This window comes from Amycolatopsis silviterrae, assembly GCF_042684085.1.
Lineage (GTDB): Bacteria > Actinomycetota > Actinomycetes > Mycobacteriales > Pseudonocardiaceae > Amycolatopsis > Amycolatopsis silviterrae.
In genome coordinates, this window is record NZ_JBHUKS010000027.1 from 268,995 (window position 1) to 323,769 (window position 54,775).

The 54,775-nt window shown below is 69.9% G+C and carries 59 protein-coding genes and 1 pseudogene; 28 read left to right on the forward strand and 32 right to left on the reverse strand.

Annotated elements, in window-relative coordinates:
• The first annotated feature begins 239 nt into the window (after positions 1-239).
• The 4 genes from ACFSVL_RS35040 (at position 240) to ACFSVL_RS35055 (ending at position 4,055) form a co-directional block, all read left to right on the forward strand.
• The gene (locus ACFSVL_RS35040) at positions 240-497 is read left to right on the forward strand and encodes a hypothetical protein (RefSeq protein WP_378310509.1); all 258 of its coding nucleotides are present in this window, start codon (positions 240-242) and stop codon (positions 495-497) included.
• A gap of 4 nt (positions 498-501) precedes the next feature.
• Positions 502-1,074: an RNA polymerase sigma factor gene (locus ACFSVL_RS35045; RefSeq protein ID WP_378310511.1), complete on the forward strand. Its 573-nt coding sequence runs from the start codon at positions 502-504 to the stop codon at positions 1,072-1,074.
• Positions 1,071-2,612, forward strand: a complete 1,542-nt coding sequence (locus ACFSVL_RS35050; protein WP_378310513.1) for a VWA domain-containing protein — start codon at positions 1,071-1,073, stop codon at positions 2,610-2,612. The genes ACFSVL_RS35045 and ACFSVL_RS35050 overlap by 4 nt, the downstream gene beginning before the upstream one ends.
• Positions 2,613-3,353: 741 nt before the next feature.
• Positions 3,354-4,055: a GntR family transcriptional regulator gene (locus ACFSVL_RS35055; RefSeq protein WP_378310515.1), complete on the forward strand. Its 702-nt coding sequence runs from the start codon at positions 3,354-3,356 to the stop codon at positions 4,053-4,055.
• Here the strand turns inward: ACFSVL_RS35055 and ACFSVL_RS35060 are convergent.
• Positions 4,022-4,792 carry a maleate cis-trans isomerase family protein gene (locus ACFSVL_RS35060; RefSeq protein ID WP_378310517.1) on the reverse strand — a complete coding sequence of 257 codons (771 nt, stop codon included), beginning with the start codon at positions 4,790-4,792 and terminating at the stop codon, positions 4,022-4,024. The two genes, ACFSVL_RS35055 and ACFSVL_RS35060, sit on opposite strands and share 34 nt — an antisense overlap.
• A 35-nt stretch (positions 4,793-4,827) precedes the next feature.
• Between ACFSVL_RS35060 and ACFSVL_RS35065 the strand changes: the two genes are divergently transcribed.
• Positions 4,828-5,538, forward strand: coding sequence for a GntR family transcriptional regulator (locus tag ACFSVL_RS35065; RefSeq protein WP_378310519.1), 711 nt, complete (start codon positions 4,828-4,830; stop codon positions 5,536-5,538).
• Here the strand turns inward: ACFSVL_RS35065 and ACFSVL_RS35070 are convergent.
• Genes ACFSVL_RS35070 through ACFSVL_RS35095 form a run of 6 tightly spaced genes read right to left on the reverse strand, consistent with a single transcriptional unit; the run spans position 5,474 to position 10,829 of the window.
• On the reverse strand, positions 5,474-6,115 hold the full coding sequence (locus ACFSVL_RS35070) for an SRPBCC family protein (protein ID WP_378310521.1): 642 nt from the start codon (positions 6,113-6,115) through the stop codon (positions 5,474-5,476). The two genes, ACFSVL_RS35065 and ACFSVL_RS35070, sit on opposite strands and share 65 nt — an antisense overlap.
• Positions 6,116-6,136: 21 nt before the next feature.
• Complete coding sequence (locus tag ACFSVL_RS35075; RefSeq protein ID WP_378310523.1) at positions 6,137-6,631, reverse strand: (2Fe-2S)-binding protein; 495 nt, start codon at positions 6,629-6,631, stop codon at positions 6,137-6,139.
• Positions 6,624-7,442, reverse strand: coding sequence for an FAD binding domain-containing protein (locus ACFSVL_RS35080; RefSeq protein ID WP_378310525.1), 819 nt, complete (start codon positions 7,440-7,442; stop codon positions 6,624-6,626). Before ACFSVL_RS35080 ends, ACFSVL_RS35075 begins: the two co-directional genes overlap by 8 nt.
• Positions 7,439-9,799, reverse strand: coding sequence for a xanthine dehydrogenase family protein molybdopterin-binding subunit (locus ACFSVL_RS35085; RefSeq protein ID WP_378310527.1), 2,361 nt, complete (start codon positions 9,797-9,799; stop codon positions 7,439-7,441). Before ACFSVL_RS35085 ends, ACFSVL_RS35080 begins: the two co-directional genes overlap by 4 nt.
• Before the next feature lie 23 nt (positions 9,800-9,822).
• Positions 9,823-10,056 (reverse strand): hypothetical protein, encoded by a 234-nt coding sequence (locus ACFSVL_RS35090; protein ID WP_378310529.1) that lies wholly within the window; start codon positions 10,054-10,056, stop codon positions 9,823-9,825.
• Between the two features lie 23 nt (positions 10,057-10,079).
• Positions 10,080-10,829 (reverse strand): SDR family NAD(P)-dependent oxidoreductase, encoded by a 750-nt coding sequence (locus tag ACFSVL_RS35095; RefSeq protein WP_378310531.1) that lies wholly within the window; start codon positions 10,827-10,829, stop codon positions 10,080-10,082.
• Between the two features lie 306 nt (positions 10,830-11,135).
• Between ACFSVL_RS35095 and ACFSVL_RS35100 the strand changes: the two genes are divergently transcribed.
• The 9 genes from ACFSVL_RS35100 (at position 11,136) to ACFSVL_RS35140 (ending at position 18,584) form a co-directional block, all read left to right on the forward strand.
• A complete protein-coding gene (locus ACFSVL_RS35100; RefSeq protein WP_378310532.1) occupies positions 11,136-11,783 on the forward strand; it encodes an isochorismatase family protein in 648 nt (215 codons plus the stop codon).
• A complete protein-coding gene (locus ACFSVL_RS35105; RefSeq protein ID WP_378310534.1) occupies positions 11,780-12,859 on the forward strand; it encodes a zinc-dependent alcohol dehydrogenase in 1,080 nt (359 codons plus the stop codon). Before ACFSVL_RS35100 ends, ACFSVL_RS35105 begins: the two co-directional genes overlap by 4 nt.
• An 11-nt stretch (positions 12,860-12,870) precedes the next feature.
• Entirely contained in the window at positions 12,871-14,094 is a 1,224-nt protein-coding gene (locus tag ACFSVL_RS35110; RefSeq protein WP_378310536.1) for an aromatic ring-hydroxylating oxygenase subunit alpha, read from the forward strand.
• Positions 14,091-14,552: an aromatic-ring-hydroxylating dioxygenase subunit beta gene (locus tag ACFSVL_RS35115; RefSeq protein WP_378310538.1), complete on the forward strand. Its 462-nt coding sequence runs from the start codon at positions 14,091-14,093 to the stop codon at positions 14,550-14,552. Before ACFSVL_RS35110 ends, ACFSVL_RS35115 begins: the two co-directional genes overlap by 4 nt.
• 27 nt (positions 14,553-14,579) lie before the next feature.
• Positions 14,580-15,446 (forward strand): DUF3891 family protein, encoded by an 867-nt coding sequence (locus tag ACFSVL_RS35120; RefSeq protein WP_378310539.1) that lies wholly within the window; start codon positions 14,580-14,582, stop codon positions 15,444-15,446.
• Entirely contained in the window at positions 15,425-15,733 is a 309-nt protein-coding gene (locus tag ACFSVL_RS35125) for a hypothetical protein (protein ID WP_378310541.1), read from the forward strand. The genes ACFSVL_RS35120 and ACFSVL_RS35125 overlap by 22 nt, the downstream gene beginning before the upstream one ends.
• A gap of 8 nt (positions 15,734-15,741) precedes the next feature.
• Entirely contained in the window at positions 15,742-15,921 is a 180-nt protein-coding gene (gene rd / locus ACFSVL_RS35130) for a rubredoxin (RefSeq protein ID WP_378310543.1), read from the forward strand.
• A 1-nt stretch (position 15,922) separates the two neighbouring features.
• Positions 15,923-17,089 carry an NAD(P)/FAD-dependent oxidoreductase gene (locus ACFSVL_RS35135; RefSeq protein WP_378310545.1) on the forward strand — a complete coding sequence of 389 codons (1,167 nt, stop codon included), beginning with the start codon at positions 15,923-15,925 and terminating at the stop codon, positions 17,087-17,089.
• A gap of 115 nt (positions 17,090-17,204) precedes the next feature.
• Positions 17,205-18,584: an MFS transporter gene (locus tag ACFSVL_RS35140; RefSeq protein ID WP_378310547.1), complete on the forward strand. Its 1,380-nt coding sequence runs from the start codon at positions 17,205-17,207 to the stop codon at positions 18,582-18,584.
• Positions 18,585-18,608: 24 nt separating this feature from the next.
• Here the strand turns inward: ACFSVL_RS35140 and ACFSVL_RS35145 are convergent, their stop codons facing one another.
• From ACFSVL_RS35145 to ACFSVL_RS35175, 7 genes are all read right to left on the reverse strand, one after another.
• Positions 18,609-19,835 (reverse strand): NAD(P)/FAD-dependent oxidoreductase, encoded by a 1,227-nt coding sequence (locus tag ACFSVL_RS35145; RefSeq protein ID WP_378310549.1) that lies wholly within the window; start codon positions 19,833-19,835, stop codon positions 18,609-18,611.
• Positions 19,832-20,143, reverse strand: coding sequence for a 2Fe-2S iron-sulfur cluster-binding protein (locus ACFSVL_RS35150; protein WP_378310551.1), 312 nt, complete (start codon positions 20,141-20,143; stop codon positions 19,832-19,834). The genes ACFSVL_RS35145 and ACFSVL_RS35150 overlap by 4 nt, the downstream gene beginning before the upstream one ends.
• 1 nt (position 20,144) lies before the next feature.
• On the reverse strand, positions 20,145-21,044 hold the full coding sequence (locus ACFSVL_RS35155) for a fumarylacetoacetate hydrolase family protein (protein ID WP_378310553.1): 900 nt from the start codon (positions 21,042-21,044) through the stop codon (positions 20,145-20,147).
• Entirely contained in the window at positions 21,041-22,219 is a 1,179-nt protein-coding gene (locus ACFSVL_RS35160) for a helix-turn-helix domain-containing protein (protein WP_378310555.1), read from the reverse strand. Before ACFSVL_RS35160 ends, ACFSVL_RS35155 begins: the two co-directional genes overlap by 4 nt.
• Positions 22,213-23,064, reverse strand: coding sequence for a polysaccharide deacetylase family protein (locus tag ACFSVL_RS35165; RefSeq protein WP_378310557.1), 852 nt, complete (start codon positions 23,062-23,064; stop codon positions 22,213-22,215). Before ACFSVL_RS35165 ends, ACFSVL_RS35160 begins: the two co-directional genes overlap by 7 nt.
• The gene (locus tag ACFSVL_RS35170) at positions 23,064-24,290 is read right to left on the reverse strand and encodes a cytochrome P450 (RefSeq protein ID WP_378310559.1); all 1,227 of its coding nucleotides are present in this window, start codon (positions 24,288-24,290) and stop codon (positions 23,064-23,066) included. Before ACFSVL_RS35170 ends, ACFSVL_RS35165 begins: the two co-directional genes overlap by 1 nt.
• A gap of 192 nt (positions 24,291-24,482) precedes the next feature.
• On the reverse strand, positions 24,483-24,827 hold the full coding sequence (locus ACFSVL_RS35175) for a hypothetical protein (protein WP_378310561.1): 345 nt from the start codon (positions 24,825-24,827) through the stop codon (positions 24,483-24,485).
• 54 nt (positions 24,828-24,881) lie between these two features.
• Here ACFSVL_RS35175 and ACFSVL_RS35180 point away from each other — a divergent pair, with 54 nt between their 5' ends.
• The 3 genes from ACFSVL_RS35180 to ACFSVL_RS35190 all read left to right on the forward strand — a co-directional run bounded on the left by ACFSVL_RS35180 (position 24,882) and on the right by ACFSVL_RS35190 (position 27,407).
• Positions 24,882-25,337, forward strand: coding sequence for a MarR family winged helix-turn-helix transcriptional regulator (locus ACFSVL_RS35180; RefSeq protein ID WP_378310562.1), 456 nt, complete (start codon positions 24,882-24,884; stop codon positions 25,335-25,337).
• 547 nt (positions 25,338-25,884) lie between these two features.
• Complete coding sequence (locus ACFSVL_RS35185; RefSeq protein WP_378310564.1) at positions 25,885-26,781, forward strand: NAD(P)H-binding protein; 897 nt, start codon at positions 25,885-25,887, stop codon at positions 26,779-26,781.
• Complete coding sequence (locus ACFSVL_RS35190; protein ID WP_378310566.1) at positions 26,778-27,407, forward strand: CPBP family intramembrane glutamic endopeptidase; 630 nt, start codon at positions 26,778-26,780, stop codon at positions 27,405-27,407. Before ACFSVL_RS35185 ends, ACFSVL_RS35190 begins: the two co-directional genes overlap by 4 nt.
• Here ACFSVL_RS35190 and ACFSVL_RS35195 read toward each other — a convergent pair.
• Positions 27,303-27,935 (reverse strand): VC0807 family protein, encoded by a 633-nt coding sequence (locus ACFSVL_RS35195; protein ID WP_378310568.1) that lies wholly within the window; start codon positions 27,933-27,935, stop codon positions 27,303-27,305. The genes ACFSVL_RS35190 and ACFSVL_RS35195 overlap by 105 nt on opposite strands.
• 223 nt (positions 27,936-28,158) lie before the next feature.
• Between ACFSVL_RS35195 and ACFSVL_RS35200 the strand changes: the two genes are divergently transcribed.
• Genes ACFSVL_RS35200 through ACFSVL_RS35210 form a run of 3 tightly spaced genes read left to right on the forward strand, consistent with a single transcriptional unit; the run spans position 28,159 to position 30,574 of the window.
• Positions 28,159-28,782, forward strand: coding sequence for a DUF1453 domain-containing protein (locus ACFSVL_RS35200; protein ID WP_378310570.1), 624 nt, complete (start codon positions 28,159-28,161; stop codon positions 28,780-28,782).
• Positions 28,779-29,912: a sensor histidine kinase gene (locus ACFSVL_RS35205; RefSeq protein WP_378310572.1), complete on the forward strand. Its 1,134-nt coding sequence runs from the start codon at positions 28,779-28,781 to the stop codon at positions 29,910-29,912. Before ACFSVL_RS35200 ends, ACFSVL_RS35205 begins: the two co-directional genes overlap by 4 nt.
• Positions 29,909-30,574 carry a response regulator gene (locus tag ACFSVL_RS35210; protein WP_378310574.1) on the forward strand — a complete coding sequence of 222 codons (666 nt, stop codon included), beginning with the start codon at positions 29,909-29,911 and terminating at the stop codon, positions 30,572-30,574. The genes ACFSVL_RS35205 and ACFSVL_RS35210 overlap by 4 nt, the downstream gene beginning before the upstream one ends.
• Before the next feature lie 52 nt (positions 30,575-30,626).
• On the opposite strand, the gene ACFSVL_RS35215 is transcribed toward ACFSVL_RS35210, so the two are convergent.
• Genes ACFSVL_RS35215 through ACFSVL_RS35225 form a run of 3 tightly spaced genes read right to left on the reverse strand, consistent with a single transcriptional unit; the run spans position 30,627 to position 36,240 of the window.
• Positions 30,627-31,580, reverse strand: coding sequence for a hypothetical protein (locus ACFSVL_RS35215; RefSeq protein ID WP_378310576.1), 954 nt, complete (start codon positions 31,578-31,580; stop codon positions 30,627-30,629).
• A complete protein-coding gene (locus ACFSVL_RS35220) occupies positions 31,504-32,379 on the reverse strand; it encodes a metal-dependent transcriptional regulator (protein WP_378310578.1) in 876 nt (291 codons plus the stop codon). Before ACFSVL_RS35220 ends, ACFSVL_RS35215 begins: the two co-directional genes overlap by 77 nt.
• Positions 32,380-32,424: 45 nt before the next feature.
• Entirely contained in the window at positions 32,425-36,240 is a 3,816-nt protein-coding gene (locus tag ACFSVL_RS35225; RefSeq protein WP_378310580.1) for a tetratricopeptide repeat protein, read from the reverse strand.
• A gap of 318 nt (positions 36,241-36,558) precedes the next feature.
• On the opposite strand from ACFSVL_RS35225, the gene ACFSVL_RS35230 reads away from it, so the two are divergent.
• The 4 genes from ACFSVL_RS35230 to ACFSVL_RS35245 all read left to right on the forward strand — a co-directional run bounded on the left by ACFSVL_RS35230 (position 36,559) and on the right by ACFSVL_RS35245 (position 40,656).
• Complete coding sequence (locus tag ACFSVL_RS35230) at positions 36,559-37,578, forward strand: D-isomer specific 2-hydroxyacid dehydrogenase family protein (RefSeq protein ID WP_378310582.1); 1,020 nt, start codon at positions 36,559-36,561, stop codon at positions 37,576-37,578.
• On the forward strand, positions 37,571-38,608 hold the full coding sequence (gene vanA / locus ACFSVL_RS35235) for a D-alanine--(R)-lactate ligase (protein WP_378310584.1): 1,038 nt from the start codon (positions 37,571-37,573) through the stop codon (positions 38,606-38,608). Before ACFSVL_RS35230 ends, vanA begins: the two co-directional genes overlap by 8 nt.
• The gene (gene vanX, locus ACFSVL_RS35240) at positions 38,605-39,213 is read left to right on the forward strand and encodes a D-Ala-D-Ala dipeptidase VanX (protein WP_378310586.1); all 609 of its coding nucleotides are present in this window, start codon (positions 38,605-38,607) and stop codon (positions 39,211-39,213) included. The genes vanA and vanX overlap by 4 nt, the downstream gene beginning before the upstream one ends.
• Positions 39,214-39,552: 339 nt before the next feature.
• Positions 39,553-40,656 (forward strand): UDP-N-acetylglucosamine--N-acetylmuramyl-(pentapeptide) pyrophosphoryl-undecaprenol N-acetylglucosamine transferase, encoded by a 1,104-nt coding sequence (locus ACFSVL_RS35245; RefSeq protein ID WP_378310588.1) that lies wholly within the window; start codon positions 39,553-39,555, stop codon positions 40,654-40,656.
• On the opposite strand, the gene ACFSVL_RS35250 is transcribed toward ACFSVL_RS35245, so the two are convergent.
• Positions 40,621-41,718 (reverse strand): sensor histidine kinase, encoded by a 1,098-nt coding sequence (locus tag ACFSVL_RS35250; protein ID WP_378310590.1) that lies wholly within the window; start codon positions 41,716-41,718, stop codon positions 40,621-40,623. The two genes, ACFSVL_RS35245 and ACFSVL_RS35250, sit on opposite strands and share 36 nt — an antisense overlap.
• A complete protein-coding gene (locus ACFSVL_RS35255) occupies positions 41,715-42,389 on the reverse strand; it encodes a response regulator transcription factor (protein ID WP_378310592.1) in 675 nt (224 codons plus the stop codon). Before ACFSVL_RS35255 ends, ACFSVL_RS35250 begins: the two co-directional genes overlap by 4 nt.
• An 88-nt stretch (positions 42,390-42,477) precedes the next feature.
• Between ACFSVL_RS35255 and ACFSVL_RS35260 the strand changes: the two genes are divergently transcribed.
• Genes ACFSVL_RS35260 through ACFSVL_RS35270 form a run of 3 tightly spaced genes read left to right on the forward strand, consistent with a single transcriptional unit; the run spans position 42,478 to position 44,980 of the window.
• The gene (locus tag ACFSVL_RS35260; RefSeq protein ID WP_378310594.1) at positions 42,478-43,023 is read left to right on the forward strand and encodes a M15 family metallopeptidase; all 546 of its coding nucleotides are present in this window, start codon (positions 42,478-42,480) and stop codon (positions 43,021-43,023) included.
• 43 nt (positions 43,024-43,066) lie between these two features.
• Positions 43,067-43,798 carry a phosphotransferase family protein gene (locus ACFSVL_RS35265; RefSeq protein ID WP_378310596.1) on the forward strand — a complete coding sequence of 244 codons (732 nt, stop codon included), beginning with the start codon at positions 43,067-43,069 and terminating at the stop codon, positions 43,796-43,798.
• A gap of 15 nt (positions 43,799-43,813) precedes the next feature.
• Entirely contained in the window at positions 43,814-44,980 is a 1,167-nt protein-coding gene (locus tag ACFSVL_RS35270; RefSeq protein ID WP_378310597.1) for a GyrI-like domain-containing protein, read from the forward strand.
• Here the strand turns inward: ACFSVL_RS35270 and ACFSVL_RS35275 are convergent.
• The 3 genes from ACFSVL_RS35275 to ACFSVL_RS35285 form a co-directional block, all read right to left on the reverse strand.
• Positions 44,940-45,815, reverse strand: a complete 876-nt coding sequence (locus ACFSVL_RS35275; RefSeq protein WP_378310599.1) for a nuclease — start codon at positions 45,813-45,815, stop codon at positions 44,940-44,942. The two genes, ACFSVL_RS35270 and ACFSVL_RS35275, sit on opposite strands and share 41 nt — an antisense overlap.
• Positions 45,816-45,936: 121 nt before the next feature.
• A complete protein-coding gene (locus ACFSVL_RS35280; RefSeq protein ID WP_378310601.1) occupies positions 45,937-46,062 on the reverse strand; it encodes a hypothetical protein in 126 nt (41 codons plus the stop codon).
• 52 nt (positions 46,063-46,114) lie between these two features.
• Positions 46,115-46,510, reverse strand: a complete 396-nt coding sequence (locus ACFSVL_RS35285; RefSeq protein WP_378310603.1) for a cupin domain-containing protein — start codon at positions 46,508-46,510, stop codon at positions 46,115-46,117.
• A 61-nt stretch (positions 46,511-46,571) separates the two neighbouring features.
• Here ACFSVL_RS35285 and ACFSVL_RS35290 point away from each other — a divergent pair, with 61 nt between their 5' ends.
• Positions 46,572-47,042: a MarR family winged helix-turn-helix transcriptional regulator gene (locus ACFSVL_RS35290; protein WP_378310605.1), complete on the forward strand. Its 471-nt coding sequence runs from the start codon at positions 46,572-46,574 to the stop codon at positions 47,040-47,042.
• 42 nt (positions 47,043-47,084) lie between these two features.
• Here ACFSVL_RS35290 and ACFSVL_RS35295 read toward each other — a convergent pair whose 3' ends face one another.
• The 9 genes and pseudogenes from ACFSVL_RS35295 to ACFSVL_RS35335 form a co-directional block, all read right to left on the reverse strand.
• The gene (locus ACFSVL_RS35295) at positions 47,085-47,915 is read right to left on the reverse strand and encodes a spermidine synthase (RefSeq protein WP_378310607.1); all 831 of its coding nucleotides are present in this window, start codon (positions 47,913-47,915) and stop codon (positions 47,085-47,087) included.
• Positions 47,912-48,304, reverse strand: a complete 393-nt coding sequence (gene speD, locus ACFSVL_RS35300; protein WP_378310876.1) for an adenosylmethionine decarboxylase — start codon at positions 48,302-48,304, stop codon at positions 47,912-47,914. Before speD ends, ACFSVL_RS35295 begins: the two co-directional genes overlap by 4 nt.
• Positions 48,305-48,364: 60 nt before the next feature.
• Positions 48,365-49,351 (reverse strand): annotated as a pseudogene (locus tag ACFSVL_RS35305) (type III PLP-dependent enzyme); the annotation flags it as partial.
• Positions 49,352-49,456: 105 nt separating this feature from the next.
• A complete protein-coding gene (locus ACFSVL_RS35310) occupies positions 49,457-50,212 on the reverse strand; it encodes an aminoglycoside N(3)-acetyltransferase (protein WP_378310609.1) in 756 nt (251 codons plus the stop codon).
• Between the two features lie 85 nt (positions 50,213-50,297).
• Positions 50,298-51,485 (reverse strand): cytochrome P450, encoded by a 1,188-nt coding sequence (locus ACFSVL_RS35315; RefSeq protein WP_378310610.1) that lies wholly within the window; start codon positions 51,483-51,485, stop codon positions 50,298-50,300.
• A gap of 14 nt (positions 51,486-51,499) precedes the next feature.
• On the reverse strand, positions 51,500-52,315 hold the full coding sequence (locus ACFSVL_RS35320; protein WP_378310612.1) for an ABC transporter permease: 816 nt from the start codon (positions 52,313-52,315) through the stop codon (positions 51,500-51,502).
• Positions 52,312-53,271, reverse strand: a complete 960-nt coding sequence (locus ACFSVL_RS35325; RefSeq protein WP_378310614.1) for an ATP-binding cassette domain-containing protein — start codon at positions 53,269-53,271, stop codon at positions 52,312-52,314. Before ACFSVL_RS35325 ends, ACFSVL_RS35320 begins: the two co-directional genes overlap by 4 nt.
• Before the next feature lie 23 nt (positions 53,272-53,294).
• Positions 53,295-54,140, reverse strand: a complete 846-nt coding sequence (locus ACFSVL_RS35330) for a DUF4097 family beta strand repeat-containing protein (RefSeq protein ID WP_378310616.1) — start codon at positions 54,138-54,140, stop codon at positions 53,295-53,297.
• Between the two features lie 76 nt (positions 54,141-54,216).
• Entirely contained in the window at positions 54,217-54,741 is a 525-nt protein-coding gene (locus ACFSVL_RS35335; RefSeq protein ID WP_378310617.1) for a YlcI/YnfO family protein, read from the reverse strand.
• Positions 54,742-54,775 lie beyond the last annotated feature (34 nt).

The following is a 54,775-nucleotide window of genomic DNA, read 5'->3' on the forward strand; positions in this document are numbered from 1 at the left end:
CGTCGAGCGCGGCGAGTGCCTGGTTCTCCCCCGCCAGAGCGGGTCTCCTGGTCCGACCCGGACCGTCGCGGCGACGCGTCCCTTGGCGACGGGTGCGAAGGAGTCAGGCAGCTGCGCGACTTCGGCGTCGCCGACGGCACCGAAGTCATCGCGTGGTGGTTGGCCGCGTTGAGTTGTGGACGCGGGGCCGCTCTTGTCCGAGTACCTGGCAGAAGATGTTCCGGGGAGAGGGCGGTGTGATGGTCGAGACGTGGGCAGTAGTCGTCATGGGAGCGTTGACAGCCGGGGCTGGCGTCGCGCGGGAACTGGTGTCGCTGCGCCGTGCCCGGGTGCGCAGAGCCAGCCTGGAGAACCTGATAGCCGGGCCGGGAGGTTGCCTGCGTGTGGTCGACCGGGACGCCGAGGGCGCGGTCATCGAGATCACCGCCGACGCGGCTCCCGATGCCGGCAACGTGCCCTCCTGCCGCTCCGGCGAGCGCGGCCGTCCAGGAGAATGACCCGATGGCACCGGCACAGGACTGCGCCGCCCCGGCAGACGACAACGACGACGCCGAAGGGTTCGACGCGTTCTACCTCGCTACGTTCAAGCGGACGTTCGCGGCGGCGTACCGGATGAGCGCCGGGAACCACGACGTGGCCGAGGAAGCCACCCAAGAAGCCTGCGTAGCGCTGTGGCTGCGCTGGCCGCAGCGGCGACAGCTCCCGATGAACGTCAACCTCAAATACGTGATCGGCATCGCCTCGCACAAGGTCGTCGACAGGTACCGGTCGCAAGACGCCAAACGCACCGTCCCGGACGAGGTCGACGGGCCGGCGGACGAGCCCACACCCGCGGACGCCCTGGGCGAACTGGCAGTGCTCGAAGCGGTCCGCAACCTGCTGGAGGGGCAAAGCGTCCGCCGTCGCGCGGTCGGCATGCTGTATTTCCTGGAAGGCTGGGAACAACCAGAGATCGCGGAGGCTCTCGGCATGGCCGCGTCGACAGTGCGGACGCATGTGCAGCGGCTCCGCATGCTCCTCAAGCCCCTCATCCACCGGATCAACGACCTCGACTCGGGAGGTGACCACCGATGACCGACCCCTTCGACGACACCGCCCGCGACGTGGTGCGGCGCGCGTACGAGGCCGATCCCCGGCCAGAAGCAGGCGACCCGGCGGCCGCGCTGGCCCGCTTCCGTGCGCGCTCGGCCGACCTGCCCACGGACTCCGCAGGACAACCGGTTCCCGCACCGTCCGCCGAGACGGATGCCCCAGCCGCCCGCGCGTGGCGTGCTCTCGGCGAACAGCCCTCGACCGTCGGGCCCGGCACCGGGCGTCCTCCCCGTCCATCAGCGAGCGGCGCGGGCATCGAACTGCGGGTGGACGTCCACCAGAACGAGTACCTCCCAGCGGGGGAAGACCAGGTCGACGCCGTCGTCACGGTGACCGGGGCGGGCACGGCACCGCCCAGCGGACACGGCCACGCCGAGGTGATCATCGTGGACTGCTCGGCCTCGATGAACAACCCGCCGACCAAGCTTGCCGCCACGAGGCGGGCCGCTGCCGCGGCGATCGACGCGCTGACCGACGGCGCCGCCTTCGCCGTCATCGCGGGCAGCGACCAAGCCCACGCCGCCTACCCGGCCGTCGGCCTGGCGATCGCCGACGACAAAACCCGCGCAGAGGCCAAGCTCGCGGTACAGCAGCTCTCCGCGAGCGGCGGCACCGCGTTCGGCCGCTGGCTCGCCCTCGCCGACCGGCTCTTCGCCGACCAGCCTCCCGGCGTGCGACACGCGATCCTGCTCACCGACGGACGAAACGACCACGAGACACCGGCACAGTTCGCGGCCGCGCTGGCCGCCTGCGAAGGCAGGTTCACCTGCGACTGCCGGGGCGTCGGCACCGGCTGGCACGTCGAGGAACTGCGCACGATCGCCACCACGTTGCTGGGCACCGTCGACATCGTCGCCGACCCGGGCGGGCTGGCGGCCGACTTCCAGGCGATGACCGCCGCAGCCATGGGCAAAACAGTCGCCGACACCTCTCTGCAGCTGTGGACGCCGCCCGGCGCGGAAGTCCTGTTCGTCAAACAGGTGGCACCCACCGTGCAGGACCTCACCGGCAAGCGCATCAGCTCCGACCGGCAGCACGGGGACTACCCGACCGGATCCTGGGGCGCAGAAAGGAGGGAGTACCACATCCGTGTCCACCTGCGACCCGGCGCAATCGGCGACGAGACTCTCGCCGCCAAGATCAGCATGACCAGCGGCAACCAGGTACTCGGCGAAGGCCGACTCAAAGCGATCTGGACCGATGACGCGGATCTTTCTGCCGAGGCCAGTCCCCGGATCGCCCACTACACCGCGCAGGCCGAACTGGCCGAGACCATCCAGGACGGACTCGCAGCCCGCCAGAGCGGCGACCTCGATACCGCGGCCGCGAAGCTGGGTCGTGCAGTACAACTCGCTCGACAATCAGGCAACACACCCACCGAGAAACTATTGTCAAAACTGGTCGACGCCCCGATGTCCGGCACTGCGCGGATGAAAGACAAGATCGACGAGGCGGACGCGATAACCCTTGCCGTCCGGTCCGGTTCTCCCCGCGCGAGCGGGGGCGGTCCCAGCGAATAGCGACCGGGGCGAGGGCGGTACACGTCCTCGCTCCCCCGCAAGCCGGGTTGGTCCGAAGGCACCCGATGCGGAGTTCTGCCTGTCCGAGTTGTCCCCGCGCGGGGGGGTGGTCCCACTCGGACGCCGGGTGTGTCGCGCCCGCGCTCGTCTTCCCCGCGCGTGCGGGGATGGTCCGCCGCCAGTCTCGACCCGGTCGATCGGTGTCCTCGCGCAAGCGGGCGTGATTCTCGCCGCCGCCAGTCGACCTCGCCGCCGCCTGTCCAGGTGGAGAGCGACTACCCGCGACACTGATCTGTGACTTAAATCACGCACCGCCGCCGCCTGTGCCGGCAACCCCATCCACCCGACAAAGAACGCACTGAACACGCCGCCCGAACGCATTCACGCGAACAGGCCTGGAGCAAAGCTGAAGCAGAGCCATGGTCCCAACAGCAGCAATCAGCGGTGAACCGCACCCAAGGGCAGCCAACTGCACCACCCGTCCAGCGGCTTCTCCAAAACAGCAGGTCAGAGACCTGCGTCGGCCATACTGGCAGTGAGGGGGTCAGGGGTTCGAGTCCCCTTAGCTCCACAGTTCGCAGGAAACCCCTTTGGTCACATGATTTGCGGTGACCGGAGGGGTTTTTGCGTTGCATGGGGTCGTTTCCCGCTGGCGTCAGGTGACCTTGGCGGAATTGCCGCCTGGGAAATAGAAAACTGTATGCTATTGGTGGCCGGACAGCGGAAGTGAGGAGCTGCGGGATGCGTGGCGTCGAGTTCCCTCCGGGGGCGGCGAAGGCTCCGGGGACGATCACGGAGTTCGTCGCACAGGAGCTGCGCAATCGCATCGTGCTGGGGGTGCTTCCGCCGGGGGCGAAGGTTCCGGTGTACGAACTCGCGGCCGAATTGGAAGTCAGCCGGGTTCCGTTGCGGGAGGCGGTGCGGCAGCTGGAAGCTGAGTCGCTGGTCGAGAATCTGCCGCGGCGCGGGACTGTCGTGCGGGAACTCAGCGTTCGCGACTTGCGGGACGCATTCGAAATCTTACAGCGGATCGAGCCGATCGCCGCGCGGCGTGCTGCGGCACCGGAGAATGCCGGTGTCGTCGATGCGATGGAGTTCTGGCTCCGGAAGATGCAAGAGCTGTCCGATCGCAAGGTTCCGCTCGTGTCGCCGGAGATGCTCGAGGCGCATCGGGAGTTCCACTTCGCGCTTTTTCGCGCCGGCGGCGAAGGGGTGCTGCAAACGCACCTGTGCATATTGTGGAACACGTGCGAGCGGTACGTGATGAGCAGCTTGCCCGACCTCGACCGCCAGGCGGCCGCGGCGGCCGAGCACGCGGAGCTGGTGAGGCGGATCCGCGCCGGCGACGCCGACGGGGCGACCGAGGTGCTGGCTGCGCATCTGACGGCCAGCCTCACCAGCTCGTTGCGTTACCTCGAAAGCGACGACGAAACCGACGGCTGAGCCAAGGCCGCGCCTGCGTTGGCCACGATCGGGTCCAGGCCGGTCGCGCGCAGCAGTTCCCGGGTGGTCGAGGTCGCTGCCGTGATGACGGGCAGTCCCAGCTTCTGTTCGACTGGGTCGACTGCGGGGAGCGATGGCATCTGGACGCAGGCGGAGAGGACCAAGCCGTCCGCGCGGGAGAGGTCGAGTCGTTCGACGTGGGCGGGCAGGGCTTTCGGGTCGAGTTCGCCTACGCGGTGGTTGTCCGCTACGCCGAGGCTGATGGAGTCGACGACCTCGATGTCGTAAGCCGCGAGGTAGCGGATCACCATTTCGGTCAGGGGCGGCAGGTACGGGGTCACGATCGCCACTTTCCGCAGTTGCAGTTCCAGCAGGGTGCGGACGAGTGCGCCGGCGCTGCTGATCACCGGTGCCGCGCAGCCTGCCTGTTCGGCTACCTCGGCGAGCCGTGGTTCGATGCGTTCGTGAGCACGCGGTCCTTCGGCCATCAGCGCGATCAGGCAGGCGTAGCCGATCGCGGAGACTCGTGCGTCGGCGAGTTCGGCGGCGCACCGCTCTCCCTCGCCGACCATCCGGTGCAGGGACTCGGGGTCGACGGTGTGCAGCACCGCGCGGCTGGAGTGCATCGTGAACTCCTCGTCCGGGTCGGCGGTGCGGCGGCGCAGGAGTGCGGGGACTTCGGTTTCCATGGTCGTGTTGGAGCTCGGCACGATCAGGCCGAGGCGATGCAGGGACACGGGTTCTCCTTCGGTACGGGTAGCGGGTGGGGGCGATGACGGAGCGGGAAGCCGCCGCGGACGGCGGGCGGCAGCCGGCGATGACGTCGTCGGCGGCGCGGCGGGCGTACGAGCAGATCCTGGAACAGCTCGTGTCCGACGAGGTGCCTCCCGGGACTTGGCTGCGGGAGAGCGCGCTCGCCGGGTCGCTGGGGATGAGCCGCACTCCGGTTCGGGAAGCGCTGGGGCGGTTGGGTTCGGAAGGGCTGGTCCGGCTGGAGCGGCACCGCGGGGCGCAGGTGGTCGGGTGGAGCCGGGAGCAGATCGTCGAGATCTACGGGCTCCGCGCTGTGGTCGAAGGCTATGTCGCGGCTGTCGCGGCGCAGAAGATCAGCGACCCGGCCATTGCCGCGCTTGAGGAAAACCTGGCGGCGTACTGCGAGGCGATCGGGAAGGGGCGGCGCGGGGCGGCTGACGCGGCGGCGTTGAACAACGAGTTCCATGCGCTGATCCTCGAAGCGACCCGCAGCGACAGCTTGATCTCGTTGCTGACCGGGGTGTTCGGCCTTCCGTTGGTGCGGCGCACGTTTCTGCGCTACACCGACCGGGACCTTCAGCGGAGCGCCGAGCATCACCGTGAGCTGATCGAGGCGCTTCGGCAGCGCGACTCCGAAAGCGCGGAGATGATCATGAAGGTGCATATCAGGGCTGCGCAGCGGGCTGTCCTTCAGCACGAGCAGTTCCCCGACGGGCCGCCAGCCACGTAAGCAGCACGCCCAGTACGAACGCGACTGCAGTGGGGGCGGCGCGTTTAAGCAGCGGGGTCAGGAAGGTGAGCGCGTCCAGGTCTGGGGCTGGGCGTGTTGCTGTTGGGGTGTTGGTCGGTGTCGCGGGTGCGGCGGGGGCCAGCAGGGTTTCCAGGTTGGTCGCGAACTGGCCGATCAGCCGGGCGCCTACGTCGGCCATCGCGTTGCGGCCGAACTGGGCCAGTTTTCCGGTGATCTGCAGTTCGGTGTGCACGTCTACGCGGGTCTTGTCGCTGGACTCCTCGTGCAGGGTGACCGTAACTACTGCGGCCGCGGAGCCTTTGCCGGTTTTCTCGGTGCCGCGGGCGTCCAGGACCATTCGGCGGGCCGGCTCGTCTAGGTTCTGGAAGGCGGCGGTGCCGCGGTACGAGACCTTGATCGGCCCGACTTTCATTGAGACCGAACCGTGGTAGGTATCGCCGTCTGCGGGTTCTACGGTCGCGCCGGGCAGGCAGGGGGCGATGCGGGGTACGTCGGTCAGGACTGTCCATGCCGTAGCGACGTCGGTGGGCACGGTGAAGTCGTTCGAGAATTCCATGGTGTTCCCTTCGGGGTGTCCTCAGTGGACGGTCGTGGGCTCGTCGGCTTCGATGCCTTCGGCGGTCGCGGACTGCACAGCGCGGACGATGCCGTTGTAGCCGGTGCAGCGGCAGATGTTTCCCGCCAGTGCCACGCACACCTCGTCACGGGTGAACAGCTCGCGGCGGCGCGCCAGGTCGTAGGCAGTGAGGACCATGCCGGAGGTGCAGAATCCGCACTGCAGCGCTCCCTCGCGGGAGAATGCGGCTCGGACTCGGTCGGCGTCCGGTCCTTCCAGGCCTTCGACCGTCACGACTTCGACGTCCTGGCAGGAAGCCGCTAAGACCAGGCAGGACCGCATTGGCAGTTCGTCGACTAGGACGGTGCACGCGCCGCACACTCCTTGCTCGCATCCCAGGTGTGTGCCGGTGAGGTGGAAGCGGTCGCGCAGCAGGTCCGCGAGGGTGGTGCGGGCGGGTACGGTCGCGGATCGTTTGCGGCCGTTGACCGTCAGCTCGACAGTCAGCTCAGACACGGGTTACCTCCTGGTGTTGTGCGGCGCGCAGGGCTCGCTGTACCGAGACGGCGTGCAGTTGTCGTTGATGTCCGTCGCTGCCGGTGTCGGTGCCGACGGCTTCGAGGAGATCGGGCAGGTCGGCGGATTCGGCGATCGTTTCGGTGTTCGTCAGCCGGATGGGGACATCGCGGGCGGCGCCGAGCCAGAGTTCCAGGCCCTTGGGGCGCAGGAGGGCCACGGCGAGCGATTCGGCGAACTCTCCGGGTTTGCGTGCCATCTTGTACAGGCCCCATCTGGTTTCCGGGGTGAGCCGGGCGACTTCCACGGAGGTGATGAACTCGTCGTCTTCCAGGGTTGTGGTGAAGAAGCCTTGGAGGAGATCGCGTACTGGGATGCGGCGGGTGCCTCGGACCGACCGCGTGTGCACGGCGGCGTCGAGCGCGGACATGACCGTCGGCCACTCGGCGCTGGAGTCGGCGTGTGCGAGGCTGCCCGCGAGAGTGCCGCGGTTGCGGATCGCCCGGTAGCCGATGCCGGACGCGGCGTGCGGGAGCAAGCCGTTGGTGCAGTCGGGGACGAGTTGTTCTTCGAGCATCATGTGGGTGGTCGTCGCGCCGTAGCGGACTTGGTCGTCGGCTTCCGTGCAGGCGCGCAAGTCTCGGATGGCGGTGAGGTCGACTAGGTGTTCCGGCGAGGCCAGGCGCATGTTCATGATCGGCAGCAGGCTCTGGCCGCCGCCTAGGACCTTCGCGTCGGGCAGTTCTGCCAGTAGCGCGGCCGCGCCGTCCACGGTGGAGGGGCGATGGTGGGAGAAATCGGTGGGTTTCACCGGGCTACCTCCACGTCCCGCGCGAGTTGCAGTGCTGACCACACGCGTGCTGGGGTCAGCGGTGTCTCGTTGGCGAGCGCGCCGAACTCTCGCAGTGCGTCCGTCACCGCGTTGGCGATCGCCGCGGGTGGTGCGATCGAACCGCCTTCGCCGGCGCCTTTCATGCCGAAGACGGTGTAGGGCGAGGGCGTTTCGAGGTGGCCGATTTTGATTTCCGGTACCTCGCTCGCGCCGGGGAGCAGGTAGTCGAGGAAGCTCGTGGACTTCGGCTGGCCGTCGGCGTCGTAGACCAGTTCCTCGAGCAGCGCGGTGCCGATGCCCTGTGCGATCCCGCCGATCAGCTGGCCGTCGACGACGTGCGGGTTCACGATCGTGCCGCAGTCTTCGACGATCGCGTAGTCCAGCAGTTTCACGTCGCCGGTGTCGAGGTCGACGTCGACCGCCACGGCGTGCGTCGCGTAGGTGAACGCGCCGGTTTGCACTTCGGGCTGGTAGTAGAAGGTGCATTCCAGGCCTGGTGCGACGCCCGGTACGTGGTCTGGGGTGAAGAGGAACTCCTTTGCCAGGGCGGCGTAGCTGATTGAGCGCTTCTGGCCGTGGACCGCGCCGTCGCGGAGTTCTAGGGAGTCTGCGGGTTCCCCTAGCAACACTGCGCCGATGTCGAGGACCTTCGCCGACAGTTCGCGCGCGGCACCGAAGGTCGCACCGCCGGCCATCACCATCGACCGTGACGCGAAGGTGCCGTCGCCGCGCGGGGTGACGGCTGTGTCGCCGTGCAGCACTGTGACGCTTTCGATGGCTACGTCGAACACCTCGCTCACTACTTGCGCGAGAGTGGTTTCTGAGCTTTGGCCGTGGCTTTTGATGCCTACGGCGAGGGTGAAGCTGCCGGTGGCGTCCATTGCCAGCCGCGCGCCTTCGGTTCCGATGGTGATCGCGAGACCACGCGAAGCCCATTCGATGCAGCCGTGTGCGGTTTGTTCCGTGAAGGAGCCGTAGCCGATTCCGATGCGGTGACGCGACTCGCTGGGTGTCGCTTGCTGTCGGGACCGCCACTCGTCGTGGCCGAGCAGTGTCGCCGCTCGGCGTACGGCCTCCGCGTAGTCGCCGCTGTCGTAGACCTTGTTCGCCACTGACCGGTACGGCATCTCGGCGGGGGTGACCATGTTGTGCATCCGCATCTCGTGCGGCTCGATGCCTAACGCGTGCGCGAGGTCGTCGAGGGTGCGCTCGATGGCGAAGCAGGCTCCTGGGCGGGCGACGCCGCGGTATGGGCCGGAAGGTGTCTTGTTGCTGGCGACGCTGCGGGTGCGGAATCGGTAGTTTCGCAGCCGGTACGGGCCGGGGATCATCGCTGACGACATGGTTGCGTCCATCGTCGCTGTCCAGGGGTGCACCGAGTACGCACCGCTGTCGACGACGATGTCGGCCTCGACGCCCAGCAGTGTGCCGTCCGCGGCCGCGTGCGCGGTGATGCGGTAGTGGTGGTCGCGGGCTTGTGTCGAGGACACCATCGCTTCCCAGCGGTCTTCGACCCAGCGGACGGGGTAGTCGAGCTGCATCGCGATGGCCGCCAGGGCGATTTCTTCCGGGTAGACCGAGCATTTGGCGCCGAACCCGCCGCCCATGTCAGGGGCGACCACACGGACGCGTCTGGCTTCGATGCCCAGTTGCAAGGCGATCATGTCGCGGATCATGTGCGGTGTTTGCGTCGAGGACCACACCGTCAGCAGGTCTGCCGACCGGTCGTAGTGCGCCGCGACGCCGCGGGTTTCCAGCGGCACGACCGCTTGCCGGTTCATCGTGTACTCGCGCGTGATCGAGACCGCGGCGGCGCGTGCGGCTTCTTCGAGGTCGCCGAAATCGCCCTGGGTGGTGGCGAAAATGTTGTCCGGCCAGTCGTCGTGGACGAGTGTCTCGCCGTCGAGTGCGGTGGTGAAGTCCGGGACCGGTGGCAGTGCTTCGATGTCGGTGCCGATCTCGCCGGCCAGGTCTTCGGCTTCGGCTCGGGTGTCGCCGATGGCGAGCGCGATCGGTTCCCCGACGTAGCGCACCTTGTCCGAGGCCAGGTTCGGCAGCGGGGCCGCGCGGAATCCCGGCAGGGTCGAGGTCGCGGTGAGCGGTTGCGCGAACGGCGCGAGGTCCGCCGCAGTCCACACCGTGCCGGGCTCGGCGCCTGCTGGTTTGGCGATCTGCGTGATGCGGCCGTGGGGCACCTGACTGCGGACGAACGCGACCTCGCGTAATCCGGCCAGGCGCAGGTCGGCGACGAACGTGCCGCGTCCGGCCAGATGGCGGGCGTCTTCGCGGCGCGGGGCCCTCGCGCCGATGCCGTGGCGCCGGGTGGCTGATTTCACGGGTTCTCCTCGTCGGGCGGCGTTCATCCGGCGAGCCATCCGCCGTCGAGCGGGATGGACGTGCCGGGTTCCGTGCCCGCTGGTTTGGCGATCTGCGTGATGCGGCCGTGGGGCACCTGACTGCGGACGAACGCGACCTCGCGTAATCCGGCCAGGCGCAGGTCGGCGACGAACGTGCCACGTCCGGCCAGATGGCGGGCGTCTTCGCGGCGCGGGGCCCTCGCACCGATGCCGTGGCGCCGGGTGGCTGATTTCACGGGTTCTCCTCGTCGGGCGGCGCTCATCCGGCGAGCCAGCCGCCGTCGAGCGGGATGGACGTGCCGGTCGTGTGGCGGGCGGCCGCGGAGCACAGGTGGACGGTCAGCGCGGCGATCTCGTCGGCGTCGATCAGTTCCTTGATCGCGGCGCCCCCGAGCATCACGTCTTCGACGACCTGCTGCGGGGTCGTGCCGCGGATCTCGGCCTGCCGGGCGGCGAGGTCGTGGGTCAGCGGGGTTTCGACCCAGGCCGGAGCGATGCAATTCGACGTCACACCGTGCTCGGCACCTTCCAGGGCGATCGTCCTGGACAGTCCTTCGACACCGTGTTTGGCCGCGACGTACGCACCCTTGCGGACGTCGCCGCGCACGCCCCGGATCGAGGTGATGTGCACGAACCGGCCCCAGCCGCGCTCGTACATGCCCGGCAGCACCGCCCGGGCGATCCGGAACGGGGCCTGCAGCATGACGTCGAGCAGCCGGGTGAACTCCGTCGGCGGGAACTCGTGCAGCAGCGCGAGGTGCTGCACGCCGGCGTTGTTGACCACGATGTCGACCTCGATGCCGCGCAGCGCCTCGTCCACCGCGTCGAGATCGGCCAGATCGACGACGAGAGCACGTCCGCCTACCTCGTGCGCGACTTCCTTGGCGGCGTCGGCCCGGACGTCGAGCACGACGACATCCGCTCCCTCACGGGCGAGCCCGCGGGCGCAGGCGGCCCCGATTCCGCTCCCGGCGCCGGTCACCAATGCGGTCCGGCCTGGCAAAGCCATCGCCCACCTCTTCCCAGTTTTGTATGCAACTTTCGCAAGCCGATGAAGCAGAGTCCCACCGTCAACCCTGGCACTGCACCTGATCGGGCGCGAGCAGTCAAGGGCGGCCAGCCGGTTCGCCTAGCCCAGTTTGCGATCTTGAGCTGCGTGGATTCCCGGCCTTGACATCCAGTGGCCCGCGACTCATGCTCTGAATATAGAATTCTATCTGCTGTTTGGGCAACCCCAAGCGGAGGCATCGCCCACGCAGACTCAGGCACATTCACGCGAAATTGTATGCAACTATCCAGCTCAAGGAGGTGGGGCGTGTCCGTCACAGCCGCCCAGCTCTACCGGGAGAGGCGCATCGGGGAGCGTCAGTCCGGGATCCGGCGACCTGCTCTGGTCGTCGTCGACTTCACCTACGGGTTCACCGACCGGGACTCGGCTCTCGGCTGCGACGCCGGCGAAGCCGTGCGGGAGACGGCCCGGCTGCTCGACGTCGCGCGCGAGCTGGAGCTGCCGCGTGTGTTCACCCGGATCCAGTACACCGCGGCCGACGAGCGCGTCGCCGCGCCTTTCCTGGAGAAGATGCCGGCGCTCGCTCAGTGCCGGGCCGGGAGCCGGTGGGCGGAGATCGACGAGCGGCTCGCCCCGAGGCCGGACGAGCCCGTGCTGGCGAAGCTGTTCGCGTCGGGTTTCTTCGGCACCAACCTGGCGGCGTTCCTCGCCGGCGAGGGATGCGACGGCGTCGTGGTGACCGGGGCGACGACGTCCGGCTGTGTCCGGGCGACCGTGGTCGACGCGCTTCAGCACGGCTATCGCGCGGTGGTGCCCGAGCGCGCGGTCGCCGATCGCGCGGCGGAACCCCACGCGGCCGCGCTTTTCGACATCGAGGCCAAGTACGGGCAGGTCGTCACCGCCGCCGAGGCCGGGCGGATCCTGCGCGCGTCCGAGCGGAAGGCCGGGGAATGACCACCAGCAGGGCCGCCGTGCTGCACGGCGAGGGACAGCTCACGATCGAGGAATTCCCGTTGCCGCGCACCGGGAACGACGACGGCCTGCTCAAGATCGAGGCGACCGGCGTCTGCGGCACCGACATCGCCGCGTACCGGGGAGTCAACCCGTTCTACGAACTGCCGTGCGTGCTCGGGCACGAGCTGGTGGGCCGGATCGTCGAGCTCGGCGACGGCGCGGCCGAACGATGGGGCGTCGCGGCGGGCGACCGCATCGTCGTGGAGGAGTATTTGCCCTGCGGCACTTGCCGTTCGTGCCTGGCCGGCGCGTACCAGATGTGCCGGGTGCCGCGGTACGGCGGGAAGTCCATCCACAGCGGACCGGGCCTGTACGGCGGGTATGCCGATTATCTGTACCTGCACCCGCAGGCGATCGTGCACAAGGTGTCCGAGGACGTGCCCGCGGAGCTGGTGCAGTTGTTCATCCCGATCTCCAACGGCCTCGACTGGGTCACCCGCGTCGGCGGGCTGCATCAGGGCGGCACCGTCGTGATCGTCGGGCCGGGTCCGCACGGCCTCGCGTGTCTTGTCGGCGCGAAGGAAGCGGGCGCGGGCAAGGTGATCGTCGTCGGCACGTCCGCTGACGAAGCTCGCCTCACGGTCGCGCGGGAGCTGGGCGCCGACCACACGCTGACCGGGGACGTCGTCGAGCAGGTCGAGCACCTGACCCGCGGGACGTTCGCGGACGTGGTGGTCAACGTGGCGAGCAGCGCGGCCGGGCTCGACACCGCGCTCGCCGTCGCGGGCGATCGCGCGACCGTCGTGCAAGCCGGGGTCGCCAAGGGCGCAGGCGGCGGCGCGGAGTCCATTGTGGACGCGATGAACCGGCGGGTGCTCACCCTGCGCGGGGTCCGCGGACGGCCGAGCAGGCTCGTCCCGCCCGCGCTGCGGCTGATCGAATCCAGCCGGTACCCGCTGGATCTGCTGTGCACGGGCCGGTTCTCGATCGAGGACACCGAAAAGGCGCTCAACGCCGCGAACGACGACCCCGGATCGATCCGGGCGACCGTCTTCCCCGACCTTTCCCACCGCTGAGGAGCAGGATCATGAGCATCACCACGGACGGCCCGGCCAAGGACCCGCTGATCACCGACGACTGGCACGTCAGCACCCGGATCTACCGGGATCCGTCGATCTTCGCGCGCGAGCTGGCGAACGTGTTCCACCGGACCTGGGTGTTCGTCGCGCACGAGACGGAGATCCCCGAGCCCGGCGACTACAAGACCGCTTACCTCGGCAGGCAGCCGGTGATCGTGAACCGGTCCGCCGACACCGGCCGGATCAACGTCATGTTCAACCGCTGCCGGCACCGCGGTTCGCAGGTGTGCCAGCGCGAGACCGGCAACGCGAACTTCTTCCGCTGCGCCTATCACGGCTGGACCTACTCGTCCTCGGGCGAGCTGACCGGGGTGCCCTTCGACGACGGGTACGACGAGTTCGACAAGACCGCGATGGGCCTGGTCCACGTCCCCCGCGTGGAGTCCTACCAGGGCTTCGTGTTCGCCAGCCTCGACGCGTCCGTGCCGCCGCTGCCGGACTACCTCGGCAACGCGCGCCGCTACCTCGACTTCATCGCCCGCATCGGCGACGGCGGGCCCGAGCTGGTTTCGCGGGCGCACAAGCTCGTCTACCGCGGCAACTGGAAGCTCCAGATCGAGAACACGATCGACCCGTACCACTTCTCCTTCACCCACAAGAGCTGGCTCGACATCCTCAAGGACCGCACCGGGAAGAGCAGCCCGTGGGTCAAGAACGTGCGGGCGAACCCGGACTGGCGGGGCATCGACCTCGGCAACGGGCACGCGGTGCACGAGTACGGCAGGCTCGAGGACGCGGGCGAGAACGCGCACGCCATCGCGATCGGCGAGCTGATCCCGTTCAACCTCAACATCTTCCCGAGCCTGGCCTTCGTGGGCGCGCACCTGCGCCTGGTCGTGCCGCGTTCGGTCGACGAGACCTGGGTGTACCTCTACCCGCTGCTCCCCCGCGGCGCCGGCGCGGAGACGCGCTCGCGGATCCTGCGGGACCACGAGATCTTCTACGGCCCGGCGGGCTTCGGCTCGACCGACGACATCGAAGTGGGCTTCGACCGGGTGACCCAGGGCAACGAGGCGTCGGCCAGCGCGGCGGATTTCACGCTGATGGCCCGGGGGCTGCACCGCGAGGTCGTCGACGAGGAGACCGGGGTCCGGATCGGCCGGTCGTCCGACGAGGTTCCGCAGCGCGCGTACCTGCGCCGCTGGCTCGAACTGATGGAGGCGGGCGCGTGAGCGAGATCGAACAATTCCTCTACGCCGAAGCGGCCTTGCTGGACGCACGGGACTTTCCCGGCTGGCGCAAGCTGTTCGCCGATGACGCGGTCTATTGGATCCCAGCCAACGCCGACGACATCGACCCTGGCCGTGACGTGTCCATTGTGTACGACGACGTGGCCTTCCTCGCCGAACGCGTGTGGCGGCTGGACAGCGGACTGGCCTACGCACAGGAACCACGCTCGCGGACCGTGCATCTGGTGAGCAACGTCCAGGTGCTGTGGGAAGGCGACGGCGAGATCGACGTCGCGGCCGCGTTCCTGGTCGTCGAATTCCGCCGCGACGCCCTGCATCACCACGCGGGCCGGTACCGCTACCGGTTGCGCCGCGAGGGCGGCGAACTCCGCATCGCGCGGAAGAAGGTCGATCTCGTCAACAACGGCGGGCACCTGGGCAACCTTTCCGTCCTGCTCTGACGAAACCCACCACCGAAAGGAAATCCGATGCTCATCACCCGACGCGGCGGCGACCTGGTCCTCGTCGACCAGAACGAGCACGGCCGGCTCGCCGGCGACCTGACCCTGCGCTGGGGCAACTCCGGTTTCGACGCCCCCACCCGCCGCGACCAGGTCCGGATCGGCACCGCGCGGCACGACGACGGCTGGCTCGAAGCCGACGCCGAACCGCTGTTCAACGCGGAAGCCCAGCGCCCGCTGCACTTCCTGGAGATCCCGCTGGAGGACCATCTGCCGCTGTACCAGCGGGGCGTCGACCGGATCTACCAGGAGGACGCCTACGCCGGGCTGCTCGTGAGCATGCACTGGACCGGGCTGTACCGGAATCGCTGGGGCATGCAGGACGGCGGCGTCGGCATCGATCCGGCGGCGACCCCGCTCGACGAGATCCGCGAAAAGCACGTCGCGGAAGAGGAGCAGCGCTGGGCCGAGACCAAGAAGTCGCTGGTGAAGGACAGCGTCCGCAGCGATTTCGAAGCCCGCCTCTGGTACCACTACGACCTGTTGCAGGTGTGGGACCTGTTCTCGCTCTACGCCTCCCTCGCCGACACCAGCCCCGGCGACGGCCCCGCGGTGCCGCTCGCGAGCACGCTGCGGAGCATCGACCAGCGGCCGGGACCGCGGGTCATCCAGCTGGCCCCCTCACGCATCGGCGGTCCGCGCACCGATCTGACGCTGACCCCGGTCAAGCCCGGCGTGGTCGTCGTGGACCCGTTCCCCTTCGACGGCGAAGTGGTCGCGACCCTGTCCGCGCGCGCGATCCCGGACCGCGCGTACACCGGCCAGGACGACCTCGCCGCGGCGCTCGGCGCGGCGGAGGAGCGCACGCTGGAATGCCGGTTCGCGAAGCCATGAGCGACTCCGGACGCAGCGGCTCCGACGGGATGCCGATCGAGGACATCCTCGCGGCGCTCGAACCCGATCCGGACCGGGTGCTGGTGCGCAACGAGTTCGCCGTCGTCGGCGTCACCGTGCGCGAATCCGGCGGCGGGCGGTCCCGGCTGCGCATCGAGGACCTCCGCACCCGCCAGTCCGTCGAACTCGACGCGCTGGAACTGGAAAGCCTGGCCTGGGCCCGGCACGACGACCTGTCCCCCTTGCTCGACCCGAGCCGGTCGAGGTGGGCGGGGACCGGGGAATAGGACCACCGATGGAAACTCTGACCCGCAAGTGGATCTGCGTGTCCTGCGGCGACATCTACGACCCGGCCGAGGGCGACCCCGAAGGCGGCATCGCGCCCGGCACCGCGTTCGAGGACATCCCGGACGACTGGGTGTGCCCGGTCTGCGGCGCGGCGAAGTCCGACTTCGAACCGTATGAAGAGGACTGACATGACCGACGTCGACGCGCTCCTGATCGGCGGCGGCGTGGCCTCGGCGGCCGCGGCGGCCGAACTGCGCAAGCAGGGCTTCTCCGGGTCGATCGCCCTGGTCACCCGCGAACTGGACCCGCCGTACCGGCGTCCGCCGATCACCAAGCAGCTGCTCGGTCCGGAAGCCGGGAGCACGGACCTCGCCGTCGTGTCCCCGCAGTGGTGGGACGACAACGACATCCGGCTGCGGACCCGGTCGGCCGTGCTCTCGCTGGACACCGGGACGCGCACCGCGACGCTGGCGGACAAGACCGAGATCCGGTACCGCAGCGCCTTGCTCGCGACCGGGGCGATGGTCCGCCGGCTGTCGCTGCCCGGCGCCGCGAACTCCGGCATCCACTACCTCCGGGCACCCGCCAACGCGCGCAAACTCCGGGCACAGGCGGCAGAAGCGCGGCAGGCCGTCCTCGTCGGCGGCTCCTTCATCGCCGCCGAGGTCGCCGCGTCCCTGACCGAATCCGGCGTCGAGTGCACGATGGTCATGCCCGAACGCGCGCCGCTGGAGACCGCGTTCGGGCCGGAGGTCGCCGACCACGTCGCCCGGCTGCTGACCTCGCGCGGCGTCACGCTGGTGTGCGGCGAGCAGGTCAGCGAGTTCACCGGGGACGGAGCGGTCACCGGCGTGCGCACGGCCGGCGGCCGCGAGATTTCGGGCGACCTCGTGGTGGTCGGCGTCGGCGCCGTCCCGGACACCAAGCTCGCGCGGCAGGCCGGGCTGCGGCTCGGGCCCAGCGGCGGAATCCTGTGCGACCGCACGCTCCGCACCAGCGCCGCCGGACATTGGGCGGCGGGCGACGTCTGCGAGTACCACAGCGAAGTGCACGGCCGAGCGCTGCGCGTCGAGCACGAGGAACACGCGATCGCGCAAGGGGTGACCGCCGCGCACGGCATCCTCGGCCAGCCCGCGGCGCACCGGGAAGTCCCGTACTTCTGGACCGAACTCGCCGGCTGGGCGCGGTTCGAATACGTCGGGCCCGCCGCGCAGTGGGACCGGGTGCGGCTCACCGGTTCCTGGGACGGCGATTTCACGGTCTGGTACGAGCGCGGCGGCCGGGTCGTCGCCGCGCTCACCTCCGGCCGCCCGGACGACCTCGACCGCGCCCGCGCCGAGATCGCCGGCGCCTGATTCCGCGCATTCCCCCGGGGCCGCCGCCGATCCGGCGTCCCCGGGGCCAAGGGGGAACTCCGCGGCACCCCGCGGCATCACCGTCGATGTCACACCCTGAACAGGAGATCCGGTCATGGACCGAACCCCGCCCGCGCCGCCCGTTCCGCCCGCCACAGCAGCGTCGAGGACACCCGCGGCGAAACAGGCCAAACGAGCCACGCACGCCGCGTTCTTCGGCTTCGGCGTCGACTACTTCGACATCTATCTACCTGTCGTCGCGCTCGCCCCGGCCATCCACTACTTCCAGCCGAAGGGCATCCCGGACTCGGTCGAGACGACCCTGTTCTACCTGACCTTCGCCGCGACCCTGCTCGGCCGGCCGGTCGGCTCCATCGTCTTCGGCGGCATCAGCGACCGCATCGGCCGCCGCAACGCGACCCTGATCGCGGTCGCCGGCTTCACCGTCGCGACCTTCCTCATGGCGGCGCTGCCCGGCTACGCGCAATGGGGTTACGGCGGCATCGTCTGCCTCCTGCTGCTGCGTTTCGTCGGCGGCATCTTCATGGGCGGCGAGTACACCAGCGCCAACCCGCTGGCGCTCGAATCCTGTCCGCCAGCGAAACGGGGCATCGTCGGGGCCTACATCGCCGGTGCCTACCCGATCGGCTACATCGCGATCTCCGTCGTGACGCTGCCGTTGCTGAGCTTCCTGCCCGGCGGCTCCGCCGGATCCGCCTACCAGACCTGGGGCTGGCGGCTCCCGTTCCTCGTTGGCGGCCTTCTCGGCGTCGTGTTCTTCGTCTTCTTCTACCGCTCCGTCGACGAGTCCGCGGCATGGCAGGCCGAGGCCGCGCGCAAAGAATCCGCCGCCGAGAAGAAAGCCCCGCTGCGCGAACTCCTTCGCGACCGGGCGATCCGCCGCCGGCTCGCCCAGGCGTTGCTGTTGATGACCGGGCTCTGGTTCGGCGTGCAATCCATCATCTCCCCCGTTTCCGGACTGCTGATCACCTACCTCAAGCAGGACCCGGGCGCGGTGACGACGGCGTTGCTGCTCTCGAACGTCGCACTGTTCCTCGGCTATCTCACCTTCGGGCACCTCGGGCAGAAGTACGGCCGCCGCCGGGTGCTGATCTGCTCCGGGATCGCCACGCTTCTCGTGTCCGTGGCGAGCTTTCTCGCGATGCTGATGCTGCTGAGCAACGGCGGCAGCTTCGTGCTGGCCATGGTGCTCTACACCGTCGGCCTCGTCGTCGCGATCTCGCCGTTCGGTGTCGCGACGGTGTATCTGATCGAGGCGTTCCCCACCAAGATCCGCGCTTCCGGCTACGGCGTCGCCTACAGCGTGTCGCTGCTGATCCCGTCGTTCTACAGCTTCTACATGCTCGGGCTCAGCTCGTTCATGCCGTACGTCTACACGCCGCTGGTCCTGATCGCGCTCGGCGGGGTTCTGACCGCTGTCGGCGCGAAGATCGGGGCGGAGACGGACCGGACGGAGCTGGTCGGCTCGGATTAGCGGTGCGCTCCCGGAATCCTCCGGTCACCCCGCCGGGGCAGGCCGGAGGATTCCGGGGCGCCCGCTCAGCGCACTCGCGAGATCAGTCCCCACGGGTCTGTCGTCTTGGGCGAGGAGGCGACGAGCGGCGACGTGGTCGGCAGGCCGGTTCACCGATTCGACCGCGGCGAGCCGTCCGTCGCGGAAATGCAGGACCGAGAACGCGTCCGCGGTTTCGCCGGACAGGACCGTTTCGGTGGTCCCGGGCAGCAGTCCGGCGATTTGCAGTTTGGCGGAGAACTGCTCCGTCCAGAACCAGGGCACGGCGTCGAACGCCGCTGTCCGGCCGGCCAGCCGGGCGGCGACCACGCGGGCCTGATCGGCGGCGTTCTGCACCGATTCGAGCCGTCGGCGGGTACCGTCGCCAGCCGGGAACGAGACACAGTCGCCCACTGCGGAGATCAGCGGATCCGACGTGCGCAGCGCGGTGTCGACCTCTACCCCGTCGCCGACCGCGAGGCCGCATTCGCGGGCGAGCCCGGTTTCGGGAGCGACCCCGACGCCGAGCACCACCAGGTCGGCTGACAGCCGGGTGCCGTCCGAGAGCAGCACTTGGCGGACGTGGGTGTCGCCGTCGAAGGCGTGGACCGTCGTGTCGGTGCGGACGTGCACTCCCCGGGTCTCGTGCAGGGTGCGGAAATGCGCCGAGACTTCAGGGGACACGATGCGCTGCATGAGCCTGGGCAGGCTTTCCACGACTGTGACGGCACAGCCACGAGTGCGTGCGGCCGCGGCCGTTTCCAGGCCAATAAAGCCGCCGCCGACGACGACTACGTCGTTGGCCTGGTCCAGTGCGTCCCGGATGGCGCGGGCGTCGTCGGGGGTGCGCAGGGTGCGGATCCCGGGGAGGCCGGCGCCCGGCACGGTCAGGGCGCGCGGGCGGCAGCCAGTGGCCAGTACCAGTTCGCGATAGCCGAGCGTGCGGCCGGATTCAAGGCACGCCTGGCGGCGGTTCCGGTCGATCCGGACGACGGTGTCGTGCAGCAGCGTGATGTCCCGCGCCGGGTAGAACTCCGGTTTGCGGAAGGCCAGCCTCGGCTCGGCGGCGTTCAGCAGCATCGCCTTCGACAGCGGCGGGCGCTGCACGGGCGGGCCCGCCAAGCTATCGGCCAGGACGATCGGAGTGTCCACGCCTTCGTCGCGCAGGAACAGTGCCACGTGAAAGCCGGCGTGGCCCGCGCCGACGACGACGATCGGGTCGGCCGTGCTCACTGCTCCTCCGGCAATTCGACGAGCACGTCGTGCTCCGGCGCCGGCAGCTGGCAGCTCAGCCGGCTCGCCGGACGGCGTTCGGAGGTCGTGCAGTTCAGCATTTCGTCCTCGGCCGCGGTGATCGGCGGGAAGTCGTCCGCGATGCCGGCGGGGACGTAGACGTGGCAGGTCGCGCACATGGCGTTTCCGCCGCATTCGCCGATGATCCCGTCGACGTCGCCGTCGAGGGCGGCTTGCATCAGCGGGGTGCCGGGCGGCACGTCGACGGTCTGGTCGCCGTCCGGCGCGCGGAAGATCACCTTCGGCATGTCAGATCCTTTCCAGCAGTGCGTGCGCGACGACGGGCGAGCGCATGCGGCCGAGCCCGTCGATCTCGGCTTCGACGACGTCGCCGTCGGCGAGGAAACAGGGCGGGTCCAGCTGAAAACCGCAGCCGGGCGGCGTGCCGGTCAGCAGAATGTCCCCCGGGCGCAGCGCCATCGACCTGCTGACCGACTCGATCAGCCCGGCGACCCCGACCGCCATGCTCGCGGTGGAATCCTGCTGCCGGAGCTCGCCGTTGACCCACAGCCGCAGACCGGCGCCTGCGGCGGCGAACTCGTCCGGGGTCACCAGCCACGGCCCGGTCGGGCAGAACGACGGCGCTCCCTTCGCCCGCGCGATCTGGAACAGCAGCGGGTGGTCGATGCCCGCGCCGAAGGCGATGTCCCGCGCCGTGACGTCGTTGGCGACCATGTACCCGGCCACGTGTTCCAGGGCTTCGGCGGCCGGAATCCGCTGCCCGCCGCGGCCGATCACCACGGCCAGCTCGACCTCGTAGTCCAGCTGGCGGGTCTCCGGCGGGCAGACGATGGCGTCGGCGGGACCGCACACGCTGCTGGCGGGCTTCAGGAAGACGATCGGTTCGCCGGGCGGCCGCGGCGCGCCGAGCACCTCGTCGCCGTGCGCGGGGTAGTTGAAGCCGATCGCGACGACCGTGCCGGGACGGGGCACCGGCGGCCCGAGCCTCGTCCCGGCCAGCGGCACCAGATCACCTTCGCGAGGCCGGGCGGCCGCGGCTCGCACCAGCGGCTCGGCGGCGGGCCAGCACGACAGGATCTCGCTCCACCCGCCGGCGAACCCGCTGCCGCGCAACGGAAGGAGCGCGTCCGGCCGGACCAGCACCCCCGGTTCCTCGGCGCCGGGCGGCCCGAAACTGACGAGCTTCACGTGGTCCTCCTGGCTTCGGCGACGGCCACGAACGACAGCGCCAATTCGGCGAAGGACCGCACGTCCAGGCCGGTGAGCTGATGCCATCGCGAGAGGCGGTACGAGACGGAGTTCGGGTGCAAAGCGAGCGCGGACCCGGTCCCCCGCAAGGTGAATCCGGACTCGGCGTACGCGACGACGGCGTCGGCGAGGTCGGGCTGCTCGGCGGCGACCCGGCGGGCGGGCTCGACGAGCGGGCCGATGAGCGGCACGAGATCGGGGATCGTGGCCCGGAACCATTCGGCCTCGAACCGGACCGCCGCGCGGCCGCCGGCTTCGGCCAGCCGCAGCGCGCGGGCGGCGTCGCCCATGCTGAGCCGGATTCCGGCCAGCCCCGGCCGGGCCAGCCCGATGCCGAGGGGCTGGTCCTCGCCGCCCACCTCGGCGGCGAGCGCGACGACGTCGTCGACCGCCGCGCCCTGGGACACGACCGTCATCAGGCCCGCCCGCGCGTCGACGTGCAGCACTCCGGTGATCCGCCGGCCCGCGCGTTGCAGCGCGTCCACGGATTCGCGCGGCCACGAGCGATTCCCCGCGACGAGAACGGTGAACTCCCCGTCCGGGTCGAAGGCGAGTTCGCGCAGCACGTCGGCGACGCCCTCGCTCGGCCCGTCCGCGTGCAGGAGGTCGAAAAACCGCGCCCGCGTCTCCCGTTCGTGCTGCTCCCGGCCGCCCTGCTGAGCCACGTAAGCGTCCACCACCGCCTGGCTCATCGCCTGCGACCAGTGCGCCATCGTCCCGACCAGCTCGACCAGCAGCGACTCGGTGGCGAGGTCCGAACGGCGCAGCGCCTCCCACAGCTCCCGGTGCGCGTAATGGAAAGCCGCCAGCACGTCGTACACCGGCATGCCGTAGTAGGCGCGCCGCCGCGCGGAGGCGCGGATCGATTGCAGCACTTCGGGATTCGGCGGCGCCCCGTCGGCGAGGCTGCGCGTCATCGTCGCGTACAGAGACCGGACGTTCCGGAAATGCTCGTCCTCCGGGAGCCGCGCGTACGACGGCAGTTCGGCGCGGATCCGCGCGACCAGCCCGCGCGCCAGCTCGTCCAGCAGCTCCTCGACCGACGCCCAGAACCGGTCTCGCTCCGCGGGCCCGGGCACCGCCGACAACCGCGGCCGGGGCGCCTCGCTCACCATGCCGGCGCCCGGTCGGCGTGCGGCGCGGCGGGGAAGTCCGCCGGACGGTCCCGGACCCAGTCCGCGATCTCGTCGGCCCGGGCGAGCCAGACGCGCTCGTCCGCGGCCAGCCGGTCCACCAGGGCGCCGATCGCCTCGACCCGCTCCGGGCGGTCCTGCCACGGCACGTGGAAAATCAGGCCGACGCACCCGCCGGCGGCCGCCGTGTCGTCCACGATCGCCGCGTACCCGTCGAGCAGCCCGTCCGGGCCGACCGGCTCGTCGCCCGGCGGCACGCGGAGCCGGGTGAAACCGGGAACGTAGTAGGCGCCGTCGACCGCGTGCCAGGGATACGGCAGCAGCGGCAGCCTCGCCGTGCTGCCGACCGTGGTCCCGAAGGCCGTTCCGGCGAGCGAGACGTAGTCGAAACCGTGCTCGGCGAGGAGGTCGATCGAGTGCGGTCCGAGAAGTCCCGCCGGCGGCCTCGCGCCGCGCGGCCGGATGCCGAGCGCGGCGAAGGCGTCCAGGCTCAGCCGGAGCGACTCCTCGATCTCCTCCGCCGTCGACCGGTGCCACGGCTCGTGCAGCCAGCCGTGCCAGCCGACCTCGTGCCCCGCCTCGGCGATCGCGCGCACCGCGTGCGGATAGTGCCGGAAATTCCATGCCTCCACGAAGAAAGTCGCGGAGTACGCATGCGCGGCCAGCATCGTCAGCAACGCGGGGAGTTCTCGCGTCACGCTGTGATGCTGTCCGGTCGGCGCGTCCGGCGGGACCGAGCCGAGCTGGATCTCGGCTGCCTCGCCGAGATGGTCGAACGTGATCGCGACCGCGCAGTCCGCGCCGCCGGGACCCCACCGGCCCGCCATCACCGGCCCCGGGGCGCGATGTCGAGCCGGGAAATCATGGCGAAGGTCAGGTCCGTCGTGCGCGGCGGCGCGTCGTCGCACAGCTCCAGGCCGGGAAGCCGCCGCGGCAGCTCGCGCAGCAGGATCTCTCCCTCCAACCGGGACAGTGGCGCGCCGAGGCAGAAGTGCCCGCCCGCGGTGAACGAAAGATGCCGGTTGTCGGGGCGCCTCAGGTCGAACGCGTCGGGTCGTTCGAACCGCGCCGGATCGCGGTTCGCGGCCGCCAGCCCGAGAAGCAGATGCTCGCCTTCGGGGATCGGCGTGCCGGACAGTTCCAGGCCGGCTCCCGCGTAGCGCCAGACGAAATGCACCGGGGCCTCGAACCGCAGGTTCTCCTCCCACGCCGCCCTCGCGAGCGACGGGTCTTCGGCCAGCGAGCGGAACTGGTCCTTGCCGCTCGCCAGCGCGTAGACCGCGTTCGTCATCGCGACCATCGTCGTGTGGTAGCTGGCCACGAAGAATCCGACCAGGGTCACGACCAGTTCCGTCCTCGAAAGTCGCTCTCCGTCCGCTTCCGCGAGCAAAAGCGCGCCGACCGGGTCGTCCTCGCCGAGCTTGCCGCGCAGCGTATCGACGATGTCGCCGATGTAGTCGAAATAGAACTGCGCGGTCGCGTCGGCCTCCGCGAGCTGTTCCGCGGTGATGTCCCCCTGGCTGAGGACGGCGTTGAGGCCGGGCATGCGCTCCAGGACCGTTCCGGCGTCCTCCGGCGGCGCGTGCAGCAGCCGGCACGCGATCAGCGCCGGGATTTTCATCGCGTACTCCCGCACGAAGTCCACCACGCCGTCACGGCCGGCCAGCTCGTCAAGGCCGCCGACGACGATCTCCTCGACCCACGCCCGCATCCGGTTGACCGAACGCGGCTGGAACGCGGGCGACGCGAGCTTGCGCAGCCGGGTGTGCGCGGGCGCGTCGACGTTCGGGAGGGAGAACCGGTAGAACTCCGCCGCGGGCCCGTCGCCGATGTGCGCGGGGAACTCGCCGGGACACGGCTGCACGGCGTTGGCCGGGGACTTGAGGACCTTCTCGACGTCGGCGTAGCCGGTGAGGAGCCAGGAATCCTGCCCGTTGACGACCGTGCGGGCGACCGGGGAGTCGTTCCGCAGGCGGCGGTAGGCCGCGTGGCGGTCGGCGGCGAAGACCGGGTCCGACGGATCCAGGCGAACGACGTCTGCGGCGTTGGTCATCTCGAAATCCCCTTCGATCTCGCTCGGTCCCCCGAGTGCCGTACCCCGGCAATGCTAAGCAGGGGCGGCTCCCGCGTCATGGGGGAAAACGAGAAGATCGAGGCGGCTGACTGTGACTTGTCACGAAGCCGGACGCCCCGAAGTTTTCTCAGGGCAGAGACGGAAAGCGAGCGATCGGCACCGCGGCAACGCTCACCACAACGCGACCGCGGTGACCACATGCACCACACCCACGACCGAGCTTCCCGCGACCATGCCGCGTTCCCCGCGGAACACCCCGATGCCGACGTCGCCCGCCTGCGCCACCGCGGCCGCGATCAGCACCACCGCACAGACTGGTCCAGACCAGATCAGCGGCACGACCGCGGCCGCGCAGCCCAGCGGCACGGCTCTGACCGCGTACATCCAGCTGTAGAACTTCTCGCCGCTCGTCGGTGCCGCGCTGTGGCTCAGCGCCGCCGGCCGCACTGCCCCTACCACCGCGAAAACGACGCTGACCACCGCGAGCACGGCATTGGCCACCACCAGCACGATCATCGCACTCCTCAACTATTTACAGATTGAACTGTGCACGGATGATAGAGTACCGGTGTGGCGACCGACAGCTCCTTGCCCGGGACCGCGGCGTTCCGGCTCATGGTGCTCGGCACCGACCTGGCGAACGATTTCGCCGCGCACCTGCGCGAGACCGGGCTGACCCCCAAACACCTCGGGGCGCTCGCCATGGTCGAGCAAGGCTTCACCCGGACCCAGGACGACATCGCCCGGCTCATGCGGGTGAGCCCCAGCCTGGTCGTCCGGCTGGCGGACCAGCTGGAGCAGCGCGGCCTCCTCGAACGGCGGCGGGACCCGGCCAACCGGCGCAAGCACCTCCTCACCGTCACCGGGAAGGGGGAATCGCTGCTGTCCGAGATGGGTTCGCTCGCGGCGGCCGTCGACGCGGAACTGGGCGCCCGGCTCGGCGGTCGGCTCAGCGGCCAGCTGGACGAGGCGCTCGCGCAGCTGATGGGCAAGCTCATGGAGGACCGCTCCCGCAAAAGTCCGTGAAGGACTCCTTGAAGGAACTAGATTCCATTGCCAGGAATTTAAGGCGGCGTTGTGGGTGCGGCTGAGGCGTGTTCGCCCAGGCCGAAGCGGCCGGCGGACCGCTGGCTTGCATCGGGGCGACGCGGGCGGCGGGAACTGGGCGTGTCGTCTGCGAGGGGACCCCTGAGGGAATCTGATTCCAATGCCAGGGACTCAAGGCGGGCGCTTGCGAGTGCCGTTGAGGCTCGTCTTGCGGTCGCAGGGGCTGGCCAGGGCCGGTGCCGCCCTTGGCGGGCCGGCTGGCGCGGGGTTTGGTCGTCCGTGAGGGGAACCCTGACGGACTCTGATTCCCCCAGGGTTCCCCTCGCAGACTTGAAGAAACGGTCATACTCACATTAATCGGGCATTTCGCTGACATTTGCGTCCATTATGGACGGTCAGCAAGCCGAGGCCACCCGGCTTAAGTCCCTGGCATGGGAAGTAGATTCCCTCAAGGAGTCCTTCACGGACCTCCGGATCGCGCGTGAAGGGTCTGCGAGCTGGGGTCTGCGCGGCTACGGTCGCAAGCATGCGCGTACTCGTCGCCGGGGCTTCGGGGTTTGTCGGCAGCAGGTTGTGCCCGGTGCTGGCCGAAGCGGGACACGAGGTGCTCGCCATGACCCGTCACCCCGCGAAATACCGCGGCTCCGGCGAGCCGATCCACGGCGACGTCGCCGACATCGGTTCGCTCCGGGACGCCCTCAAGAACGTCGAAGCCGCCTACTACCTCGTGCATTCCCTCGACAGCACGGACTTCCAGCAACGCGACGCCAACGCGGCCCGCGGGTTCGCCCGTGCCGCAGCAGAAGCGGGCGTACGCCGGATCGTGTACCTCGGCGGGCTCGGCGACGACGCCGACTCGCTGTCGGAGCACCTGGCCAGCAGGCGCGAAGTCGAACGGCTGCTGGCGGAGACCGGGGTGCCGGTGACCGTGCTGCGCGCGGGGATCGTCATCGGGCACGGCGGGACGTCGTGGGAGCTGACCCGCCAGCTCGTCGAGCATCTGCCCGCGATGATCACCCCGCGCTGGGTCGGCACGCGCACCCAGCCGATCGCGCTCGCCGACGTCGTCCGCTACCTCGCCGGGGTGCTGGAGCACCCGGAGACCGAGGGCCGGACCTTTGACCTCGGCGGCCCCGAGGTGCTGACCTACCGCGACATGCTGCAGCGCGTCGCGGCGATCGAGGGCAGATTGCTGGTGATCGTGCCGGTCCCGCTGCTCTCGCCCCGGCTGTCGTCCTACTGGCTTTCGCTGGTCACCGACATCGACGCCACGACCGGGCGCGCGCTGATCGACTCGATGGGCAACGAGGTCGTGGTCCGCGACGACGCGATCCGCCGGATCGTCGAGTTCGAGCCGATGGGCTACGACGAGGCCGTGCTGCAAGCGCTGGGCGAACGAGCGAAACAGCGGCGGACCAGGTGAAGGGGTTCCTCGCGGCGGTGACCGCGGCGGGCTCCGGGCTGCTGGGCGCGTCGCTGGCCAGCGAACCCGGGTCCCGCCGGTTCCGCGTCCTGGCCGGGACGGTCGCGGCGACCTGGTTCGCCGGTGCGCGAGCGGCCGGACCGGTGCCGCGCGGTCGTCCGGACGTCGTGCAGCCGGTGCTCGCGGGCGCGGGGGCGTTCGGGGTGTTCTACGGCTGCGCGCTGGTCGCCCGCCGCATCCCGGTGTTGCGCCGCGCGATCACCGGCGTACTCAGCCACGGCTCGACGCCCACCGTGGTGACGACTGCGCTCGTCACCGGTGCGGCGGAAGAAGTTTTCTTCCGTGGCGCGCTTTACGACGCGTTCGGCGCGCGCGGGTCGACAGCGGCGTACGTGCTGTCGACGACCGCGACGCGTAACCCGGCGCTGGTGCTGGCGTCCGCGACCATGGGGACGCTTTTCACGCTGCAGCGCCGCCGCTCCGGCGGGCTGCAGGCACCGATCCTCACGCACCTGACCTGGTCAGCTCTGATGCTGGGCTTCCTGCCGCCGCTGTTCGGCACGCCGCTTGGTCCGCAGAGTCCACCCGATCAGCCCGGCGAAGGCGACGATCAGCAGCACCTGTGACCAGGTCGCCGCCTTGTCGAACGGCAGGGTGTACACGCCCACGATGCGGAGCACCGAGTCGGCGATCAGCCCGGCTCCCCACACCAGGGAGATCTGGTACCACCGGCGGCGCAGAGCCGGATTTTGCGCCGAGGCCTCGAATTCACGCAGCTGTGCACCGCCCGCCGACTGCGCGAAGCGCCGAGCCGCGTAGTACGCGAGAGGACGGTGAAGCACGCAGCTGCCGACTAGGGCCGCGCCGGCGCAGAAGGTGGTCACCGATTCCTTCGCCAGCAGGAACCGCGGGTCGCCGGTGAGGAAGCTCAGCCCGAGGCCAAGGCCGAACATCAGCATCAGGAACGTCGAGAACAGGTCGACCCGGCGCTGCTTCACCGCGACCCAGACGGTCCGCAGTCCCGCGACGACCGTGCCGGCCAGCAGCGCGACGTAGGCGCTCGCGCCGAGCAGCGTGGCCGCGTAGTAGGCGACGACCGGCAGGCCGACGTCCAGGAACAGCGTGAAGATCATCGAGCGGGCGAACTTGGTCATGCCGTACTCCCCGATTTTGGCTTGGTCATTGGGATTCGCGGGGAACGCTACGGTCGCGGCCGGTCGCCGTCTTGCCTCTCCGGAGGTATCCCGGGTGGAGAAATCCAGGGTCCGGGTGGAGGGATTTCTCCACCCGCGGATACCCCTCGCGCCGCAAGACTCCGGCGCTGGTCCGCCGTAGTTTTCTCGGCATCGGAACGGAAGCGAAAGGCAGGAAAAACCCATGAGCGGACCCGTGGAGATCGTCCTGATCGTGGCGGCGGTCGCGTACCTGATGGTGCGGCGGATGATCGGCGAACCGGCGCAGGCCAAGCAGATGCTCATCCTGCCCGCGGTGCTGTCGGTGGTCGGCCTCAGCACGCTGTCCGGCGAAGTGAAGACCCCGGCTTCGATGGCCTTCCTGGTCGGGACCGCGGCGATCAGCGTCGTCCTCGGCATCCTGCGCGGAACCAGCGTGCGGATCACCCGGCGCGACGGCACCGCCTTCGTCCGCTACACCGCGCTCACCGTCGCGTTGTGGGTGGCGAACATCGTGGTCAAGGTCGGCGTGAACCTCGCGCTCGACGCGTTCGACCCGCACGACGCCGGCGGCGTGTCCAACAGCCTGCTGCTCACCCTCGGCCTCGGCATCCTCGCCGAAGGACTGGTCGTGCTCTACCGCGCACTGCGCGCCGGACACCAGGTTATGTGGACCCAGGGCAGCGACGGCGCGCCCGCCAAGACCTCGCCGCTGCTGGACAACATCCAGCGCAACCTCACCGGCCGCACGGCGGAGTGGAACACTCAGTCCGAACGCGACATGTCCAATGGCGACACCCGGCAGGCGAGGAGGAACCTGGTCCCATGAGCACGCCGGACCAGCGGGGCCTCGCCCAGCTCGGGCGGTACCGGGACGAGCTGGTCCAGCCCGCCCTCGTCCTCACCGCGATCGCCTGCACCGCGGTTCAATGGCCGGACGCGCAGATCGCGTACCGGCCATTGGCCTTGCCGCTGTTCGTGCTCACCGCGCTCGCCGCGGTCGCCTCGCTGCTGCCCTGGTCCCGCCTTGCCGAAAACCGGCAGATCGCCGCGATGAGCGCGTACATGCTGTTCAGCGCGCTGCTCATGCCGCTGGCGCACGGCACGTTCGCGGCGATGTTCCCGTTCGTCGCCGCGTCCGCCTCCGGGATCAAGCTCGCGTCCCGCCGGGCCGCGGTGACCATCGCGGCCGCCGGAGCGATCGTCGCGACCAGCACGACCTGGGTGCTCGGGCAGTTGTCGCCGGACCTCGTGGAGTGGCCGGTGTGGGGGACGCTGACGGTGGCGCTGCCGGTCGCGTTCGGCATCTCGCACCGTGACCGTCTCGACGCCATCCGCAACGCCCAGCGCGCCCGCGAGTCCGAGGCCCGCGAGGCCGCGCTCATGGAGCGAGGCCGGATCGCCCGCGAGATCCACGACGTCCTCGGTCACTCGCTCTCCGGGATCGCGCTGCAACTGGACATGGCCGACGCGTTGCGCGACAGCGGCCGCGACGACGAGGCAGCCGCCGCCGTCCGGAAGGCGCGCGCCATCGCGGTCGACTCGATCAGCGAGACCCGCCGCGCGGTGCACGCGCTGCGCGAGGACACCCTGCCGTTGCCGGAGACGTTGCGTCAGCTCGCGGAGAACGGGGGCGCGGACTTCGTGCTCGAAGGCGAGGCCGGCGAGGTCGGCCCGGAGACCACGCACACCGTGGTCCGGGCGGCGCAGGAGGCGATGACCAACGCGGCCAAGTACGCGCCGGGCGCGACCCGCGACCTCCGGCTGGCCTTCACCGCCGAACAGATCAGGCTGACCGTGCACAACGGGCCCGCGACCGAACCCCGCGACGCCGAACTGGCGGACGGCTCCGGAGTCGGGCTCGTCGGCATGCGCGAACGGGCCGCCCTGCTCGGCGGCACCCTGCGAGCAGGACCGGCCGACGGCGGCTGGACCGTGGAACTGGAGCTGCCCCGATGACCCCACCGCCCGACCGCCCGATCACCCTCGTAGTCGCCGACGACCAGGCGACCGTCCGCGAAGCGCTCGCGGTCATGCTCGACCTCGCCGAGGACGTCGACGTCGTGGCGACCGCGACCAACGGCGCCGAAGCCGTCGAAGCCGCGCAGCAGCACCGCCCGGACGTCGTGCTGATGGACCTCAACATGCCGGTGCTGGACGGGGCGGGCGCGACCGCGCGCATCCGCGAAACGCAGCCGGAGACCACGGTGCTCGTGCTGACCACCTTCGACGACGACGCATCGATCCTGGCCGCGCTGCAGGCGGGCGCGAGCGGCTACCTGACCAAAGAGGCCGATCGCACCACCATCCTGCACGCCGTGCGCACCGCGGCACAGGGCCAGGCGGTGCTCTCGCCCGAGGTTCAGCGGCGGCTGCTCGCGCTCGCCGCCAAACCGGCCCCGCGCGCCGAACCGGACCTCGGGCTGACCGCGCGCGAACGGGAAATCCTCGGCCTGATCGGCGACGGCCTGCGCAATCCGGAAATCGCGGCCCGGCTCGTCATCAGCGAGGCCACCGTGAAAACGCACATCAACAACCTTTTCGCCAAAGCCGGTTTCCACTCGCGCGCCGACGCGGTCCGCTACGCGCTCAATCACCAGAACGGCGCAAGCCCGCACTGACCGGGCCGGCCTCGCCGCGGTGGCGCTTCTGGTGGCTGACTTTCGGCGGGCGTCAGCCGGGGATGTCGTCCAGGCTGAGGCGAAACCAGTCGTCCTCGACCAGGACGTGCAGATCCGGGCCGCGCCCGAAGACGAGCGCCGTCTGCGGCACTTCCCGCCCGTCCGGCAGCACGAGCCGATACTCGCCAGCCACCCGGAACCGGTCGTCCTCCAGCACCCCGGAAACCAGCCGGTCGCAGTCCGGCCCGTAACCGCCGTACAACGCGACCCGCGGCTCCCCCACCAGCAGAGCCCCGGCTCCCCGGACGTCGTTGTACCACCCGGTCACGCCGCCGTCGCGGATCCGGAGAACCGGGAAATCGCCGAAGGAACACGTCCACGCGGTGTCGCCGTCGACGTTGAGCGCGTAGCAATCGGAGAGGTGCCCCCACACCTCCTCGGCCAGCTCGGGATACTGCCACTCCAAGGCCAGCCCGGCGGAAAACCGGAGCAGCCCTCGCTCGCCGATCGGCGGCGCGCTGTCCTCCTCGCCCCAGCCGTAGGCGCCGAAGATTCCTTCGTCGAAGTAGCCGACCCAGATCTCTCCGTTCCGGGTGGTCTGCACGTGCCCGATCGCGTCCCCGAAGGTCTGTTCGGCCAGTACCTCGCCCGTGGAGCTGTAGACGATCGCGTTGCGGTCCGCCCCTTCCGGACGCCATTCGCACCGGGCTCCGACGGCGAGCACGCGGCCGTCCGGCAACGGCTGCACCGTCGGATGCGCGAGCCGGAGATGCGGAATCCACGCGACGACCGCCATCTCCGGCGAGTGCACAGTCACCCGCGCCGCCGTCGGACGCGACGCTCGCGCATCCGGGAAACTCGCCCCCTGCGCGCTCGTGACCGGCGTCAGGGCCCGCTGGTCCGCCTCGGCCGACCACAACGTCATCAGCTCACCGGACGGGCCGATCGACGCGGAAACCCACACATCCCCCTGCTGCGGCGGCACGATCCGCGCGTGATGGCGCACGGGAACAGCCGGCAGTGCCAGGACTGTCTCCCGCCGTGCCTCGTTCTTCAGTTCCCACTCGTCCACCCGGATATCGCACCACGCCGGCATCCGCCGGCTCCACTGGATTTCCGCACACCACCACCATCGAGGCCCGCCGCTCGTCCAGCACGACCGAACCGGCCGAACCCGCCACGCGCACCCCGCGATCCGCCTCCTCCGCCAGCCGCACCTCCGTCCCCGGCAGCACCCCAGCGTCCCGCAACTCCCGGAGAAACCCGACGTCGTCCTGAATCCGCTCGCTGATCCGGTACAGCCGGGCCGAACGGCGCCCCGCCCGGACCGCCTCGGTCAGCGTCCGCGTCCCGCGCGGAACCGGCGCGGGCGCGGCGGCGATCCCGAATTCGGCGAGGCCGGGGATCGGAGTCCCGTGTGGACACTGACGAGGACCGCCGCACACCTCGAAAATCCGGCGTGCCACGGCGGCCGACATGACGTGCTCCCACCGGCAGGCCTCGACGTGCAGCTCCTCCCACTCCAGCCCGATCACCTGGTACAGCAGCACTTCCGCCAGCCGGTGCTTGGCCATCACCCGCACCGCGAGCCGCCGTCCTTCCGGGGACAGCGCCAGCTGGCGGTCCGCGTCGAGTTCGAGGAGCCCGTCCCGTTCCAGCCGGGCGACCGTCTGGCTCACCGTGGGCGCGCTTTGCCCGAGCCGGTCCGCGATCCGCGCCCGCCGCGCGACGACGCCGTCCTCCTCCAGCTCGTACGCCGCTTTGAGGTACATCTCGGTGGTGTTGATCAGGCCGTGCGCGGTCACGAAAACCAGGCTGGCAGCTCAACTCGGGTTGAGGTCAAGGCGAAACTACAACGACCGGAGATCGTCCCGGACGGAATCCGCTTCCCAGGACCCGATCCGGTCGAAAATCTCCAGCGCGGCACGCAAAAACTCGCGCGCAGCATCCCGATCGCCGCGGGAAACCGCGCACCGGCCGAGCCCGGCCAAGGCCTGCGCCTCGCCCAGCGGGCTCTTCACCTCGCGGGCCAGCGGCAGCGCGCTCCGGTACCGCGCGTCCGCCTCCTCCGCTTGCCCGGTCTCCAGCAGCAACGCGCCCATGTTGTTCAGCGTCTCGGCTTTGCCGAGCTGGTTGCCCAGCTCCGCGAAGATGTCCAAAGCCTGGGCGTGGCACTTCTCCGCGGCTTCGAGTTCCCCGAGAAGCCGCAGCGCCGCACCGAGTTCGTTGAGCCCGACCCCTTCGCCCAGCCGGTCGCGCAGCGCGCGGGAAATGGCCAGTGCCTCGTTGTGCGCCTCGACCGCTTTCCGGTACTCGCCGGTCATCCGCCAGGCCACGGCGAGACTGTTCAGCGCGAACGATTCGTGGAAACCGTCGCCGAGCCTGCGGAAACCGCCGACCGCGCGGGTGTTCGCGTCGACCGCGCCCGGGAAATCGCCGATCGCCCGCCGCGCGACGCCCAGCTCGTTCCAGGCGTCCGCCTGCCCGAGCGGATCGTCCAGCTCCTCGTAAATGCTCAGCGCGTGCTCGTGCGAATCGACCGCGGCCCGGTAGTCGCCGTCGACCAGGTACAGAATGCCGAGTTCGTTGCGGACGTGCGCTTCCCCGCTGCGGTCCCCGAGTTTCATCGCCATCGCGAGCGCGCGCTGGAAGGCGTCGGCGGCGCCGGGATAGTCGTCGAGACACCGCCGGGCCGAACCGAGCCGGGCGAGCGCGGCCGCCTGCCCGGCCTCGTCCCGGAGCGCGGTGTAGCTCTCCAGCGCGGCGGTGTGCGACGAGGTGGCGGACGCGTAGTCGCCCATGCGCAGCTGCACGTTCCCCAAGTGGTTCAAGGCATGCGCCCGCGCCGCCTCGTCGCTGGTGTGCTCCGCCGCCCGCACCGCGGACTGATGCAGCCGCAGCGCCCGGTCCCACGGCCCGGCGATGTAGAGGAATTTGGCCAGGCACGCGGAAAGGTCGACGACCTGCTGATGCCAGCCGTGCCGGACGGCGTGGTCGGCGCAGGCGAGCAGGTTCACCGTCTCGACGCGCATCCACCGCCACGCCTCGATGCTGCTCGCCACCCGGGTGCCCGCTGCCGGGCGACGGAGCGGGTGGGTTTCGCGGAGCCCGTCGGTGGTGACGTCCTTGGCGATGTGCAAGGCCGCGTCGGCGGCGGTGGCGCAGTAGTAGTCGAACAGCCTGCCGACCGCCCGTTCGGCCTCCCGCTGGTCGTCGTCGTGGCTGAGGTTGCGGGAGAACTCGCGGATCAGGTCGTGCATCCGGTACCGGTCGAACGCCGGTTCTTCGAGCATGTGGTCGTCGTAGAGCGCGCCGAGGTGCGCACCGGCCTCGGCCACCGGGATGTCCGCCATCGCCGCGGTCGCGTGCGCGTCCAGTTCCGGGCCGGGGTGCAGGCCGATGCGGCGGAAGAACCGCTGCTGGCCGGGGCCGAGCTCGCGATAGGACAGATCGAAGGCGGCGGCCACCTCGATGTCCTCCGCGCGCAGCCGGCCGAGCCGGTCGTGCGTCGAGCCCAGTTCGTCCGCCAGGTCCTTCACCGTCCACTGTGGACGGCTGCGGAGCCGCCCCGCCAGCAGGGTCACCGCCAGCGGCAGCCAGCCGCACAGACGCACCACCCGATCGACCGCCTCGCCCTCCTCCGGCCGGATCGGCCGCCCGGACAGCCGCACGAACAGCGCCGCCGCCTCCTCGGCGGGCAGCACGTCCAGCGCCAGCGAAACCGCCCCGTCGAGCGCGGAAAGCCGGCGGCGGCTGGTGATGATCACCAGCGAGCCGTTCGCCGCCGGAAGCAGCGGTTCGACCTGCTGGTGGCTCAACGCGTCGTCCAGGATCAGCAGCGTCCGCTTGTCCGCCAGCCAGTCCCGCCACAGCGCGGCCCGGGCGTCGAGACCGGCCGGCATCTGCTGTGCGGTCACGCCGATCATCGCCAGCAGCGACGCGAGCGCGTCCGCCGGTTCCACCGACCGTTCTCCCGGGGTGTGCCCGTGCAGGCGGAGGAACAGCTGTGCGTCGGGGAACCGTTCGGCGAGCAGGTGGCCCGCGTGCACGGCGAGCGCGGTTTTCCCGACTCCGGCCATGCCGTCGATCGCGTGGATGGCGACCATGCGGCCGGTGTGCACCGCGTCGGTGATCTCCCGGAGCACGTTCTCCAGTTCCGCGGTCCGGCCGGTGAACGCGGGAGCGTCGCGCGGCAGCGTGCGTTTCGCCGGGCGGCCGTCCCGGTCGGCGCGCGGCGAGGCGTAAGCGACGGCCCGCTCGGCGGGGGAATCGGCGACGGCGGGAGCTTCGCGGTAGCCGCGCGAGTAGGCCGGGTCGGCGGGCCAGGGATCTCCGGGCAGGCTCGCCCAGCCGGTCGTGTGGCTTCCCTTGAGCGACACCGGGAAAGGACGGCAGGTCTCCGGGCGGCTGGCCTGGCTGTGCCGCACGACCTCGTCGAAGAACCACGTCGAGACCATCATCGCGAGCACACTGGACGACGCGGCCAGCGCGGCCTTCAGCCCCGGCGTATCGACCAGCCGGAACGCCAGCACCACCGCGTTCGACGTCACGCCGTGCTTGTCGTAGTGGACCTCGCCTGCGTGCACGGCCAGCCGCAGCCGGATCCGCTCCGCCTCGGCGGCGACCCGGTTGTGCACCTCCAGCGTCTCGACGATCGCGCCGGGCAGCGATTCGGTGAACACCGCCTTCGGCACCTCCGGCGGGGCGAGCACCAGCACCCCGTCGCCGCGGTCCTCGTGGTAGCAGGCCTCCCACGGGATGCCCGCTTCCCGGAACGCCCGCCGCAGCGTCTGGTACATCGCGTCCCGGACGGACAGCTGGTGCCGGTTCGTCCGGCTCCGGTCGCTGAACCCTTCGACATCGGCGACCAGAATCGTCCGGTGCACCGCGGCCTGCGCGCGCGGTTCGCCGTTGCCCGGCCCGGGCAGCAGGCCGAGGATGAACCGCTTGACCTGCCCGTAGACGACCGAACCGCGGTTCTCCGGTTTGCCGAGGCCGACGTGGTCGGCCTCCGCCGGAACCGGCCGGACGCCCGGCAGCCCCGGATCGGCCGCGGTCTCGTCCACCACCCGGACCCGGCGGGTCAGGCGGGTTTCGAAGAACGCCTGGGCGGCGATCCCGGACTCGTCCGCCCAATCCCGGTAGCGGCCGGTGAGCTGCCGCAGGTGGTCGAGGTCGCGCCGCAGGTCCTCGACCGCCGGAGTGCCCCGGTACAGCACGCCCAGCGCGTCCACCGCCCGCGCAAGCCCGGCGCCGGTGTGCGGCGTGCCCAGGAAGACGACGCCTTTCGCGGCCTCCGCGAAACACGCGAAATCGGCTCGGCTTTCGGCGGCGTGCACCAGGATTTCCTTCACCAGCAGGCCGCCCACGCTGTGCGCGACGAAGCACATCGGACGCTCGCCGAGGCCGGCGTTCCGCAGCTGGGCCATGAGGTCGACCGCGTGGTCCGGCATCGCTTTCGACGGGCCGCGCCATCCGCTGGACCACGCCTCGCACCCGACGGTCCAGACCGCCACGCCAGCCAGGTCAGCGGCCAGCCACCGCGGCCAGAAGGTGCCGTCGCCGCCGGAGCGCCACGACGCGCGGGCATCGCCGTCCAGCCCGTGGACGAAAACGACGTCCAGAGCCGTCCGGCGCGGGACATGCACTGCCACGACCGCCGTCACTGCCGATCTCCCCTGCGCGTCCGCCTTCCCCGCCCCCAGCGCCCGCCGCCGGCCCGCCGCCTCGAACGACCGGCGGATCGTTCCGTCCGTTCAACGGTCGCACGGTTCGGGGCCGATGTCCAAGAGCGCGAAGCCCGCCGCCAGGACCGCGCGAACGCCCCCGAACCGCGGAAACAGCAGCCCCGCCCCCGGATTCGTCGCGATCATGCCGGAAAACCCCGCCGCCAGTGCGTTTCCCCCGCTGCGACACCCGGATATCGTCCGTGTATCGGAAACCGCATACGCGCTGGCAACATCGCACTGCCTTGACTGGCGGCCATGACCTACCGCGAACCGGCACGCGCCGCGGACCGGCGCGCCGGATCGCTGGCGTCCTCCACCGGGATCACGTTCTACGGCTGCGAGCCCGGCGAAGCCGCCCTGATCCGGGAGGCGGTGTCCCGTTTGGGGGTGACACCGACTGTCACCTCGGCGGCGTTGTCCGAAGCCACCGCCGAACTCGCCGCGGGCAACCGGTGCGTCAGCGTCGGCCACAAAACCCGGATCGCCAACGCCGCCCTGCACGCGCTCAGCCGGGCCGGCGTCCGGTATTTGTCCACCAGGAGCATCGGCTGCAACCATCTCGATCTCGCCTACGCCGAGAAAGTCGGGATTTCGGTGGAAAACGTCGCGTACTCGCCGGACAGCGTGGCCGATTACACCGTCATGCTGATGCTGATGGCGATCCGCAACGCGAAATCGCTCATCCGGCGGACGGACGCGCACGATTACCGGTTGAGCGAGCTGCCGGGGAAAGAATTGCGCGACCTGACCGTGGGCGTCATCGGCACCGGGCGGATCGGCGCGGCGGTCATCGACCGGCTGTGGGGGTTCGGCGGCCAGAAACTGGCATACGACATTCATCCCCGGACGTCGGCCGATTACGTTCCGCTCGACGCTCTGCTGCAGCAAAGCGACATCGTCACCCTGCACACCCCGCTCACCCCGGAAACCCGGCATCTTCTGGACCGGGACCGGATCGAGCAGCTGAAACCCGGCGCGATCGTCGTCAACACCGGCCGCGGCGGGCTGATCGACACCGAGGCTCTCCTGTCCGCTTTGGAAAGCGGCAGGCTGAGCGGCGCGGCACTGGACGTCCTCGAAGGGGAGGAAGGGATGTTCTACGCCGACTGCCGCGGAAAACCGATCGAGCACACGCAGCTGGCGCGGCTGCAGAAACTGCCGAATGTGCTGATCAGCCCGCACACCGCGTACTACACCGACCATGCCCTGCGCGACGCGGTGGAAAACAGCATCCTCAACTGCCTGAACTTCGAAAGCTGGACTACCCATGGCTAAGCTCAAGGTCGGCGTCATTTTCGGCGGGATCTCCGAGGAACACCCGATCTCCGTCAAATCCGCGCGGGAAGTCGCGAAGAACCTCGACCTCGAAAAGTACGAACCGTACTGGATCGGGATCACCGGAAACGGCTCCTGGAAACTGTGCGACGGCCCCGGCGAGGGATGGGAGGACCGGGGCCGCCCGGCGATGCTGTCGCCGGACCGGAGCGTCCACGGCCTCCTCGTGGCGGAGCAGGGCGAGTACGAGCCGGTCCGGCTGGACGTCGTGCTGCCGGTGCTGCACGGCAAGCTCGGCGAGGACGGCGCGATGCAGGGCCTGCTGGAGCTGTCCGGCATCCCGTACGCGGGCTGCGACGTGCAAAGTTCCGCGCTGTGCATGGACAAATCCCTCGCCTACCTGGTCGTGCAGAGCGCGGGCGTGCCGACGCCGGGCTTCTGGGCGGGCACCGTGGACGACGACGTCGACGCGAGCCAGTTCACCTACCCGGTCTTCGTGAAACCGGCCCGGTCCGGTTCGTCGTTCGGCGTCACGAAGGTCTCCCGCGCCGAGGAGCTGCCGGGCGCGATCGCCGTCGCGGGGGAATTCGACGCGAAAATCCTGATCGAGGAAGCGATCACGGGCAGCGAGGTGGGCTGCGCGGTGCTGGGCAACGGCTCGGAGCTGATCGTCGGCGAACCGGACCAGATCCGCCTGTCGCACGGTTTCTTCAAGATCCACCAGGAAGACAGCCCCGAGACCGGCTCCGAAAACTCGACCATCGTCGTCCCCGCGGACATCCCGGCCGAGTCCCGCGACCGCGTCCAGGAGACCGCCCGGACCATCTACCGCGCGCTGGGCTGCGCCGGACTCGCCCGCGTCGACCTGTTCCTGCGGGAGGACGGCTCCACCATGCTGAACGAGGTCAACACCTTCCCCGGCCTGACCTCCTACAGCCGCTACCCGCGGATGATGGCGGCGGCCGGCCTGCCGTTCTCCGAGGTGCTCGACCGGCTGGTGTCGCTGGCGCTGACCGGGAAGCTCCGATGAAGCCCGATTTCGCCTTCCTGGACGAGGCCGCGCCCGGGATCCGATGGGACGCCAAGTACGCCACCTGGGACAATTTCACCGGCAAACCCGTCGACGGCTATGTGGCGAACCGGATCGTCGGCACCCACGCGTTGTGCGCCGCGCTGCAGAGCGCGCAGGAGAAAGCCGCGACACTCGGCTTCGGCCTGCTGATCTGGGACGGCTACCGCCCGCAGCGCGCGGTCGACTGCTTCCTGCGCTGGGCGAAACAGCCCGAAGACGGCCGGAAGAAGCGGCAGCACTACCCGAACCTCAGCCGGACGGAGATGTTCGAAAACGGTTACGTGGCCGCCAAATCCGGCCACACCCGGGGCAGCACGGCCGACTTGACGCTGTATCGCCTGGACACCGGCGAACTCCTCCCGATGGGCGGCGGCTTCGACCTGATGGACACCGTGTCGCACCACGGCGCACCAGGCCTCACCCCGGCCGAGGCGGCGAACCGGCGGCACCTCCGGTCGGTGATGGAGGATTGCGGGTTCGCCGCTTACGAGGCTGAGTGGTGGCATTACACGTTGAGGGACGAGCCTTACCCGGACACGTACTTCGACTTCCTCGTCGCGTAGCGGCACGTCCCCCATGCCGGAGACTTAAGGCGGCGCGGCCCCATGCCTGCCGACTGTCCATAAAGGACTTCAGTGCGACCGGGGTTTGCAGGTCCGTGAGGGCCTCCCTGAGGGAATCTGATTCCCTCAGGGTGCCCCTCACGGACAACAACCCGGCTCTGCCACCGCCAGCCTTCGACCAGGGCAGGCGCGCGGCAACCCGCACGCATAACACCGCCTCAAGCCCCTGAGTACCGGGAATCAGAGTCCGTGAAGGACTCCTTGAGGGAATCTGATTCCCGGAAGGAGTTCTTCACGGACAACAAGCCGGCCCACGACAACAGGATCGCGAAACACCAGATGGACGACAAAGGACCCCGCGTAGTGGTAGCCGGAGGCCACTCCGCCGGGCACATCGAACCCGCCATGAACTTCGCCGACGCCCTGCGGCAGCTGGCCCCCGCCGCCGAGGTCACCGCGCTCGGCACCGTCCGCGGCCTGGACACGACGCTCATCCCCGCCCGCGGCTACCCGCTGGAACTCATCCCGCCCGCCCCGCTGCCGCGCAAAATCACCCGCGCCCTCCTGCACACCCCGTCCCGGCTGCGCGATTCGATCCGCGCCGCCGGGACGGTGCTCGACCAGGTCCGGGCAGACGTCGTCGTCGGCTTCGGCGGTTACGTCGCCGCCCCGGCCTACCTAGCCGCCCGCCGACGAGGGCTGCCGATCGTCATCCACGAGGCGAACGTCCGCCCCGGCGCGGCCAACCGCCTGGCCGCCCGCCTGACGTCGCATGTGTACACCGCCTCGCCGACCGTCCGGCTGAAACACGGCACCCCGATCGGAATCCCGCTGCGCCCGGCCATCACCGGCCTAGACCGCGCCCAGGCCCGCGACGCAGCGCGACAGCGATTCGGCCTCCACACCGATGCCCCCGTACTGCTGGTCACCGGCGGTTCGCAAGGCGCCACCGCGATCAACGCCGCAGCATCCGGTGCCGCCACAGCACTCCGCGCGGCCGGGGTGCAAGTCCTGCACATCACCGGGCCGCAACACTCTGCCGAGATCGAGACACCCGAGGGCGATCCGCCGTACGTGGTCCTGCCGTATGTCGACGAAATGCAGCACGCCTACGCCGCCGCCGACTTCGCGATCTGCCGCTCCGGCGCGATGACCTGCGCCGAACTGGCCGCAGTCGGCCTGCCCGCCGCGTTCGTCCCGCTGCCGGACCGCGGCGGCGAACAGCGGCTCAACGCCGGACCGATCGTGGCGGCCGGCGGGGCCTTGCTGGTCAACGAACTCACCCCGGCCTGGATCGAAGCCACCCTGCTCCCCATCCTCGCCGACCCGGCCCGCATCGCCGCGATGTCCGCCCGCGCGTCCGCCGCCGGAGCCCCCGGCGCCGACACCGTCCTGGCCCGCCACGTCCTAGCCATCGCCGAACGACATCGGCCCGCCAGGTAGCCGCACCGTCACGCAAAGCCCGCCCGAGGAACCCGGCGCGAGTGCCAAAACGCCGTCGTGCGCCTGGGCGATGCTCTTCACGATCGCCAGCCCCAGCCCGACCCCGGCATGATCGCGCCGGATCCGTTCGGTCCCCCGCTGGAACGGCTCGGTGAACGTCCACACCAGCTGCGGATCGACGGCCTCCCCGGTGTTCTCCACGGTGAGCGTGCTCCACGTCGGGGAGGCGGTCGTGCGAACCCGCACGGTGCCACCCTCCGGAAGATTGTGGACGATCGCGTTGTGCAGCAGGTTCGTCGTCAGCTGCAGCAGCAGCGCACGAGACCCGCGAACGGCCGTGATGTCCCCCGAAGTCTCAATGGCCACCCCGTTTTTCTCGGCGAGCGGCAGCAGCGTTTCGGCGGCTTCCTCGGCCAGCAGCGACAAATCGACCGGTTCCCGGGTGAACGACCGCTGGTCCGCGCGGCTGAGCAGCAGCAGGGCTTCGGTGAGTTCGATCGCCCGCGCGTTGACGACGCGGAGGCGTTCGTCGAGTTCGCCGCTGTCGCGGTCCGGGTCGTTGCGGGCGACCTCGAGCAGGCTCTGCGTGATCGCCAGCGGGGTGCGCAGTTCGTGGGAGGCGTTGGCGGCGAACCTCCGCTGTTCGGCGACGTGCGCGTCGAGGCGCGCGAGCATGGCGTCGAAGCTGTCGGCGAGTTCGCGGAACTCGTCGTCGCGGCCTTCCATCTCGATCCGGTGCGCGAGCGATCCGGTCGAGGCCCGCCGGGTCGCGGCGGTGATCCGGGTCAGCGGGGCGAGCATGCGCCCGGCCAGCACCCAGCCGCCCAGCAGGCCGAACACCAGCAGGAGCAGCATCACCACGGCCGCGTCCGGCGCGAAGTCCTTGATCAGGTCCCGGCCGGACGGCGCCATCACCACCGGCATGACCTCCAGCGCCCGGTCCTGGTAGTTCAGCAGGAACAGGCCGACCGCGCCGAGCAGCAGCGCCCCGGCCAGCATGAGGAATCCGGCGTAGCTCAGGGTCAGCTTGAGCCGGACGCTCATCCCGGGCTTGCGGATCATCCGCGGCCGGTTCCGTCGTCGATCCGGTAGCCGACGCCGGGGACGGTGGCGACCAGCCACGGTTCGCCGAGCCGTTTGCGCAGCGCCGAAACCGTGATGCGCACGGCGTTGGTGAACGGGTCCGCGTTCTCGTCCCAGGCCCGTTCGAGGAGTTCCTCGGCGCTGACCACGCCGCCCTCGGCGGCGACGAGCACCTCGAGGACGGCGAACTGCTTCCGGGTGACCGCGACGTACCGGCCGTCCCGGTAGACCTCGCGGCGGAACGGGTCCACCCGCAGGCCCGCGATCTCCCGCACCGGCGGCCGGTTGTGCGCGCGCCTGCGGTCGAGCGCGCGCAGCCGGAGCACGAGTTCCCGCAGCTCGAACGGTTTGGTGAGGTAGTCGTCGGCGCCGAGTTCGAACCCGGAGACCTTGTCGTCGAGCCGGTCGGCGGCGGTGAGCATCAGGATCGGCATGCCACTGCCGGACGCGACGACGCGCTTGGCGATCTCGTCGCCCGAGGGGCCGGGGATGTCCCGGTCGAGGACCGCGATGTCGTAGGCGTTGACGCTCAGCAGTTCCAGCGCGGTGTCCCCGTCGCCGGCCAGGTCGGCCGCGATCGCCTCCAGGCGCAACCCGTCCCGGATGGCCTCGGCCAGGTAGGGCTCGTCCTCGACGATCAGCACACGCATGCTCCCGATGCTACGAGCAGGCACGTATCGCTGGCATATCCGAAACCGCGTACGCGACGGCAACACCGTTTCGCCTTGGCTGAACGCTATGACCCGCAGTGAATCAGCACGCGTACTCGCGGCACCGGCTGTCGCCGTTTTCCGGCGCACTGTCCGCCGGGTGCTTCGCCGTCGTGGCGCGATCCGCGAGGCCGACGGAGCCGTCCCGCACGGCACGACGGTGTTCGCCGAGATTCCCGCCGTGGCCAATCTCGACCCGGTTTTCCTCTCCGCGCTGCGCCGGGCGGCGAAGGACGCGGCGAACGACGGCGTCGAGTTCCGCGTCAATAGCGGCTGGCGTTCGCCGGCGTACCAGAACCAGCTCCGGCACAAGGCGATCCTCAAATACGGCTCGGAACAGGAAGCCGCCCGCTGGGTCGCCACCGCCGACCGGTCCGCGCACGTCCTGGGGAACGCGATCGACCTCGGACCGTTCGCGGCCACCGCCTGGCTGTCGGAACACGGTGCCGCGTATGGACTGTGCCAGATCTACCGCAACGAACCGTGGCATTACGAACTGCGCCCCGAGGCCGTCGACCACGGCTGTCCGCCGATGTACGCCGATCCTTCCCAGGACCCGCGGCTGCAGCGGTGAAAATCCGGCGACAGCGGAGATGATCTTCGCGACAATCGCCGTCATGGAGGAAGTCGAAGTCGTCGTCGCCCACCACGAACGCGCCACCCTGCGCGTCGGCGACGTGTTCCTGAAGGTCGACACCGACCAGGCGCGCGCCGACGCCGAAGTCGCCGCGATGGCGCTGGCCCCGATCCCGACCCCGGAGATCCTCTGGCGGAAACCGCCGGTGCTCGCGCTCTCCGCGCTGCCCGGACGGGAACTCGGCCGCCCCGGCAAACCGTCGACCGCCTCCTCCGCGGCGTGGGCCGCCGCCGGAGCCGCCGCGCGGAAGCTGCACGAAGCACCGCTGCCGCCCGCGCCCGGCTGGAGCCCCGGCCAGCTCACCGAAGACCTCGACCGCGAATGCGCGTGGCTGATCGCGAACGACGTCCTCCCCGCCGAACTGGTCACCCGCAACCGCCGGATCGCCGACGCGGCGCTCCAGCCGTGGACCCCGGTCTTCACCCACGGGGATCTGCAGGTCGCGCACATCTTCGTCGAGGGCGACGAGGTGACCGGCGTGCTCGACTGGTCCGAAGCGGCCCAGGGCGACGCCCTGTTCGACCTCGCCGCGCTGACCCTCGCCCACCAGGAGCACCTCGCCGACGTCGTGGCCGGTTACGGGGGCGACGTCGACCTCGACCGGCTTCGCGCGTGGTGGTCGCTGCGCAGCCTCCGGGTGGTCCGCTGGCTGGTCGACCACGGCTTCGACCCGAAACCGGAGGTCGAGGTCCTGGAGGCACAGCTATTCTAGCGCTAGAATAGTGGAGTGCCCGCCCTCACCGACGCCGAACTGACCGTCCTCGGCCTGCTCGTCGAGCAGCCCCGGCACGGCTACGACCTGGAGCGGGTGATCGAGGAACGCGGCGTCCGCGCCTGGACCGCGCTCGGCTTCTCGTCCATCTACTACGTCCTCGACAAACTGGCCAAGCGCGGCTTGATCGAGGCCACCGGCGCGCCCCGCTCCGGGAAATCGCGCGCGACCTTCCAAGCCACGCAGTCCGGCATCGAAGCCTGCGCGGACGCCACCCGGGAAGCGCTCACCACCCTGACCCCGGTCCACGCGCGCGTCCTCATCGCCATGGCCAACAGCCCGGTCCTGCCGGACGCCGAAGTGCTTTCCGGGCTGACCGCGCGGCGCACCGCGTTACGCGACCAGCTCGCCGAAGTCCGGGCGACGCGAGCCCGCCAAGAACCGCTTCCCTCAGCCGCGTCGGCGATCTTCGACTACAGCGAAGCGATGCTCACGGCCGACCTCACCTGGACCGAGAGCGTCCTCAGCAAGGAGACAGCGATGGACAAGTACGACGTCAAGAAGGCCCACCGCGCGCTGTATTCGCCGTCGTCGAAGGACTTCGCCGTCGTGGACGTGCCCGCGCTCCGCTACCTCGCCGCCGACGGCCACGGCGACCCGAACACCGCGCCGGAGTACACGAACGCCGTCGAAGCGCTGTACGGAATCGCGTACGCGGTGAAGTTCGCCAGCAAGGCTCTCGGCCGGGACTTCGTCGTCGGCCCGCTGGAAGGCCTGTGGCGCGCGGACGACCCAGCCGTCTTTCTCACTCGGGAAAAAGAAAAGTGGGACTGGACGATGCTGATCAGCCAGCCGGACTGGGTCACCGAGGAAATGGTCCAGGACGCCGCCGCGCGCGTCGCGAAGAAGAAGGACAACCCCGCTCTCGCGAATGTTCAGCTGCGCACCTTGCATGAAGGAACGAGCGTCCAGATCCTGCACCTAGGCTCGTACGACGACGAAACGCCCACGCTGAATCGGCTCCACCACGAATACCTGCCCGAGCACGGCCTGACCTTCAACGGCGACCACCACGAGATCTACCTGAGCGACCCGCGGCGCACCGCGCCCGAGAAACTCAAAACGGTCCTGCGGCAGCCGGTCAAGCCTCTTGGAAAACGATCTGCTCCGGCGGAGTCGTAAGCTTCAACGTCTGCCGCCGGACCGACAGCAGCGTGTGCAGCTCCGTCGCGTGCCCGTCAGGAATGGTGAACAGCCGGTCGTTGCGAGTATCGACGTAATGCGCGAACCCGGCGAGCGAGACGCCGTCGGATTCGTCCAGGCTCAAGTAATCGACCAAGCGGCGGAACAGTTTCGGCAGCAGCACGACCTTGTCGCGCAGCTGGGCTCGGCTGGTCAGCTTGAACCCGCTGTTGGTGACGTCGTGCTCCCACACGCCCTTGCCCGCGGTGCGTGCCGCCACCGACGCGTCGGCCATCGCCTGCCGGAGATCCGGGTAAAGCTTGGAGTAGAACGTCGGATACGCCAGCCCGGTTTCGAGGAGATGGAAATTCCCCGACGCCTTCAGCGCCTTCGGATCGAGATGCACGTCGCCGCCGTCGGTGGAACGCCCCGCGCGCTGCCCGGGAAACGCGAACGCGACCGCGCGGCCGTATTTGTCGGCGAACCGGGTCAGGATGTGCCCGGGCGTCGCCCCCGGCGTACTGGTGGAAACGCGACCGCCTTCGTCGCGCTCGACCTTCGTGAACCCGAGGTGCCGCAACAGTTCGTCCCCGGCGGCATTCGCCAGTTCGACCGGCTGCCGCCACAATTCGGCACCGGCGACGCGGGGCCGGTAGTGCGTTTCGAGCGCGTCGATCCCGTCGAGGCGCAACTGCACCCCGCCGCGGGAATTGGTCCGCACTTTGAGGCCCGCGGCGGAAAACGCGTCGGCCCGGTCGGGATAGAACCGGACCGAATCCCCGTCCGGCGAAGCCCCGACGACCCGGAACTGACCTTTGATCAATGTCAACGGCACGAGAACGACGGTAACTGCCGGAGCGGCCGGCAGTTACCGTGTTTCCCGAGCCGTCACCGAGCGGTCACTCGGGCCGTTACCAGTTGTCACGCAACGGATTCCTCCGTGCGTGCAGGGTGACTTACTGGCAGGCTTCGCAATCCGGGTCGTCGATGCGGCAGGCGGCGCCGTCGACGAGCGGAAAGTCGAAATCGTCCAGCACGGGGACGACCGGGGCGGCTTCTTCTGGCGTGGCGGGAGCAGACATATCCGTTGTAGCGCTCAAGATCGCCGAACATTCCGTGACGCCCGCCACAGCACTAGGCGACCCAGTCCGGAAGGATCTTGTCCCCGTCCGCCGTCGCACACGCCGGCACCACTCCGGCCCGGTACACCCGCGTGCTGCCCGGCGCACAGACAATCGCCGCCATCCCCCGCTCCGCGTCCGCCCGCACCTGCCGCTCGACGTCGGCGGGCAGGACCACCGTCTCGCCCTTGCCAGCGCTCTCGACGACCCCGTCCAGCGCGACCTCCGCCCCGCCGTCGAGAATCGTCCACACCTGCTCCGTGTCGAACGCGTGCACCGGCCCGACCGCGCCAGGGGCCATCTCCACTCTCCACACCGCCAGCTGCGCGCCGCCTTGCGTAGGCGACGCCAGCGTCGTCATGACCGCGTTCGGCGTTTCCGTCCGGCGGCTCTCCCGAATGACTGTCACGTGCGCTCCCCGGTAAAGTAGACAACAAGGTTGTCCATATAGTCAACGAGGTTGTCTACTCATGTCAAGCGATCCGCCCGGCTACGAGCTGCCGCTGCGCCTGCTGTTCGGCTTCCGCAGCCTGATCGACGACCTGCACGCCGAACTGGCGAAGCAGGGCCACCCCGGCGTACGGCCGATGCACGGCTTCGTTTTTCAGGCGATCGGCCCGCAGGGGACCACCGCCGTCGAACTGGGCCGCACGCTCGGCGTGACCAAACAGGCCGCGGGCAAGACGATCGACGCACTGGAACGGCTGGGCTACGTCCACCGGGAACGCGACCCCGCCGACGGCCGCCGGATGCTGGTGCGGCTGACCGATCAGGGTCTCGACTGCCTGGCCAAGTCCGCGCGGATCTTCGACCGGCTGCGCGCGGAATGGGCGGAAACGCTGGGCGCCGAGCGGCTCCGGGCACTGGAGGAAGACCTGCGGAAGGTCGCCTCGCCGGGGGCCGCGCGGCTGGACCTGCCGGGCTGGCTCGCCGGGTCGTGAGTGGCAATCACGGTTCTAACCGCGATCGCCACTCACGACCCCTCACCCGCGCAAACTGATCGGCGGCACCGTCCCCCCACGCAACGCCGCCTCGTCCACCGTCACCGGCCGGTACCGCAGCCCCGCCAGCCGCTCCGCCATCGTCTCCACCGGCACTTCCTCCTCCGTGCCGAACAAAAACGCCCACTCGTGCTCAGCCGACCCGTAATACACCGGTGCCGGGAACGTCTCCTCGAACCGCCGCCAGCACTTCACCAGCGTCGAATTCCGCCACAACGTCGGGCACCCGCCCTGGTACGCCACCACCCCGCCCGGCGTCAGCAACGACCGGCACCGCGCCAGGAATTCCGTGCCGTACAACCGGTTGTGCTGAGCGTCGGCGCCGTCCTGCTCGTCCGGCAGATCCACCAGCACCACGTCGTACTTCTCCGCGCAGTTGTGGACGAACTCCCAGCCGTCGGCGTAATGCACCCGGACCGGCCCCTCGCCCCGCTCCGCCCGCGCCAGCTCAGCCGGCGAATACCCGTACGGAAGATGCTCCGCGCACAGCCGGACCGCCTCGGCGTCGATGTCCACGTGATCGACCGAAGCCCCCGCCTCGGCCACGATCCGGCACACCACGCCCTCGCTCGACCCGACCACCAGCACCCGGTCCACAGTGGACGCCAGCAGCAGCGCCGGAACCAGCAGCGCCTCGTGGTACACCAGCTGGCTGAACTCGGTGCTCTGCCGTTCGTCGTCGCAGAACAGCGAAATCCCCTGCGCCGTCTTGCCGATCACCAGATGCTGGTAGGCAGTCCGCGTGTCGACCAGCACGTCCGAAACGTGCCACTGCCGGATCAGCCCCGCGCCGACGGGTTCCTCGATGTTCAACTGTCTTCCTGTCCTCTGTGGATAGTGATGACCCGCGAAACGCTCGCCCCGAGCGAATCCCGCAGCAACTGCACCGCCAGCTCCGGATCCGCTTTCCGCCCGCACGTGAACACGTCCACGAACGCCGACCCGCGTTCCGGATAGGTGTGAATCGAAGCGTGCGACTCCGACAGCAACGCCATCGCCGTCACCCCGTACGGCTCGAACTGCTTGTGCGTCAGCTCGCACACCGTCGCCCCGGCTTTCTCCAGCGCGCGTTCCAAGCTCTCGCACAGGAACACCGGATCGTCCAGCACCTCCGCGGACACCCCGGAAAACTCCGCCAGCACGTGCCGTCCGGCGAACTCCCCCACCCCGCCGGAATCCCCGCCGACGAAGTAGGACCGCAAGGGCGGAAACCCGTTGAACGCCACCGAAGAGTAGCTTTGCGTGTACGCTCCGGCATCCGGAATGTCGACGTAATCCCCCGCCCGCAACGCCAACGGCAGCCGATACGGGGTGCGCTGGTAAAGCACGTCGTCGCCGTCGCAGGTCGGCCCCGCGAGCACGACCGGCCCGTCCGGACCGCCGTCGTGCTCAGTGCGCAGCCGGTACGCGATGGCCTCGTTCTCCGTCTCGGCCAGCCCGCCGTACCGGCCGATATCCAGGTACACCCACCGTTTCTCGTCCGCCGCGGACTTGCGCGACACCAGCACGACCTCGCTGCGAATCATCCCTGCCGACGCCACCACCGCCCGCCCCGGCTCGAACGACAACGCGGGCGCGACCGGGAAATGCCGCGCCACCGCCGCGCGGATCACCGCCGCGTAATCCTCCAGCGGCGGCACGTCGGTCAGATACCCGACCGGAAACCCGCCGCCGATATTCAACCCCCGCAACGAAAGCCCGTGAACGGCCACCGCACGAGTCACCTCGCCCGCCGCCGCGATCCCGGCCTCCCAAGCTTGCGGATCAAGATGCTGCGACCCGACGTGAAACGCGACCCCCTCCGCGTCCAGCCCCAGCTCCGCCGCCCGAACGAGCAGCTCGGCCGCCATCTCCGGCACACACCCGAACTTCCGCCCGAACGGAGTCTGCGCCCCCGGACTGTCCACCAGAATCCGGCACGAAACCGTCGCCCCCGGCGCGAACTCCGCGAGATTCTCCAGGTCGGCAAGACTGTCGAAGGTGAACCGCCGCACCCCCACGCGATACGCGAACGCGATGTCCCGCGCCTTCTTCACCGTGTTGCCATAGGACAGAGACTCCGGCCGAACCCCTTGCGCGAGACACAATTCGATCTCCTCGCGCCCGGCCACGTCGAACCCGGCCCCCGCCTGCCGTACAACCCGCACGACCTCCGGCGCCGGATTCGCTTTGACCGCGTAGTACATCCGAGCTTCCGGAAGCACCCGCTGGAGCCGCTCGCAGTTGCCCCGCACCGCGTCCAGGTCCATCACCAGACACGGCGCGGGCGGCCGCCGTTCCTCCAGGAACGCCCGGCAACGCTCCAGTACCTGCGAGAACCCTTCAGTCACGACGCCCGAGTATAGGTGCCGGGTTCACCGCAGCAGCTCCGCCAGCCGCCGCCGCGCGAAACCTACGAACGGTACACAGTCGATCACTTCGCAGTCCGCCTCGCCGATCTTCCCCCGCCGCGCGCCGCCCGCCGCCCCGAATTCGGCCCCCACCTGAGGGAAGAACCGCCCGTTGTCGTCCCCGACGTCGTCCGTCCGCACCCACACCCGCTCACCGTCCACCAGGTACGGAAACCGCCGCACCTTCCGCCGGTGGTGCGGCACCAGCGATTCGGCATAGTGCAGGAACGAGTTGCGGTTGTGTCCGACTCCGAGCAGCAGGATCCGCGCGCGCTCCCGATACAGCCACTCGAACGGCGACCCGCGTCCCACCGCATAAGCGAGCGGCTGCCGCGCCGTGACCTCAGCCGCCCGCGCCCCCACCGCGGCCACCGAAGCCTGCGGATGCCGGCTGCGGCACCGTCCGGACCACCCCAGCACCGCGTTGGGGATCGCCCCCATCGGCGTCGCGAGGTCCGCGTGAAACAACGGCACCCGCGCCCGCTCCTCGTCGACCGCAGCATCCCCCACGTGCTCCGGAAACGGATCCGCCACCTGCGGCGTGAACGCGGGCACCGCCACCGTCCCCTCCGGACCGACCGCCCGCAGCACCCCGGCCACCACCGCGTCCGCCCCGCCGTCCACCGCCCCCAGCGCGGACAGCGACGAATGCACGATCACCGCGCTGCCCTCCGCCACGCCCAGCTCCCGAACCCCCGCGCACACCGCATCAGCGTCCACCAAAACCGCCCTACCCCCTAGGCCGCAACGGGCACCGGCCCGGCGCTGACGAACACGCCGGGCCGATGCCGCTTCAGGAACTACTTCACCACACGACAGGCAGCTTCAAGACCCCGTAGATGTTCTGCACCTCAGGCCGCAGCGGCACTTCCCCCTCCGCCAGCCGCAGCGTGGGGAACCGCCGCATCAGCGCGGGCAGCGCGACCGTCATCTCCACCCGGGCCAACTGCTGCCCAAGACACTGGTGAATCCCGTGCCCGAACCCCAGATGCCCGCCGGACGGGCGCCGCACGTCCAGTTCGTCCGGCCGTTCGAACCGCACCGGGTCCCGGTTGGCGGCCTGGATGGACACCACCACCGAGTCCCCCGCCTTGATCACCTGCCCGCCGACCTCGACGTCCTCCAGCGCGGCCCGCACCCCCGTGTGCGCGATGGACAGATACCGCATCAGCTCTTCGACCGCCGCGCCGGCGGCCTCCGGCTCGTCCCGGACCACCGCCAGCTGGTCCGGATTGCTCAGCAGCGCATACGTCCCCAGCGCCAGCATGTTGGCCGTCGTGTCCAGCCCGGCGGCCAGCAGGAACGTCCCCAGCCCGGCGAGTTCCTCGTCGGTCAGGTCGCTGGTGGTCAAATCGCTGAACACGTCGTCGGTCGGCGCCGCCCGCTTCATCGGCACCAGCGAAGCCACGTATTCCTGCAACCCGCCGTAAGCGGCCATCCGCTCCTCGTCGGAGAGATCGGCGTTGTTGAGCGTCGCGGAATACCCCAGGAAAGAATCCCGGTCCGCGAAAGGCACCCCCAGCAGTTCGCAGATCATCACCGCGGGAACCGGATGCGCGTAAGCCTCCACCAAGTCCACTCCAGGACCGGCCTTCTCCATCGCGTCCAGGTACTCCGCGGCGACCTCGGCCATCCGGTCGGTGAGCAGCCGCATCCGCCGGACGGTGAACTTCCCGGTCAGCAGCTTGCGAAAGCGGGTGTGCTCCGGAGCGTCGATCCCGGTCAGGTCCCCCACCGGAGCCGGCGGCAGGCCTTCCTCCATCCCGGGAAGCGGGTAGTGCCACAGTTCGTACCGGTTGCTGAACCGCTGGTCCCCCAGGATCGCCCGGACCTCCGCGTGCCCGGTGGCCAGCCAGCCGACGTGCCCGTCCGGGAACAGCATCCGCGTCAGCGGAGCCTCGTCCCGCACCTCGGTCAGCGACGGCGGCGGATCGAACGGGCACCCCTCCGCCCGTCCCATCGGAACCCCTTGCACGATCGCTTCGCCAGTCATCCCCCGTACCCCTTTCAGTGTGCGTATTCGCGATTGAAAAGCTTCTTGGACCAGAGATAACCGCCGACGCCCATGACGGCGCACCAGCCGAGCGCGAACCAGAGGTGGTTGCCGAGCGGCTTGTCGAGCAGCAGCGCGCGCAGGGTCTCGATGATCGGCGTGAACGGCTGGTATTCGGCGAACCACCGCAGCGCGCCCGGCATCGAGTCGGCGGGCACGAACCCGCTGCCGAGGAAAGGCAGCAGCAGCAACGGCATCGGCGTGTTGCTGGCCGATTCGACGCTCTTGCTCACCTGGCCGAGCGCGACGCACAGCCACACCAGTGCGAGCGCCACCACCACGAGGAACCCGACCGCGGCGAACCACGAACCGACCCCGGCGGCGGGCCGGAAGCCGACCAGCAGCGCGACCCCAGTGACCACCACGAGCCCGAACAGCGCTTGCAGCACACTGCCGAGCACGTGCCCGGTCAGCACCGAAACCCGGGCGATGTGCATGGTCCGGAACCGGGCGATGACGCCTTCGGTCAGGTCCATCGCCACCGAAATCGCCGTGCCCTGCACGGTCGCGGTGATGGTCATCAGCAGAATCGTCGGCGCGACGAAGTTGGCGTATTCGGCTCGGCCGCCCCCGGGTCCGCCGAGCCCGGCGCCGAGCGTGCCGCCGAAAACGTAGACGAACAGCAGCAGGAACACCACCGGCATTCCGACCAGCATGATCGTCAGCGACGGATAGCGGAGCATGTGCTTGAGATTCCGCCGCAGCATGGTCATCGAATCGCGCACCGGATGGAACCGCAGGTCCGGTCCGGCGAGAGCGGGCGTGGTCATCGGGAAGTCACCTTTTCGTCGGAAGAATTGCCGGTGAGGGCGAGGAATACGTCGTCGAGATCAGGGGTGTGCACGGAAAGCTCGTCGACCTTCACCGACATCGAGTCCAGCCGGTCGATCAGCGATTTGAGCGACTGCAGGCTGCCGTCGCTCGGCACGCGCAGCACGAGCGCGTCGTTCTGCCGCGACGCGTCGCTCAGCGCGCGCTGCGCGTGGTCGAGGTCGCGTTCTTCTTCGAAGCGAAGCTGGACGTGCCCGCCGGGGATCTGCCGCTTCAGCTCGTCCGCGGTGCCCTCGGCGACGATCCGCCCGTGGTCGAGCACCGCGATCCGGTCGGCCAGTTCGTCGGCCTCGTCGAGGTATTGCGTGGTCAGGAAAATCGTGACCCCGCCCGCCACCAGCTTGCGCACGATCTGCCACATGGCCCGGCGGCTGCGCGGGTCCAGCCCGGTGGTCGGCTCGTCGAGGAAGATCACCTGCGGGCGGCCGACGAGCGTCATCGCCAGGTCGAGCCTGCGGCGCATCCCGCCGGAGTAGGTCGAAACCGGCTTCTTCGCCGCCTCGACGAGATCGAACTGGCCGAGCAGTTCCGCCGTCCGGTCCCGCCGCGCGGTCCGGTCGAGGTGGTGCAGATCCGCCATCAGCAGCAGGTTTTCCTCGCCGCTCAGCAGATTGTCGACGGCGGAGAACTGCCCGGTGACGCCGATCGAGGCCCGCACGCCGTCGGCTTCCGAGGCGACGTCGTATCCGGCGACCTGCGCCGCGCCGCCGTCGGCGTTGATCAAAGTGGACAGGATCTTCACCGTGGTGGTCTTGCCCGCGCCGTTCGCGCCGAGCAGCGAGAAGACCGTGCCGCGCGGAACCGTGAGGTCGATGCCGTCGAGCACGACGTGGTCGCCGAAGGACTTGCGCAGTCCGGCGGCGGCGATCGCCGGCCGGGAATGGTTGCTGGACATAGGAGTTTCTCCAAAAACTGGGGTCAGGAGCGGTGGATGACGATTTCGCCGAACGCGGTGTGGCCGCGGACCTCGACGGTCTCCTTGGACTCGCCGGGGCTGGCCGAGGTCTCCAGCTGGTTGCGCACGTGGCCGAAGTTGGTCTTCACGTCGAGCCAGGCCGCGGTGCCCTCGGCGATGCCGATCCGCAGGTCGCCGATCGCGCTTTCGAGCACGACCGAACCGCGCACGACCTCGCCGAGCTGAATGGCGCCGTTGGACGTCTTCGCGTCCACCCCGGAGCCGGCGTGCCCGACGGTGATGTCGCCGTTGGCGGAGCGCGCCTGGACGTCGCCGCTCGCGGACTCGATCGTGGTGTCGCCGTTGGAGTTCTTGGCCGTCACGGCCCCGTCGACCGGGCCGAGCCGGATCCGGCCGGACGCGGTGGTCACGTCGGCGTCGCCCGCGACCTCCTCGGCGGTGACGTGCCCGACCGAGGTGTTGACGCGCAGCGGGCCGGTGCGGTCGAGGCTGACGTTCCCGGCGGCGGTCTTGAACCGGGCCTGCCCGAGCTGCCCGATGCTCTGGAAGGCGCCGGCCTGCACCTCGGCGGAAACCCGCGAGCCGGCGGGAAGTTCGACGGTCACGTCGACCGAACGGGTCTTGCGGGAGAAGTCGAACGCCCGCATCTTCGGTCCGGCGATGGTCAGCGTGCCGTTGCTGTAGTCGACGCGGACCTGCTTCGCGGCCTTGACGTCGGACTCGTCCAGGTCGTCGGTCGGCCGGACGTCGACGACCGTGTCGGCGCGGTCGCTCGCGGCGAAGCGGACCTGTCCGGTGCCGAGGTCGAGAGTGACGGAAATCGGTTCGGGCGTAGCGAATTTAGGCATGGTTGTCCCCACGTGTCGGATCGGTGTGCCGTCTCCGCAGGTCAGAGACGGGTGAAGGGTGTGGTGAAGAAGAGAGCTAGCGGACCCAGCCGGTGAAGCTCTGCTTGGAGAAACTGCCGCCGGGCGGCTCGAACCGCGGCTCGCGCTCGGGGCGCTGCTGCAGGGCGGCGGTGGCGGCCCGGACGAGCCAGGCGTTCACCGAACGGCCCTCCTTGGCGGCGGCCTCCTCGACCGCGGCCTTGAGCTGTTCGGGCAGCCGCACGTTGATCCGCGCGGACGGCCCGTCCTCGGCGAACAGCGGTTCCTGGGCCTCCGGAGCCGGCTCGGCCGCGGGCGCGGCGGACGGAGCGGCTTCGGCGGGCGGCGTGGTCACGACGAAGTTCGGGTCGCGGCCGCGCAGGCGCAGCTCGACCGAGCCGGGCGCGAGGTCCCGGGTGATCTCGTCGGCGGCGCCGGACAGCGTGTCCAGCAGGGTCATCCGGATCGCCGATTCGAGCGATCCGGTCAAGCGCTCGACCAGCGCGCGCCCCTCCTCGCCGCTGGCCTCGGCCAGCGTCGCGAACTCCCGCCCGAGGTTGCTTACGTACGTGGTCAAGTCCATGGCACCACTATGGCACACGCGTGGCACCACCACA

Coding starts and splice junctions, on each gene's coding strand:
- ACFSVL_RS35040 (WP_378310509.1), top strand. CDS start 240: ATGGTCGAGACGTGGGCAGTAGTCGTCATGGGAGCGTTGACAGCCGGG.
- ACFSVL_RS35045 (WP_378310511.1), top strand. CDS start 502: ATGGCACCGGCACAGGACTGCGCCGCCCCGGCAGACGACAACGACGAC.
- ACFSVL_RS35050 (WP_378310513.1), top strand. CDS start 1,071: ATGACCGACCCCTTCGACGACACCGCCCGCGACGTGGTGCGGCGCGCG.
- ACFSVL_RS35055 (WP_378310515.1), top strand. CDS start 3,354: ATGCGTGGCGTCGAGTTCCCTCCGGGGGCGGCGAAGGCTCCGGGGACG.
- ACFSVL_RS35065 (WP_378310519.1), top strand. CDS start 4,828: ATGACGGAGCGGGAAGCCGCCGCGGACGGCGGGCGGCAGCCGGCGATG.
- ACFSVL_RS35070 (WP_378310521.1), bottom strand. CDS start 6,115: ATGGAATTCTCGAACGACTTCACCGTGCCCACCGACGTCGCTACGGCA.
- ACFSVL_RS35095 (WP_378310531.1), bottom strand. CDS start 10,829: ATGGCTTTGCCAGGCCGGACCGCATTGGTGACCGGCGCCGGGAGCGGA.
- ACFSVL_RS35105 (WP_378310534.1), top strand. CDS start 11,780: ATGACCACCAGCAGGGCCGCCGTGCTGCACGGCGAGGGACAGCTCACG.
- ACFSVL_RS35110 (WP_378310536.1), top strand. CDS start 12,871: ATGAGCATCACCACGGACGGCCCGGCCAAGGACCCGCTGATCACCGAC.
- ACFSVL_RS35120 (WP_378310539.1), top strand. CDS start 14,580: ATGCTCATCACCCGACGCGGCGGCGACCTGGTCCTCGTCGACCAGAAC.
- ACFSVL_RS35125 (WP_378310541.1), top strand. CDS start 15,425: ATGCCGGTTCGCGAAGCCATGAGCGACTCCGGACGCAGCGGCTCCGAC.
- rd (WP_378310543.1), top strand. CDS start 15,742: ATGGAAACTCTGACCCGCAAGTGGATCTGCGTGTCCTGCGGCGACATC.
- ACFSVL_RS35135 (WP_378310545.1), top strand. CDS start 15,923: ATGACCGACGTCGACGCGCTCCTGATCGGCGGCGGCGTGGCCTCGGCG.
- ACFSVL_RS35140 (WP_378310547.1), top strand. CDS start 17,205: ATGGACCGAACCCCGCCCGCGCCGCCCGTTCCGCCCGCCACAGCAGCG.
- ACFSVL_RS35150 (WP_378310551.1), bottom strand. CDS start 20,143: ATGCCGAAGGTGATCTTCCGCGCGCCGGACGGCGACCAGACCGTCGAC.
- ACFSVL_RS35160 (WP_378310555.1), bottom strand. CDS start 22,219: ATGGTGAGCGAGGCGCCCCGGCCGCGGTTGTCGGCGGTGCCCGGGCCC.
- ACFSVL_RS35165 (WP_378310557.1), bottom strand. CDS start 23,064: ATGGCGGGCCGGTGGGGTCCCGGCGGCGCGGACTGCGCGGTCGCGATC.
- ACFSVL_RS35170 (WP_378310559.1), bottom strand. CDS start 24,290: ATGACCAACGCCGCAGACGTCGTTCGCCTGGATCCGTCGGACCCGGTC.
- ACFSVL_RS35175 (WP_378310561.1), bottom strand. CDS start 24,827: ATGATCGTGCTGGTGGTGGCCAATGCCGTGCTCGCGGTGGTCAGCGTC.
- ACFSVL_RS35185 (WP_378310564.1), top strand. CDS start 25,885: ATGCGCGTACTCGTCGCCGGGGCTTCGGGGTTTGTCGGCAGCAGGTTG.
- ACFSVL_RS35195 (WP_378310568.1), bottom strand. CDS start 27,935: ATGACCAAGTTCGCCCGCTCGATGATCTTCACGCTGTTCCTGGACGTC.
- ACFSVL_RS35200 (WP_378310570.1), top strand. CDS start 28,159: ATGAGCGGACCCGTGGAGATCGTCCTGATCGTGGCGGCGGTCGCGTAC.
- ACFSVL_RS35205 (WP_378310572.1), top strand. CDS start 28,779: ATGAGCACGCCGGACCAGCGGGGCCTCGCCCAGCTCGGGCGGTACCGG.
- ACFSVL_RS35210 (WP_378310574.1), top strand. CDS start 29,909: ATGACCCCACCGCCCGACCGCCCGATCACCCTCGTAGTCGCCGACGAC.
- ACFSVL_RS35230 (WP_378310582.1), top strand. CDS start 36,559: ATGACCTACCGCGAACCGGCACGCGCCGCGGACCGGCGCGCCGGATCG.
- vanA (WP_378310584.1), top strand. CDS start 37,571: ATGGCTAAGCTCAAGGTCGGCGTCATTTTCGGCGGGATCTCCGAGGAA.
- vanX (WP_378310586.1), top strand. CDS start 38,605: ATGAAGCCCGATTTCGCCTTCCTGGACGAGGCCGCGCCCGGGATCCGA.
- ACFSVL_RS35245 (WP_378310588.1), top strand. CDS start 39,553: ATGGACGACAAAGGACCCCGCGTAGTGGTAGCCGGAGGCCACTCCGCC.
- ACFSVL_RS35250 (WP_378310590.1), bottom strand. CDS start 41,718: ATGATCCGCAAGCCCGGGATGAGCGTCCGGCTCAAGCTGACCCTGAGC.
- ACFSVL_RS35255 (WP_378310592.1), bottom strand. CDS start 42,389: ATGCGTGTGCTGATCGTCGAGGACGAGCCCTACCTGGCCGAGGCCATC.
- ACFSVL_RS35260 (WP_378310594.1), top strand. CDS start 42,478: ATGACCCGCAGTGAATCAGCACGCGTACTCGCGGCACCGGCTGTCGCC.
- ACFSVL_RS35265 (WP_378310596.1), top strand. CDS start 43,067: ATGGAGGAAGTCGAAGTCGTCGTCGCCCACCACGAACGCGCCACCCTG.
- ACFSVL_RS35280 (WP_378310601.1), bottom strand. CDS start 46,062: ATGTCTGCTCCCGCCACGCCAGAAGAAGCCGCCCCGGTCGTCCCCGTG.
- ACFSVL_RS35290 (WP_378310605.1), top strand. CDS start 46,572: ATGTCAAGCGATCCGCCCGGCTACGAGCTGCCGCTGCGCCTGCTGTTC.
- ACFSVL_RS35315 (WP_378310610.1), bottom strand. CDS start 51,485: ATGACTGGCGAAGCGATCGTGCAAGGGGTTCCGATGGGACGGGCGGAG.
- ACFSVL_RS35320 (WP_378310612.1), bottom strand. CDS start 52,315: ATGACCACGCCCGCTCTCGCCGGACCGGACCTGCGGTTCCATCCGGTG.
- ACFSVL_RS35325 (WP_378310614.1), bottom strand. CDS start 53,271: ATGTCCAGCAACCATTCCCGGCCGGCGATCGCCGCCGCCGGACTGCGC.
- ACFSVL_RS35330 (WP_378310616.1), bottom strand. CDS start 54,140: ATGCCTAAATTCGCTACGCCCGAACCGATTTCCGTCACTCTCGACCTC.
- ACFSVL_RS35335 (WP_378310617.1), bottom strand. CDS start 54,741: ATGGACTTGACCACGTACGTAAGCAACCTCGGGCGGGAGTTCGCGACG.